Below are 55,754 nucleotides of genomic sequence, written 5' to 3' on the forward strand. Positions count from 1 at the left end.
TCGTTTCCGCCAGACATATTGCTTTTTCCTCTCGCTCTACCAACAGCATCAATCTCATCGATGAAAATGATAGCAGGAGATTTTTCTTTTGCTTGTTTGAATAAGTCACGTACACGTGAAGCACCAACTCCAACAAACATCTCTACGAAATCTGAACCTGAAAGAGAGAAGAAAGGTACTTGAGCTTCACCAGCAACAGCTTTCGCTAATAAAGTTTTACCTGTTCCTGGAGGCCCTACCAATAAAGCTCCTTTTGGAATTTTACCTCCAAGATTTGTATATTTTTCTGGATTTTTAAGGAATTCAACAATTTCCTGAATTTCTTCTTTAGCACCTTCTAAACCTGCAACATCTTTAAATGTAGTTTTAATGTCTGTTTTTTCATCAAACAATTTAGCTTTAGATTTTCCAATGTTGAAAATCTGTCCGCCACCGCCAGCGCCACCGCCAGACATTTTACGCATAATGAAAATCCATACACCAACAATGATGATGATAGGAAGTAAACTGATTAGAATATCACTCCAGTTATTTTTTTGAAGGAAATTAAAATCTTTCAATTTTCCTTCGCTAACTGCTTTTTCTAGTTTAGTCTGAAAAATTTGATCGTTACCAATTTCCAAAGTGTAATGTGGACCTTTGTTTGGTTGTTTGAAAATATCTTCAGCTACTTTTTTGTTTGCTGGGTCTTTAAGAGCCGCAGCATTTAAATATACTTCAGCTTCAGCTTTGTTGTACACGATAACTTTTTCAAGTTGACCTTTTTCTAAAAGCGTGTTGAATTTAGAAGAAGTTAATTGAGCTGGTTCGCTTAAGCTTGATCCTCCTGTGGCAAAACTTATGAATAAAAAAACTAAAAGTATTGCGGTATATATTAACCAAGGACTTATTTTAAATTTATTCGGATTTGGATTATTATCTTTAGCCATTTAGTGAAAGTTTCTTTAGTATTTGTTCTCGATTGTAGTTATTTTGGCATCGCCCCAAAGGCTTTCGATGTTGTAATATTCGCGAATGTGTTTTTGGAAAACATGTACAACAATATGTACGTAATCCATTAAAACCCATTCTGCGTTATCTGTTCCTTCTACGTGCCAAGGCTTATCTTTTAAGTCTTTTGATACTGTTTTTTGAATTGAGTTTACGATGGCGTTAACTTGGGTATTTGAGCTACCGTTGCAGATTACGAAATAATCGCATACAGCAGTATCTATTTCTCTTAAGTCAAGAATATCGATATCATTTCCTTTTACTTCCTCAATCCCTTTGATTATGTTCGCCAATAGAACATCATTATTAATAGTCTTTTTCGCCATGAATTATTTTATATGAATTTGTAAAGTTACCAAATTTTGTGATTATTTTTGAACCTTAACAAAATATTAAATTAAGTTATTTAAATTATTTAATGAAACTAATCAAACTCGATGCCATAGATTCTACAAATGACTTTCTAAAGGCTTTGTCAAGTCAGGATGAACTGGAGAATTTTACAACGGTAACAGCTGAAAATCAGACAAAAGGGAAAGGACAAGTTGGCGGAGTATGGAAGACTGAAGCAGGTAAAAACTTAACTATGAGCGTTTTGGTTAAAGATTTTGTCTTTAATAATGAGGAAGTTTTCAATTTAAGCTTAGTGGTTTCATTGTCGGTTGCAGAGGTTTTAAAATCGTTAAATATTCCTAATATTTGCATTAAATGGCCAAACGACATTCTGTCATACAATAAGAAATTGGTTGGCATATTAATCGAAAATACCTTAAAAAGCGATGGCAGAATAATGTCAGTTGTCGGAATTGGAATAAATGTCAATCAAACCAATTTTGATGAATTGCCAACTGCATCTTCAATTTCTGTAATTTCCGGAAAGCCTTTTGATAAAGAAGAATTGGCAATTTTAATTGTAGAAAAATTAAAAGAGAAAGTTCAATTGTGGAATACGTCAGCACAAACTTTTTGGGATGATTATTTCAATTTCTTATTTAAAAAAGGCGTTCCAACAGCATTCAGAGACAAAAACAACCAAGATTTTATGGGAATCATTCAGGGAGTTTCTCCAATTGGAAAACTGCAGGTTTTGTTAGAAGATGATTCTGTAGCTGAGTTTGAAATTAAGGAAGTTAAAATGCTTTATTAAAGATGCTAAGGTTCTGAGTTGCTAAGATACTAAGTTTTTTTACCACGAAGCCGCTAAGTTTATAAATTAAAACTATCTGCTTAAATCTTTTTTAAATCTGCGGAAAAAATTCTGTTTATTACTGGCAAATAAATCTGCGTGAAAAAAAACTTTGTGTCTTAGCGGCTTCGTGGCAAAAAAAAAAGCCCGATCGTTAAATCAGGCTTTTCATTTATAATTCACAATTAATAATTCACCATTATTAAAGTTTGTTCATATTGTTTGCTAAAGTTTCAATAAACTTGCTGATTGGACCTTTAACCATCATCGCCATCATAGCGTTGAATTCGCCTTCAAAAAACAATTGGACAGCACTTTCTGAATCAGAAACACTATCAATGTTTGAAGTTAGCGTAAACGGAAGTTTGTCACTTGCAGCACCTAAAACAATTTTGTTTGGCGCTACCTTATCTTTCATTTTTAATTTGATTTCCGGCATCCCTTTCAATCCAAAAATAAAAGCGTCTTCACCAGTCACTTCAAATTTAGCGATGTTATCTGGCATTAATTTTTCAAAATTCTTAACATCAGTCAATTGATCAAATAAATCTTGAGCTGACTTCTGAACAGTAACTTTTGGACTTTCTAAGTTCATATTTGTTTGTATTTGTTTATTTTTTTAACGCAAAGATCGCAAGGATATTTTCTAAGCTTTGATTTTATAAAACACTAAGTTCGCAAAGCTAGATTCCAAAAAAGAGCAAAGCGATTTTTTAGAAAATCTAAAATCTAAAATCTAAAATCTAAAATCTAAAATCTAAAATCTAAAATCTAAAATCTAAAATCTAAAATCTAAAATCTAAAATCTAAAATTATTCCTGTCCCCAAGTTGATGGACTTTCGTTCCATTCAAGCAAAGTAGATTGTTGATCTTCTGTAATATATTGTTTTTGAACCGCTAAATCTAGTAAGTTTTCGTAGTTGCTTAAAGTGAAAAGATCAAGATTGGCTTCTTTAAAGTTTTCTTCGGCAACACCAAAACCGTATGTAAAAATTGCAGCCATACCTTTAATATTTGCACCTTCGCTTCTTAAAGCTTCAACAGCCATCAAACTGCTTTTCCCTGTACTAATTAAATCTTCAACAACAACAACATTTTGTCCTTTTTGTAAAAAACCTTCTACTTGGTTTTGTCTTCCGTGTTTTTTAGGCTCAGGACGTACGTATACGAATGGAAGTCCTAAACTTTCGGCAACCAAAATTCCAACTCCGATGGCTCCAGTAGCGACACCAGCAATCACATCAGGTTTTCCAAATTGTTTTTCGATATTTTTAGCAAATTCATCACGAACATAGTTTCTGATGCTCGGAAATGAAAGAATTAACCTATTATCACAGTAAATAGGAGATTTCCAACCAGAAGCCCATGTAAAAGGATTTTCGGGATTCAATTTAATTGCATTTATTTGCAAAAGCAATTCGGCTGTTTTTTCGGCAGTATCTTTATTAAAAATCATAATACAAATGTATAAAGTTTTTGTAAACGACAAACCACTTTTTTTGACAAATGAAATCTCTAAAGAAACAGATTTCCAATTGTTCTTGTTGGAGAGTATTGATATCGAACAGCTTATCATAAAAATTTTTCAAAATAAAATTCAAAAAGCTATTCTTTATCATCCAGACGAAAGTGAGATGATGAAAACCCTTAAAGCCAAAATTCCCGTGAATAAAGCGGGCGGAGGTTTTGTGTACAATAAAAAAGGTGAAGTTTTATTCATTTTTAGAAATGGAAAATGGGATTTACCAAAAGGCGGGATAGAGAAGGGTGAAGACATTGAAGCGACCGCAATGCGCGAAGTCGAGGAAGAAACGGGTGTAAACCAGTTAAGAATTACCAATAAACTGCAAAAAACCTATCATATTTTCAAACGCAACGGAAAATACAAACTTAAAATCACGCATTGGTTCGAAATGCAATCTGATTTTGAAGGAACTCCACACGGACAACTAGAAGAAGGAATCGAAAAAGTGGCTTGGTTAAATCCAGAACAAATCAAAGAAGCGCTTAAAAACTCTTATGAAAACATCAAATTGTTGTTTCAAGAGGATTCTTATGCTTCAGTAGATTTTAAACCTAAAAAAGAGAACTTAGAATCTTAGTATCTCAGCACCTCAGAATCTTAAAAATAAGGGCGTGCCACCTATAAAAAAAAGACCCAATCAACTTTGCGTTCATTGGGTCTTTTTTTATAGCTGTCGGGCTATCCGCGCTACTTCGGTAGCTTGCTTCTATCCCTCACGCGGAGCTACACTTTGAGATTAAATTTGTTTCAGGTTTCAAGTTTCAGGTTTTCTCGTTGGCGAGAATACAATGGAGAATTCATTCCGTTAGGAATGTCTGGTTGGTAGAAAAAAAAAGATTTGTGTTTATACGTTCCGTAGGAACGTTTGAATAATGTTATAGATATGTTATCCACAAACAAGTGTCCCTACAGGACACAATGCAAAACGATACAATTATTTCTACCGACGAGATATTCCTAGCGGAATATTTTTTCAGCTCGTACAATTTCTCTTCTCTTGACATTTTTTATTTAGATTGTGTCCATGTACAAGATGAAAGCAATTAAACATTAAAAAAACTTAGCGCTCTTTGCGTTATAAAAAAAAACTAAAGCATCCGATAAATAGGATACTGCATATGCGCTTTTTCATAATAGACAGAATGTTTATAAATCCAATCCAATTGCGCTTCTGAGTTTTTGGCAAATTCGCGGTCATTTTGTTTTTTAGTTTCTAATTCTGCTTTTAAAGCTGGATTTTCTTTTAAAAGATTTGCCGCAGTATCTTCGAAAATATATTCTGAGTAATGTTCTTTTTGCTGTAAAATAGGATCGAAGAAATTCCAGTTAAAAAACGAATCAACGCCTTCTGGTTCAAAAGCTTCTACGATATATTTTACGCCTTTTTGATTTGTTGGAACAATGTAATCTCCTTTAGCGAAAGCCATTTTAACGATTTTAGAAGTTACGGTTGTGTTTCTGTGTAAATAATGCCCTTCGTAAGCAGACGGAACGGTTTTAAAATCGGCAATTCTATAACTTTCGACTTCTATAATCGTATCGTTTTTAATTTGTTTGAATGAAATATTATTGTTTTTCAGAAGATCAATAATATTCCAATATCCTCTTGGAACGATATAAGCAGAAGGTATAACAATTTCTTTTTGTGATTTGAATTCTTTGATATAAGGAACATCTTTTTTGTACGGTTTTGCTCTGTCGTAATACAAACGATTTCCTGTTGTAGCTTCACTTTTTTTGTAACCAGCTTCATAACCTAGAAACGAAAAAGTGGTCGCTTTTGTGCTGTCCAATTCCCATTTTAAAGTGTATGATTTCTTTGGCTGATATTGCTCTAAATTCTTTACTCTTAAATCTTTTATCTTTTGATAATTAGCATCGGTAAAATCCAAAGTCGATTTCATGTATTCGTACGTCATTTTTACACGTTCTGCATATTTTTTCAGCATATGCGTTTCGACCACAAAACCAATTGTATTAAAGAGCGAGGTATAACCCGTTGTATATCGCGGACTGTCGACAAATTGCCCGAAACCTTTGTCTGGCGTATCTTTAAAAGAATCCACATAAGGAGTAGTTTCAATTTTCTTTTTCTGAAGATCTTTTACCAAAGCTGGCATCATTTCGTCGTTCATAAAATCGCCCAAAACTTTTCCGAGTTTATTATGCTGAGTCATAATGTAGGTTAGTTTGTATTGATAATCCGAACCGTTGCTCACATGATTATCGATAAAAACATCGGCATTTATTTTCTGGAAAATCTCCACAAAACTTTTGGTATTTCTCGTATCCGATTTCATCAAATCACGATTCAAATCGTAATTTCTTGCATTTCCTCTAAAACCGTAAATTTCTGGTCCATCTTGGTTGGCGCGAGTTGTCGAATTTCGGTTTAAAGCACCGCCAATATTATAAACAGGAATCGTAACCAATACCGTATTTTTAGGCGCTTTCATTTTTCCTGTTGCCAAATCTCTATAGAATTGCATAGTTGCATCAATTCCGTCAGGTTCTCCCGCATGGATTCCGTTATTGACAAATAGAACTGCTTTCGTTTTCTGAATTTTATCAAAATCGAATTCCTTATCAGGATTAAAAGTTATCATGTGTAAAGGTTCGCCAGAATCAGTCAGTCCCATTTCTTTCATTTGAATGGTTGGAAAATCATTTGCCAGCATCTTAAAATAAGCAATCGTTTCTTGATAAGAAGCCGATTGATTTCCATTTCCTTTCTCGAAAAACGTATCGTATTTTTTATTGTTTTGAGCGGAAAGAGTGATCGTGAAAAGTGAAAAGAGAAATGTAAAAAGTTTCATGGTTTTGGGTTTAATGCGAATCAAATATAAGTTTTTTGTTTCAAGTTTCAGGTTTCAAGTTTGATGTGCGTTGTGTTTTTTTAACCGCAAAGAGCGCAAGGATTTATATAACTAGGTTTTTAAAAACGCAAAGTTCGCAAAGCTTTGAACATAAACTTGGCGACCTTTGCGTAAACCTTTGCGTACTTTGCGGTTAAAAAACTTTCCCTACTTTTGCAAAATGAATAAAAAACACCCTTCCAACGATATACTTTCGAATTTAGGAATTGAAAGCCTAAACGAAATGCAAGAAACTGCAAAAGATGCAATTCTTCATGACAACAACGTTTTGTTGCTTTCTCCAACAGGATCTGGAAAAACATTGGCGTTTCTGCTTCCTGTTTTAGAATTATTACAGCCTGAGATTTTATCGGTTCAATGTTTAATTTTAGTTCCGTCTCGCGAATTAGGATTGCAGATTGAGCAGGTTTGGAAAAAAATGGGAACGCAGTACAAAGTAAACATTTGTTACGGTGGGCATTCTATTGAAACGGAAATGAAAAATTTAAGCAATCCGCCAGCGGTTTTAATTGGAACTCCTGGAAGAATTGCAGATCATATAGATAGAGAAACTTTTAGAACAGATAAAATTCAGACTCTAATTTTGGATGAGTTTGATAAATCGCTTCAATTAGGATTTCACGAACAAATGTCTTTCATCATTGGAAGATTAGCGAAAGTAAACAAAAGAGTTTTAGTTTCTGCAACTTCGGATATTGAGATTCCGAAATATACACGTGTTGTCAATCCGACTGTTTTAGATTTTATTCCAGAGGAAGAGGAAAAAGAGAATCTTTCGATGAAAATGGTTCTTTCACCTGCGAAAGATAAACTGCAAAGTTTGTTCAATTTGATTTGTTCTTTAAAATCAGAATCAGCTATTATTTTCTGTAATCACAGAGATGCTGCGGAGCGAATTAGCGATACTCTAAACGAAAAAGGAATTTATTCAGTTTACTATCATGGCGGAATGGATCAGGAAGAACGTGAACGTGCTTTGATTCAGTTTAGAAATGGAAGTGTAACCTATTTGGTTACAACCGATTTGGCGGCGAGAGGTTTGGATATTCCAGAAATGAAACACGTTATTCATTATCATTTGCCTTTAAAAGAAGACGAATTCACTCATAGAAATGGGCGTACAGCGCGTATGCAGGCAACTGGAACCGCATATATTATCATCCACGAAAGTGAAAAACAATTTGACTACATTGATTACGAAATGGATGTTTTAGATGTTGAAGGCAAAGTTTCATTGCCAAAACCGCCTCAATTTCAAACTATCTATATTAGCGGAGGAAAGAAAAACAAACTTAATAAGTTTGATATTGTCGGCTTCTTTTCTCAAAAAGGGAAACTAGAAAAAGACGATTTAGGATTAATTGAAGTAAAAGATTTCGTTTCGTTTGCAGCCGTAAAATACAATAAAGTAAAAGATTTGCTGAAAAATGTGAGAGATGAAAAAATGAAAGGCAAAAAGTTTAAAATCGAAGTAGCTCGTAACGTAATCAAAAAAGTAGAAGAGGAGAAGAGAGGGAAATATTGATTTTTTAGATAAGAAAAAAGATGTAAGAAGCAAGACATAAGATTGGAATTTGGAATTTGATTTTTATATGTTTATTTGTTTGTTTATCAGTGTTTTAAAATGTTGTAACTAAGTTTTACAATTTTATGTTAAAAAAATAATGGTTTGATAGGGGTTTTTTCAATATTTCTATGTTTTTTTGCTAAAGTAAAATTGTAAACCCCAAATTCACTATGAAAAAGATTATTACCCTTGCTGCATTGTTTTTCAGCTTTGTTTCGTTTGCGCAGATTAAAGTTCTTGAAACTGTTCCAGTTGAGAAATTAGGAAAAGTAAACAACAATTACATTCAAAAAATTGGTGACGAGTATACAGTGTATTACACTACAATTCTAACTGATGATGATGATTCTTCTAATTTGAGAAAATTTTCATTTAAAAACCTTAATAATGATTACAATAACCTATACAACATCATTATGGGGGGTTTTACTGCAACACCATTATACGATATTAAATTAGAATTACCGAATAACTACATTTGGTTGCACTATACTGGAAACGTTGTTCCAGACAAAGCAACGGTTCAATTTATGGTTTCTAGCAAAGAAAGAGACGCTGCAACAAACAATGTTTCTGAGCCTTTAGTAAAAGATCAAATCAGTAAATTATTCCAGAAGTAATTTTATAATAGTAAAGAATATATTTAAAAAGCCCGTTCAGTTCATGAATGGGCTTTTTTATGTTTTTTTGTTTCAAATTTCAGGTTTCAAGTTGATAAACTTTGCCTTGAATTTTAACGCAAAGAGCGCTAAGTTTTTTTATTTTTGAAGCTTTTAAAAAGTGCAAAGTTCGCAAAGCTTTGTGTATAAAACTTTGCGAACTTTGTATGTATCTCTTCGTGTTCTTTGCGGTTAAACTAAAATCTTAGAATCTTAGCAACTTAGAACCTCAGCATCTTTTAAATTAAATCTTTTTCACATACTGTGTAATAATCACAATTTGCTGTCCATCGACTTTACCTTCAATATATTCAGCGTTTTCGTGGTCTAAACGGATATTTCTAACGGCTGTACCTTGTTTGGCAACCATGCTAGAACCTTTTACTTTAAGATCTTTAATCAATACAACAGAATCTCCATGTTGTAGTACTACGCCGTTACTGTCACGGTGAACTAATTTGTTTTCGTCATCTTCGCCTTCGCCAGTTGCTTTTGCCCATTCAAGCGTATCTTCTTCAAGGTACATCATATCCAGTAATTCTTGTGGCCATCCAGCTGCACGCAAACGGCTCAACATTCTCCAAGCAACAACTTGTACCGGAATATTTTCATTCCACATACTGTCGTTAAGGCATCTCCAGTGATTTAAATCAACATTATCTGGGTTTTCAATTTGGTCAGTACAGGTATTACAGGCATATACAGCTTCATCAAGGCCTCCTTTTCTAGTTGGCAATACTTGATAAACTTTTAAATTTTCTTCAGCGCCACAAAGCTCACATTTAGATCCGCTTCGTTTGCTTAATTCTCTTTCGATACTCATTGTTTGGTGTTTATTTTAAAAATGCGAAATTACTTATAAATTAGTTTGTTTACAAGTTTGTGATTTTTTGTTTCATTATTTTTTAACCCTAACGGCTTTTGGAACCAATTGTTCATATTCGCCCCCATGACGCAATACATCGCGCACAATGCTCGAACTGATAAAAGAAGTACTTGCAGCAGTCAATAAGAAAACCGTTTCTATTTTCGAAAGCTTTCTATTCGTGTGCGCGATAGCTTTTTCAAATTCGAAATCGGCTGGGTTACGAAGACCTCTTAAAATAAAATTAGCTTTTTCCTTTTTAGCCAAATCAATTGTTAATCCTTCGTAAGTGATAACAGAAACTTTCGGTTCATCTTTAAAGGTTTCTTCAATAAAGCGCTTTCTTTCTTCTAAGGAAAACATGTATTTTTTTTCGGCATTGACACCAATTGCAATTACAATTTCATCAAACAAAGGAATTCCTCTTTTGATAATGTCTTCGTGTCCAAGTGTTATTGGGTCAAATGATCCTGGGAATATAGCTTTTCTCATTTTTGTTTAAAGTTCAGAGGTTTTAGAGTCTCAAAGGTACAAAGGTTTTATTTTGTTGCAGGAATTTTATATTCTGATTCTAATTGTTAATCTTTATGTCTGATTTTTATAATTTCTCCGCTGTTATAAAGTTTTATTAAATCATTTTTAGAATAAGAAACTTTTTTATTGGAATAGTTTTCAGCTTTATCCAAATCATCAATTTCGTAAGGCATATAAGTGTCGAAATCGTTATGTGTAGTATAAATACTGTCTGAAGTTATTTTATCAATTTTGAATGTAGAATAATAGCCGTTGGAAAATTTTAAATTATAAACATCACCAACTAGTGGTTCTTTGATTAGGATATCAATTTGATTTTGATTTTGGAAGTAGTTATTTATGCAATACGCAAGAAATAATAGTAAAACAAAAGTTCCCGAAAACATCCAAATTGAATTTTTAAGTTTTTCATTTCTTAATTTTTCTTGCCCCTCTAAAGATAAATCTTCGTAATAAAACCAGTTTTTGCAACTTGTGCATTCTATATTAACGATTTTTCCAACTGGAAATAGTGGAATGAATGTAATGTAAACATAACGTCTAAAAATGCTGAAATGTAAAGTATTCTCAATATTACATTTAGGACATATTTCGTTTTTGACAAAACCGTTTTTTATATTCGAATCTTTTGTTCCAATTAGAAAAAGCATAGTTTTTTTAAAGTTGCTAAGGTTCTGAGATGCTAAGATTCTAAGTTTTATAGGATTGTGCAGAATCTTATTTTTTCTTTTTTTTTGGATTTTTTTCTAAGTTATTCTCTTCGTATTTATCGAAGGAACCCATTCGTCTTTATGACAGTCTTTGCAAGTTGAAGTTCCTTTTTTTAATTCCTCGGTGTTACCACAAAAGGAACAGGAATATACTCCGTCTTCTGGAATAATTTTATTTTTTTTCTCAAAAAGCAAAGGCACAATCGGTAATCCGTAACCCACATCTTTGTCTTCGTAATAAAAAACACTTATTTCTCCACTCGTTTCTATAAAAGCATGTCGAACTTGTCCTAAATGCTCAATAGATTTGATTCGCAATTCTGCAAAAAACTCGTCTTGTGCTAAACTTTCTTTCTTAAAACTCGTTATAGAAAACTTTCCATCGTTAATTAAACATTCGGTTTTGCCTTCTATAAATTCTTCAAATTTCTTGCTTTTTCCTGTTAGCCAAGTTACGGTGCGATACAAAATGATTATGGTAGAGAAAACTATTGCGGCTGGAATAATTCCGACATCTTCATAAAACATCGGATCGCCGGCAGCAGAACCTAAAGCGATAATAATTACAGTTTCGAAAATTGATAATTGTTTTACACCTCGTTTTCCTGCCAACTTTAATGTCAGCAATAAAATAGTGAACATTACCGTTGAACGAAATATTACCTCCAGAATAAAGGCTTCAGGAAGATTGTTATAGAAAAGCCTATCCCATTCAAATATTTCTTTCATTTTTTTAGATGCTAAGATTCTAAGTTTTTCTTGCGCTGGACTTCGACTTCGCCCAGTCTGACACTTACTATATTATAAAAAAGGTTCTGAAATCTTAGTAATTTAGAATCTCAGAACCTTAGTATCTTTAAGCTAAAGCCAATTCGATTGCATTTGTAAACAAATCTTCCAGAGAAATTCCTGCTGCTTTTGCTTGCTGCGGAATTAAACTTTCTGTTGTTAAACCTGGAATAGTGTTCATTTCAAGCATATGAGGCTCGTCGTTTACAATAATGAATTCGCTTCTTGAAAAGCCTTTCATTTTTAAAACTTCATAAGCACGTTTTGCTGTATCTCCAACTTTTTTAGTTAGTTCGTCTGAGATTCTGGCAGGCGTTATTTCTTGTGATTTTCCTTCGTATTTGGCTTCGTAATCGAAGAAATCATTATCTGAAACAATTTCTGTAATTGGAAGCACTTTGATTTCGCCTTGGTAATTAATTACACCTACAGAAACTTCAGTTCCGTCAAGGAAACTTTCTATGATGATTTCGTTATCTTCTTTATAAGCAACTTCAATTGCTATTGGAAGTTCTGCTTCCGTTTTTACTTTTGAGATTCCGAAACTAGATCCAGCTTTGTTTGGTTTTACGAAACATGGCAAACCTACTTTTTTAACGATTTCTGAGGTGTTGATTTCGTCTCCTTTGTTCAAATAATAAGAAACAGCCGTTTTGATTCCGTATGGTTTTAAAACTGATAATAAATCCCTTTTGTTGAATGTCAATGCAGATTGGTAATAATCGCAAGAAGATTGTGGCATGCCAATTAACTCAAAATAAGCCTGCATTAATCCATCTTCTCCTGGAGTTCCGTGAATGGCATTGAAAACACAGTCAAAAGTGATTTTTTCGCCGTTTACAGTTACAGAAAAATCATTTCTATCAATTGGGAATTCGGCATCTTTATCGTCGACGTAAACCCATTTTTCTTTGAAAATGTGAATTCGGAATCCGTTGTATTTTGTTTTATCAAGATATTGATAAACGACATTTCCGCTGATTAAAGATATTTTGTATTCGCTGGAATAGCCGCCCATGATAATGGCAATGTTTTTCATTTCTATATTTTGTTTCAAGTTTTAATTTTGTTTCAAGTTTCACGTTTTTTGCCACTGATTATACAGATTAAAAATGATTTTTTTCTGAATTATTCATTGTTATTTGTCAGGCTGAGCGAAGTCGAAGCCCCGCATGCTGAATTACTTGGTGTGACTTCGACTTCGCTCAGTCTGACAATCTTGGCACTTTCTCGTTTTAAACAAAATTATCATTTTTTTTGAAACGAAATACTTTATCTTTGTCGCTATTAAAAATAAATTTATGAGTTTACGTCAGTATTTAACAAGTCGAGTTTTTTTCTTGCAATTACTTGCAGCCGCAGCTATTATCGCGATTATTGGTTACTTATTTATGCATTGGTTAACTTTTACGACAGATCACGGACACGAAATTGCTGTTCCGAATTTGTCTAAACTAACTGAAGAACAAGTAGAAGAGAAATTGGATGAACTGGATTTGGATTATGTTCTACTAGACAGTGTTGATTACAGAAGTGAATTTCCAAAATATAGCGTAGTTGAGCAAGATCCGCTTCCTGGTACAAAAGTGAAAGTAGGAAGAAAAATTTATATTAAGATTAATGCTTCAGGTTTTTCATCTGTTAAAATTCCTGATTTAATTGAGAAAACATATCGCGAAGCTGTACCAACTTTAAAAGCTTTAGGTCTTGAATTGGGAACAATTACTTATATTCCGAATCTTGGAAAAGATATGGTTTTGGAGATGCGTTTGAAAGGCAGAAACTTAAAAGTAGGAGATCGTGTTCTTAAAGCATCTAAAATTGATTTAGTTTTAGGTGATGGTAAAGCGAGTTATGTAGACGAAAGTCAGGTAGATAGTACAGCAACAACGCCTGAAGAAACCCCAAACAATGAATAATAATATTGAAGAAAACTTAGATCTGGAAGACGAATTATTCGAACATTACAGATTTGAAGTCCCTAAAGGTCAAGCGTTTTTGCGTATTGACAAATATTTAATGTATTTGATTCCGAATGCCACGCGAAACAAGATTCAGAACGCAGCTACGGATGGAAATATTTTTGTGAATGATATTCCTGTAAAATCAAATTACAAAGTAAAACCTTTTGATGTGATCACGATTATGTTATCGCATCCGCCATTTGAAAACCATATTCTTCCTGAAGATATTCCGTTGAATATCGTTTATGAAGATGATGCTCTTTTATTGATTAATAAAGAGCCGGGAATGGTTGTGCATCCAGGTCACGGAAATTATACGGGAACTTTAGTAAATGCTTTGGCGCATCATTTTGATAATCTGCCAATGAACAGTAGTGAACGTCCAGGTCTGGTTCATCGAATCGATAAGGATACTTCTGGACTTTTGGTTGTTGCCAAAACGGAAGCTGCTATGACGCATTTGGCAAAACAGTTTGAAGCTAAAACAACAGAACGCGAATATATTGCTTTGGTTTGGGGAAATGTTGTAGAAGAAAGTGGTACAATTGAAGGAAACCTAGCAAGACATTTAAAAGACCGTATGCAAATGGCGGTTTTTGATGATCCCGAAATTGGAAAACCTGCCATTACGCATTATAAAGTTTTGGAGCGTTTTGGTTATGTGACTCTTATTTCTTGTAAATTGGAAACAGGAAGAACACACCAAATTCGCGCACATATGAAGCATATTGGTCATCCGTTATTTAATGATGAGCGTTACGGCGGTCATTTGATTTTGAAAGGAACGACTTTTACGAAATACAAACAGTTTATCGAAAATTGTTTTAAAGCTTTGCCTCGTCAAGCGCTTCATGCGAAAACACTTGGATTTGTTCATCCTAATACAGGAGAAATGATGCGTTTTGATACAGAATTGCCAGACGATTTTAAAGAATGTATCGAGAAATGGCGTAATTATGTGAAATCGCATAATACGGAAGAAGAGAATTAAAATTAGATAATTACCTTACTATAAAAAAAGCTCCATCAAGGAGCTTTTTTTTTATTCTTACCATAATTTTTCGTTCCAATTTTCTGTAGAAACGCACCGCAGTACGTCTCTACAGATATACTTTGTACTGTAATATTTTGATTAAAGACTTAAACCTTAATGGTTTAAAATTAATTCTTTATTTTTCCAGTTGAACCAGTTTCTGATGGCAAAAGTTCGAATACAGAAGTAGGAGCGAGGCCTTGTTCGATTCTATGTGAAACGTACAGTATCGATACATTTGTTTCTTGTTTAATGGTGTTGATGAGCTGAATTACCAAATCTACATTTTCGTCGTCTAAACCTTCCACAGGCTCGTCTAGAATTAATAATGGCGGATGTTTTAAAACAGCACGAACGATTAGTCCAACTCTTTGCTGACCGATAGAAAGATCGATGAAACGCTTTTTACGCAAATGTGTCATTTCGATTACTTCCAGCCATTGTGTTACAATGTTTTTTTGATGTGTTGTAGGTTCTGTATAAAGTCCGATTTGGTCAAAGAAACCTGAAAGAATCATTTGTTCCAAAGTATGGCCTTTTTGAAACAGATCCATCATAGCAGTTGTATAAATTCCGATTTGTTTTTTGATGTCCCAAACACTTTCTCCAGTTCCTTTTTTTCTTCCGAATAAGAATAAATCCTGTCCAAAACCTTTCGGATTATCTCCTGTAATCAAAGATAAAATAGTACTTTTTCCAGAGCCATTTGGACCGATTAACTGCCAGAATTCGCCTTGTTTTATGGTCCACGAAATGTTGTCGAGAATCTTTCTTTCGTCATAACTTACCGAAACATTTTCCAGTCTGATTAGTTCATCGTTTGGAAACGTATGAATTTCTGTTGCTTTTGGAATTGCGGTTGTATTTAACGTCTTGAAATGTTTTTCGCTTTTTACAAATGGATGCAATTCGAATGTATTGTCTTTGATCTGCGCTTTGTTGGGAACAAATTCTAATACATCAACCGTACGGTTTAAAAGCTGAATAATCGCAATGTCGTTGGTGAGATCTTTTAAAGAATCGGCTAAAACTACTCTTGACGCCTGATCTAAATGATCGAACGGATTGTCGAAAATGATGAAATCGGGTTTTTGGTTGATACAGTATTTTAAAAACTCTTTTTTACGTTCTCCAGATGAAAAAGTACGGAGTTGTCTGTGTGATTCTGTGGAAGCCTCTATGCTGTCATATTGAAACTCCTTTTCGATGAATTTTTCGATAGCAATATCAGAAAACAGTATTCCTTTTTGTGTGTTAAAAATGGCTAGTTCTCCAGTTGCTTCGCCATTTAATATATTGTCTATTAGTTTTTTCTTATTTACCTGATTTGATAAAAGTATATCCCAGTGTTGCATTGTAATTTTTATTTTTATTTGCCACGAATTCGTGAAATTCGTGGCAACGTATTTTTTTTAATCCTTTTAATCTGTGAAATCAGTGGCAAAAAATTATTCTTTTTGTTGAGTTGCCATTTCGCGGTCATTTCTGGACCATTCGCTCCATGAGCCTACATATAATTTCGGAATTGCAATTCCGGCGTAATCCATTGCTAATAAGGTGTGACAAGCTGTAACTCCCGATCCACAATGTACGATTATGTTTTCATCTTTTTTATCTCCAACTATGGATTTGTATTTTTGACCTAATTCTTCAGCAGATTTAAAAAATCCGTTTTCATCCAAATTTTCAGTTAGCGGAATATTTATTGCGCCTGGAATATGTCCAGCAATTAAATCCAGAGGTTCTGTGAGTCCATCAAATCTGTTTTTATCTCGAACATCAATTACAAGATTTTGATTGCTTTTACGAGCTTTTTCAACGTCCTCAATATCGGCTAATGGCAATTTCCATTTTTGAATTGGATAAGTTGTTTTTTGAAATGTTTCAGTTTCTGAACTTGTTGGAAAATCATTTTGCAATGCCGCTTGATAACCGCCGTTTAAAACCTGAATTTTTTCGTGTCCAACAGCACGCATCATCCACCAGAATCTTGCAGAAAAATTAGAACCATTTTTATCATCATAAACAATAATATGATCTGATGGTGAAATTCCTAACTTCGAAAGTGTTTCAGCAAATTGCTCATTAGTCGGTAACGGATGTCTGCCACCATTTGCAGGATTTTCTGGTATCGAAGCCAAATCCTGATTTAAATCTACAAATCGAGCGCCTTTTAAATGTTCCTTTTGATAAACTTCAAAAGCATTCGAACCTGCTCTGGCATCAATTAAAATGATTTCAAAAAGATTTAACTTGTTTAATTCTTCAGCAGAAATTATGGGAGAAAGAAGAGTAGACATTTTTATTGTTTTTTTGAATTACCAAGCCAAAGCAATGCGTTCAGAATCATTTGGCTTTGTGTTTTGTTTTCAAACGTGTACGATAATGTTTTGTTGGTTCCGCCTTCATAATCAATATCATTATGGCCCATATTTACGTACAGCATTTTATATTTTTTGTTTGTCCAAACTACTGGATAATAACCACTATGCCATATTTCATGAGCTTTTGGACCAGTTCCTAAAGGAAAACTGGATTCGTCTATAGCTAATAAAATCTCGATATCAGGATTTTTAGTTAAATCATTAGACCAGCGATACCATTCATTTGGTGTCGAACTAAATGTCTTAGGAAGATTTTTAGTAACAGGATGCTGATTTTCTACTCGCAAAACCGCCGAAGTCGGTCTCCATGTATTACTGCCATATTCTCCAGACCCTAAAAAAGTATTGTGATACCAGTCCCAATCCTGATTATAACTTGAATTATTCAAAGCAAAAGCAGAAAAATGAAATCCGATAAAACCACCGCCGTTTTCCATATATTTCTGGAATGCATCGCGCTGTTCTTTCTTTTCTGGACGTGTGTCAAGAAATAAAACAACTTTATATTGAGCTAAAAACTTTGCATTTAGATTATCCCAATTGCTGGTTGAATCGTATTGAAAATGATTTTCTTCGGCTAGTTTTGGAAACCATTTATTGGCCTCGTGAACAAAGCTGATATGTGCCTGATCGTTTTTGGCAGTATAAAAAGCAATGACTTTAAATTTTGGTTTTTCTTTTTTATTTTGAGAAAACCCAAAGAAAGAAAAGGCTAATATAAAAATGAAAATAATTCTTTTAAAAACGGTTTGTAGGTTTTGGTTAGAAATAGTCATGAAAACGAATCTAAGAATTAGCTTGGTATTTTTTCGATTAAAATTTCATTTTCAGATTTGTCAAAATAAGTGCAAGTCATTTCGACAATATCGACACGCCACTTTGCGATACCGCATTGTGCACAGTGATTACAAAAAGTCATATAATCTGTTTCGCCGTGCTGATGTTTTACCAGATTTTCTATAAACAATTCTTTGTTCGGAAAATCAGCTACTTTAATTTCAGGATATTTTTCTTCGGCTTCAGCAGTATAATTATTTAAGCCATAATAAACAACGCGTCCGTCATTCACGTAAGTGTCATATCCTTTAACACCCAAAATGATTAAATCCTGAATATAATTTGGAAAATCTGCACCAGTTTTTACTTTAGCGTGTGCTTCTTTTATTTGGTCTATTGTAAACATATTTATATAGTTTTTAGGTTAGGTTTTTTTTGGCCACGAATTCACGAATTTAATTTTTAAAATTATTGAAAACAATTAAATATAATTCGTGAATTCGTGGCGAAAAAAAAATATTATTTCAAAAATACGATTAATGATTTTATAAACGGATCAAAAGATTCAATATGTGGTAAATGTCCTGTATTTGGAATTTCTACTAGTTTTGAATTCGGAATTGCCTTTTGTGTTTTTTTACCCAGCTCCGCATAATTTCCCATTGTTTTCTGAATTTCTGCTGAAACTAACGGTTTTCCTAAAGCAGTTTTGTCTCTCGTTCCAATGATTAAAAGTGTTGGACTTTTGATGTTTTTAAATTCGTATAAAACAGGCTGAGTAAAAATCATATCATACAAAAGAGCAGAGTTCCAGGCCACACGATCATAATCGGAAGCAGTTGTCCAGCCAGCGCCGAGTTCTGCCCATTTTTGATAATCGGCATTCCATTTTCCGTCATAATAATTCGCCATTTGGTATTTTTTGATGCCCTCGTAATTTTGTTTCAATTCCGATTCGTACCACCAATCAGCAGGTTTGTAAGGAACAACTAATTTCCAGTCTTCTAAACCAATCGGATTTTCTAAAACTAATTTTTCGGCAGTTTCGGGATACATCAAAGCAAAACGAGTTGCGAGCATTCCGCCCATAGAATGACCTAAAATAGTCGTTTTTGTAATTCCTAAATGATCTAAAAGTTGTTTTGTATTTTGTGCTAATTGCTGAAAAGTATATTGAAAATTATCTGGTTTTGTCGATTTTCCAAAACCAATCTGATCGGGAACAATTACGCGAAATCCTTCTTTTGTTAAAGCTTTTATGGTAGTTTCCCAATAAGCGCCATTGAAATTTTTTCCGTGAAGCAGTACAATATTTTTATTATTATAATTGCTTGGTTTTATGTCCATATAAGCCATTTTAAGTGCTTGTCGCTGATTGCTTAACTCTAAAAAATGGACAGGAAAAGGATATTCGTAATTTGTTAAATTAATATCTAGAGGCTTAATATTTCCTTCTTGAGCAAAAGTTATAAAAGGAATTAAAAGTGCTAATAGTTTAAGTATTTTCATTTTAAGAGGCATTTGTTTTAATAACTTATAAAGTTAAACCCTAACATTTGTAAAACAAAGCTTAAAATCTTAAAGTTATCAGAAAAAATTATTGTTTTAATGTGACAACACGCTGCGGATATGGAATATCAATATTATTTTCGTCAAATCTTTTTTTGATACTTTGCAATAAATCACAATACATTACAAAACCATCCGTAGAATTTTTTGTCCAAGCCCAAGCTTTTAGAGTGACACTTGAATCGGCCAAAGCTACTACACGTGCGACTACAAGGGGAGTTTTTTCTTTTTTTGCTTCTGGGCTTCGTGTATCAATAAAAAGAGGATGTTTAGCGATTTCGTCTTTTATTATTTCTAATGCTTTTTCAATATCAGAGTCGTAACCAACTCCAATTTCGATTATTTTACAGCATTTGGTGTCGTGCATATTAGTATTAACAATAATCTGTGCACTAATTACTGAATTGGGAATTATGATACGATTGTTTTCTGCATCTTTCAAAACAACCTGTCTTAAATTAATATCTTCAACAGTTCCGACAAAATTATTGATCGTAATTTTGTCATTGATTTTGAAAGGTTTAAAAATTACTAGAAATATTCCGCTAACAATATTGCTAAGCGCTTGCTGAGAAGCTAAACCGGCAACAAGAGAAATTACGCCGGCACCAGCAAGAAAAGAATGTCCGATAATTTTAAATTCAGGAATTTGGATTAAAGCAAAGGCAAATCCGAGAATATAAATTATAGTGATGATTAAATGTTTTAAGAATTTAAAACCAGTCGCATCATAATCTTTATCAATTTGTTTTCTGTACAAAAAATAACGAAGTGCTCGGTCTGTAATTGCGCCCAAAACAATTGTCGTAATTGCTATGATGGCAATAAAAAATCCGATTCTAAAGTCTTTTAAATAATCTATCATAGCTTGTTCTTTAAATTAATGAGAAATAACAGATTCAATTAACCAATTATTGTTTACTTTTTTCAAATTGAATTCGATAGGCATTACAGCATCCATATCTGGAGTTACAATAATTTGAGCAGTAGAATCAGTTATTTCTTTTTCAAAATAAGAAGCTTTTTTTTCTTTATCTATAAATCTTGTTTTTTCTTTGTCTGGAATACTTTTTTCCATTTTTTTGAGAGTTTCCAAAATCATTTGATTTTCTTTATTCGAAATCAGAAATTTTTTCGCAGTCTCAAAATCAAAATGGTTTGTAGCAGACAAATAAGCTTGAACAGTTTCTTTTGGAGATTTGGATTCTTCTGCAACGTCTGCTTTTTTAGGAGATTTTGTCTCGTCTGAAGATTTATTATTGCAGTTTGCAAAAAGAGCTAGAATGGCAAAAAAAGAAATTGAACGTCTCATTTGTTTTATATTTTATAATCCGATAAAATCATCACTTTTAGGGAAAATGCTCAAAGCTTGAATTGCAATTTCTGGAGTAGGAGAGGCTAATTTTCTAAGTTTCGTGTCCATCCAAGCACCATCAACCGTAATAGTTGCGCAAAGAGTGTCGTCTTCTCTTCTAAACTCATGAATAATTGACCAGCGAGAAGCATCGGCTTTCATTTTTGAGGTTTTAGTATGAATGAAGATTTTATCTGAAAGTTTTAATTCTTTTCTAAAAACACATTCTTCTCTAAACAAAACAGGACCAAAACCTTGCGTCTGCATTACTCTTAAGGTTAAGCCTAATTCTTCAAGAATTTCGATACGATGCTGAGCACCAAAATCGTAATAAGCACTATGACGAACGTGAAAATTTGGGTCAAGATCTGACCAGCGAAAAGATATTTCTTTTGTAAATGAAGCCATTTTGTAGTTGTAATTTTAATTTGAAATCGAAATTACGAATAAAAAGTGAGTTTGCTAAGGTTTCATTTTAGACAATTCGACTTCCAGTCTATCAAAATTCTCTTCATTCTTGTCAACCACATAAGGTTTTAACTTTTGGCATTCTTCCTCTGTTTCAAAAAGCATTTTAAAAATTACTTTTGTTTCATTTTCAGAAACACTTTGAAAGATTGTTAGAATCTGAAAAAGAGGTTTAGAATGACGTTTCCAGGCAATTAGATTTGGTTTTTCTATTTTAATGAATTCGACATCATTTTCATAATTTCCCTTTTCAGGGCCGTGCATTGTAAAGACCCATTTTCCGCCTTCGCGAAAGTCAAATTCATGAAAAGTATTGGTAAAACCATTTGGTCCCCACCAATTTTTTAAATGTTCTGGATTGCTCCAAGCTTTAAAAACAAGTTCTTGAGGGAAATTTAAAACTCGAGTTGTAGCAATTTCTGAATCTGATGTTGTGGAAAGAATTTCTGAAGTCATTTTCTGAAATGTTATAAATTAAACATGTAGTACATAATGATAAAGTTAAGATTAATTTTGTTGGTCAGTGGCTTTTTCTTCTGCCATGGAATTTAGTTTTTTAACAATCCACGGAAGAGTAAGACCTTGACCAATAAGCGTAAAAAGCACGACAGCTACAGAAATAAAGATAATTGCATTTCTTTCAGGGAAAGGACTTCCATTTTCGAGAAATCTTGGAAGACCAATAGCAATAGCAAGAGATACTATGCCACGCATTCCCGACCAGCCGAGAATGATACTGTTTTTGAAATCGAGAAGAGCATCTTCGCTGATTCTTCTTTTTCCTCTGCGAATTTTTTCAAAGCCTTTCTGCAGATTAATTCTTTGGAGAAATATTCTAACAAATCTAATTAGTAATGCGACAATGGTAATGATAAATGCATAACCTATATAAGGAAGCAACATATCATTTTCGATATCGTGTAATACATATCTAAAATTAAGTCCGATTAGAATAAAAATCAGTCCGTTTAATAAAAAGATAATAATGTCCCAAAGGTTTCGTGAGCTGTTTTTTAAGCTTTCAGGAAAAATCTTTTTACTAAAACGAGCGATCGCCAGACCAGAAATCACTACCGCTATTACTCCGGAAACATGCAGATGTTCTGCAATTAAATAGGTTACAAAAGGCATTAAAAGCATAAAGCTGATTGTGACGTTTGAGTTTTTATGCACTTTTTTCAAGATGACAGCCAGAATTTTTGACATCACAAAACCGACTAGAAATCCACCTCCTAATAATAAAATAAATTGCAATGTTGCCTGCCAGATTACAAAAGCCGATCCCATTACGGCAGCAACCGCAAATCGATAAGCAACCAATGCAGAAGCATCATTGATCAAACTTTCGCCTTCAAGAATGGTTATCGTTTTATGTGATATATCAAGTCCTTTTGTGATGCTTATAGCAGCAACAGCATCGGTTGCAGAAAGAATTGCTCCTAGCACAAAAGCAAGAGGCCAAGTTATATTAGGAATCAGATAATGTGCGACTACAGCTATCCAAAATGTGGTAAGAAAAACAAGTGTTATGGCTAAAGTACTGATAGTACTAATGTTTGTTTTGAAATCTTTGGGCGAAATATTAAATGAAGCATCATATAATAATGGCGGAAGAAATAGCAAAAAAATAATCTCAGGATTGATTTCTATTTCATTCATTGTTGGAATAAAACCAATTCCAACGCCAACTATTACAAGCAGAATAGGGTATGGAAGTTTGGCTTTATCGGCAAAGGCAGATAACCCTATGACAATGGCGAGTATGAAAATTATAATGCTGTAGTTTTCCATTAATTTTTATAAATGATTTATTTTTAATGCAGGTTTTAGACAAATTTTAATATTCATCACTTTTTAAAAGGTAAGATACAAAACTCATTTTTAAGCTTATTTTTCTAATAACATTATTCCATAAATGAAAATTTCCAATCCAAGAATCAGGATTACTCTCATTATCTCCATTAGGGTGAATGTCATTAAATTCGTATTCAATTAATTCAAGTCTTTCGGATATTTTTTTTTTGCTACATTTTATTGGTAAAATTATACCATCTATTTCTTCATTATGTTTTATGTTTATTAGAGTTATTTCTCCAGAATAGATATTTCCCATTTTTTCTAAAAAATCGCTAAAAATATTTTGACTTTCATTTCGTTGAGAGATAAAACAAATTTTGTTTGCTTTTTCTAATTTTTTATTCAGTGTCATAAATCTTTTTTTCATTTTGTCACTAAATGCTTTATTGTTATGACTAATGTCTTGATAATGAATTGAAGTAATGTTGTTTTTAGTGTCTAGAAAGCAATGATCTCTTTGCTCATCTATAGAAAAATTAACGAAAAAATCATTAAATTTTGTTTCATATAGATGTACTACAGTTTCTAAAGAGTATAACATCATCCAATCTAATGGATTTGCATATGATCTTAATTCATGTTTTTTTAAATAATATGCTGGGCGACAGAAATTACCAACGCTAAAAATGACATCAAAATCGAATTCTTTTTGATTTCTGTTTAGATGCTTTTCCTTATAAGTATTATAGTTTTTCAGTAAAACAACGATTCCGTGGGGTAAAAGCATTTTAAATGCTTTTTTTAAAGTTATTTTCATCTTGCTTATTATTAATGCAATTTTATGATTTGAAATATTAAAGATTTTATTCCTTTTTATGTTATTTAAAATAACTTTTCAAAGTATTAACTAATTGAAAAATGCTAATGTAAGTAATTCGATATTTAATTTAAAAATTAATGTAATGAAATAGAAGAAGCAATTACTAAAAAAAAATCTTAATAATGACATGAAAATTAGTGTTATGCCATGTATGTCAGGTATTAAAAATGTCATGTTGGCAGATGGGTTTTAAGCCTAGACAGGAAAACTGACAATTTATTTAGGTTTTTTATATTGGCACAAAGATTGACTTATGCCACCTGAGTTATTAAAATAAAATCAAAAATTAAATATATAAAAAATGGGTAAAATAATCGGAATTGACTTAGGTACGACGAACTCTTGTGTTTCTGTAATGGAAGGTAACGAAGCAGTTGTTATCCCTAACGCAGAAGGAAAAAGAACTACACCATCTATCATCGCTTTTGTTGAAGGTGGAGAGATTAAAGTAGGTGATCCTGCAAAAAGACAAGCAGTAACGAATCCTACAAAAACGATTGCTTCTATTAAACGTTTTATGGGACACACTTTTGCTGAAACTCAAGATGAGGCAAAAAGAGTTCCTTACAGTGTTGTAAAAGGTGACAACAATACTCCACGTGTGGATATTGATGGTCGTTTATACACTGCTCAAGAATTGTCTGCAATGACACTTCAAAAAATGAAAAAAACTGCTGAAGACTATTTAGGTCAAACAGTAACTGAGGCAGTTATTACAGTTCCTGCTTACTTTAACGATGCGCAACGTCAAGCTACTAAAGAAGCTGGTGAAATCGCTGGTCTTAAAGTTATGCGTATCATCAACGAGCCAACTGCTGCTGCACTTGCTTACGGATTAGATAAAAAAGGAAATGATCAAAAAATTGCTGTTTACGATTTAGGTGGAGGTACTTTTGATATCTCTGTTCTTGAATTAGGAGACGGTGTATTTGAAGTATTATCTACAAATGGTGATACTCACTTAGGTGGTGATGATTTTGACCAAGTTATTATTGACTGGTTAGCTGACGAATTCAAATCTGAAGAAGGAATTGATTTACGTTTAGATCCAATGTCATTACAACGTTTAAAAGAAGCTGCTGAGAAAGCTAAGATTGAATTATCATCTTCTGCTGAAACAGAAATCAACTTACCATACGTAACTGCTACTGCTTCTGGACCAAAACACTTAGTGAAGAAATTATCTAGAGCTAAATTTGAGCAATTATCAGATGCATTAGTAAAACGTTCTATGGAGCCAGTTGCTAAAGCATTAAAAGATGCAGGTTTATCTACATCTGATATCGACGAAGTAATCCTTGTAGGAGGTTCTACTCGTATGCCAAGAATTGCTGACGAAGTTGAAAAATTCTTCGGTAAAAAAGCTTCTAAAGGTGTTAACCCTGATGAGGTTGTTGCTATTGGAGCTGCTATTCAAGGTGGAGTTTTATCTGGAGATGTAAAAGATGTATTGTTACTTGACGTAACACCTCTTTCTTTAGGTATCGAAACTATGGGTGGTGTATTGACTAAATTAATCGAGTCTAACACAACTATCCCAACTAAAAAATCTCAAGTATTCTCTACTGCTGCTGATTCTCAACCATCTGTTGAAATCCACGTATTACAAGGAGAAAGAGCAATGGCTGCTGATAACAAAACTATCGGTCGTTTCCACTTAGACGGTATTCCACCAGCACCAAGAGGAGTTCCTCAAATCGAAGTAACTTTCGATATCGATGCTAATGGTATCATCAAAGTTTCTGCAACTGATAAAGGAACTGGAAAATCTCACGATATCCGTATCGAAGCTTCTTCTGGATTAACAGCTGAAGAAATCGAAAAAATGAAAAAAGATGCTGAAGCTAACGCTGATGCTGACAGAATTGCAAAAGAAAGAGCTGAGAAATTAAACGAAGCTGACAGTACTATCTTCCAAACTGAATCTCAATTGAAAGAGTTAGGAGATAAATTGACAGACGATCAAAAAACAGCTATCGAATATGCTTTAACTGAATTGAGAATGGCTCACCAATCTCAAGATCTTGACGCAATCCAAAAAGGATTAGACAATGTAAATGCAGCTTGGAAAACAGCTACAGAAGCAATGTACGCTCAAGGTGGTGAAGGGCAACAAGCTGCTCCACAACAAGAGCAATCAGGAGACAACGTAGAAGACGTTGAATTCGAAGAAGTCAAATAAGTACTGATTAATATCAGTTAATAACAAGTGTTAAACCGCTGTAAACGAAATGTTTACAGCGGTTTTTCTTTTTTATTCTTTTTCGTTTCTGCTGTTTTTTAATCATTTTTTGCCATATATTTGTATCATATTTGTACCGGCACTTAAAAGGAGACAAAGTGGCACTTATGTCTACTTATGGTACCTTAATGGGAGACAAAGATGATGAAAAGAATAAATAAACAATGTCTTAACTGCGGGGAGGATTTCCTGCCTAAAACCGTGGCTTCTCTTTACTGCTCACATAGATGCAGTAAAAAAGCATACAAACTCAAGATGAGGCGGCTTAAAATTGAAGACCAGGTCAAGGCGCTGGCAGATAAAATACCCCAGAGCAGGGCTTTTATTTCTGTACCTGAAGCTGGCATGCTTTTTGGCATTGCCAAAAGAACCCTCTACAGGCTTGTCGGCCAGGGAAAAATTCCGTCAGTTAATCTTGGAACCCGCCTTGTAAGGATAGACCGCAGCGTCATGGAAGGGATGTTCGGCCCTGAGCGCAGCTTTGTGCAGGCTGAAAGTGCACCGAAGAAAAAATTATACAGCCTTGAAAAAGAGGACTGCTATTGCATCGGTGAAATAGCTCAGAGATTTCAGATATCAGAAGGTTCTGTCTACAATCATATCAGGAAATATTCCATACCTACCAGGCAGATCGGAAAGCATGTATATGCCCCCAAAACGGAAATTGATAATTTGTATAACGGAAATGATTTTATATGAAACAATTAGCAAAAACCAAGGTGACCGTGCGTCTTCGAAAAGCAGAAAACCAAAAAGAATGGTATGTCTACATAGAAAGCTATCCTGTTGAGGTCTCTGGAAAGAAAACGCCCCAGAGAATCCGTGAATATTTAAACAGAACCGTAAAAACCGTGGAGTGGGACAAGAAAAGAACTGCCCGCACAGATGCAGAGGGTATAAAATCCTATAAACCCAGACGCAGCGATAACGGAATAATAATCTGCAGAAGCGAGAGCGACCGCGAGATAATGCTCTATGCTGACGCAGTGCGTAATATCCGGCAGAAAGAATACGATAATACAGATCTGTACAGTGATGCTGAGAACCTATTGGCTCAGCAGAAAGAAAAAGGAAAAGAGGATTTTATTAAATACATTGCCGCTGTGGCGGCTAAAAGACACGCCCGAAGTTCAAAATCCATTATGATCAATTGGCAGCGGACCAGAGAGTTTTTAAAAAGCTATTGCAAAGGCAGCCTGATGTTTTCGCAGATTGACAGCAGAATGGCGGAAGATTTTAAACTGTTTCTGCTGGCTGCGCCGCTCGGAGGAGGCAAAAAAGGAACCATTTCCCGCAACACTGCCGGAACGTATTTTTCCATATTTAAAGCCGCTTTGAAACAGGCTTTTATAGACGGATATCTGACTGTTGATCTGTCTTCAAAAATAAAAGGCATCCCGGAGCAGGAATCAAGACGCGAATATCTTACCATTGAAGAATTGAACAGGCTGGCCGAAACGCCATGTGAAAAAGACGTCCTTAAAAGGGCTGCGCTTTTCTCAGCTCTTACTGGTCTGAGGCATTCGGACATTCAGAAACTCCGCTGGAAAGAGATTAGTCTGGAAAACGGTATGGCTAAACTGCATTTCACGCAGAAAAAGACTAAGGGTGTCGAATACATGCCTATTTCCCCGCAGGCTTTAGATCTCTGCGGAGAGCCAAGGCTTCCCGGGCAGCTTGTTTTTGAGGATCTGCCGGACCCGTCGTGGATTTCAAGACCTCTGAAAAAATGGGTTGAATCTGCCGGCATTAAAAAAAATATTACATTCCACTGCTTCCGCCATACATTTGCTACACTGCAGCTGTCCAGCGGTACAGACATTTATACGGTCAGCAAAATGCTTGGGCATACGAACGTAAAAACTACTCAAATCTATGCCAAAGTAATAGATGAGAAGAAAAACAGAGCTTCCCAGGTAATACAATTGGAATCGTTAAAAAAATAAGCGCAATGAAAATAAAGTACTTTGAATATATCACAGTTTACCTGTCTGTTTTTTTAGTCTGCGTTTTTGTCGGTGTAATCGGAAGACTGGTGCTGCTGGAAAAAGGTGCGGATGAATATACGGCCGGCGTTTTCTTTTGGATCAGCACTGGATTTGGTGTTTTAATGTTTGCAATTCTAAGTTTATTTCTAAACGATTTGGCTGAGAGATTGGTGAATCGTTTTTTGAAGGCAAAAAAAAATGAATCGCCTGAAAGCCGCATTCCAGGTGAAGACTTTATAAAAATAGAAGAGGAGATGCAGGATGGTTTAATTAAGCCCGAAATGCCTGAAAATAAAAATGCAGCTATCGATATTCAGCAGTTAAGGGAGCGGCAGCAAAATACAATCAAAAATCAAAAACAGGCCAGAATTGATACTGCCATCCGTTATGCACAGCAGGAGTTCGCGCTGTATGCGTCGGATGATGATTTGAAACAATTGGGCAGCAATATAATCATATATGCTGAAGGCATAAATTTTGAAAAGATTAAACCGGTAAAAGTAAAAAATCTGTCCAATCTGGATCTGTATCATTTTGGCTGGAATATCTGGAATTGTTTTAAAGTCAGCAGGCAGGACGGAGCCGCACAATTTTTAAAGCTGACTTTTGCTGACGCTTTAAAAGATGTTGAAGAGAAAAGCATTAAAACGCATCTTAAAGATGATGAACAGAAAGGGCTTATAAAGATTATGGAAGATTTTACAGATTTTTAAATGCCAATAGGTATAAAGCACTGTTTTTTTTAAGTGTTTTTGCTGTGAAGAAGGACACAGCAGAAACACTTTTTTCATTTGCACCATAACTGTTAAAAACCATAGCTATGGACACAAACGAAATCTCTTTTGAGAACCTGCCCAGAGCAGTAGCGCACTTAGTGAAAGAAATTGCCGAGATTAAACTTCTGATTCAGAATGTGCAGGTATTTGAATCTAAAGAAAAAAGTATTCCTGTCGGTATTGAACAAGCAAGCCGGCTCATAGGAAAAGCAAAGTCTACAATTTACGCTCTTGTAAGGCAGAGAAAAATTCCATGCTATAAATATGGTAAAAAGCTGTATTTTTTTGAAGAAGAACTTTTAGAATGGATTTCTAAAGGGAAAAAGAAAACAATACAGGAAATCGAATCAGAAGTATTGAAATCGAATCATAATCGAAATAAACAGATGGATAATAGCCAGCAGGAATAGTTATATCACTCTAGTAGATCATCAAAAAGCATTTAAAACAAAGCAATATGTACACTATTTAATAATTTTTTAAATAAAAAACAAGCGCCAATTGACTTCAATTGGCGCCGTTTGGCTGTGGTGACCAGGAACAGGACAAATTTCTATACATTTTATGGAGGATTTGAAGAGATTGCCATACTACATGTAGTGTATGTCTTTCATTGGCTTATGAATTGGTTTGGATGTCCTGTTGGGGTTATTATAGCAGATTTCCCCTTAATTGATTTCATGATTTGATATTGATAAAGCATAATGGCGACTTGTAACCTTCTAATGTTAAATAGATATACAACTACTTTTTAGGCAAGCCCCATTTCTCAACCAATTCAGCATTAAGTCCGCCAACTTTAGCGTTTGGCTTGCCTTTGCCTGTTGTAATTAAACTTTTCAAACTACCTTGTATATAGCTCGTCCACGCATCCTGACAAACACTATAACATTCGTACTCAGGAACGAGTCCTTCGTGTGTAAACTGCATTTTTGTCTTTCCATTTTCATTGGAAATATCAAAAATCAATTTAGTGCCAATCCATTCTCTTTTGTCCTTTACAAAATTGAACTCATTATCCAAAACCTCATATACCAGTTTTTTATTTGGAACAATTTCTATCAGTTTTATTTTACTCAAATGCACATCTTGGTAATGATAGAAAAATGTTTCGTTAAGTTTGTCAGTATTGCCTTCAATTTCTTCCGACCACCATGCCCGGAAATTTTTTATGGCATTAAACACTGTTACTGGATTTTGTTCCACTAAAATAGTTGACGTATAGTCTTTACTTTCTTTCATGTTGTTTTTTGTTTTAGTATTGCTTATTGAATTCTCATGCTCTGGTTTAATGCTTGTGGTGTTACTGAAACTTACAATCACAGGAGCGACAATTACGGCTAATAGTATTCTTTTCATATGAGATCTTTTTAAATAACTTTATCTGTACTTAGTAATGGTAATAGCTTATTCTGCAAATACTCTGTCCATGCCGGGGCACAAGAATTGTAACATTCAACTTCCGGAGTCAGACCTTCGTGTGTAAATGTGAGTGTCGTCCTGTCTGCTTGTGTTGAAATTTCAAAAATTACTTTTGTTCCTGTCCACTCGTCTGTTTTTTCTAAAAAACTTAATTTGCTATCGGTAATTTGCCAAACCAGTTTTTGGTTAGGTATGATCTCCACTATTTTTTGTTTGCTGTAATGGGCACCATTACCGGCATGAAAAGTGAATTCATCATTAAGTTTTTCTGTCATGCCTGTAAAGGTTTCGCCATGATACCCTGTCCACCATTTGCGAACCTTAAGAATAACTTCAAAAACTTTCTGTGGTGTCTGACTTATAGTTAATGTTTGGGTGAAATTGGAAATTGATTTCATACTTTTTGCTGTTAAAGATTTTACATGGCAAAGATGGTGTCTAAAATTTACTTTTTAGGGGTGTAAAATAGACTTCCTAAGAGGTTGATTTGGACAATATGTTTGTTTATCTTTGTCAAAAATTCCCAATGAAACATATTTCTATCTTGGTGCCTGACGGTGAAAACAATTTGAGCAGCATTGTCGGTGCTTACAAAATTTTGTCAAGAGCCAATGCGTATTGGAAAGAAAAAAACAAAAAGGAACTTTACAAAATTGAGCTTGTAGGGCTTTCTGAAAAGGTTGACTTCCATGATGGTTTGTTTAGCGTAAAACCACATACTCATATTTTAGGGGTAAAGAAAACTGATCTTATTATTATTCCGTCTTTGAACCACAACTATCAAAAGGCCATAACAGGAAATGAACCATTGATAAAGTGGATTGTAAGCCAATATAAAAACGGCTCAGAAGTAGCAGGTATCTGCACAGGTGTTTTTTTACTGGCCTCATCAGGTTTACTAGAAGGAAAGACCTGCTCTACGCACTGGGCGTTTGCAGAGCAATTTAAAACGATGTTTCCAAAAGTGAATTTGCAGACTGACAGATTGATTACTGACCAGAGCGGAATCTATACCAATGGGGGAGCCTATTCCTTTTTAAACCTTATTATCTATCTGATAGAAAAACACTTTGACAGACAAGCGGCTATTTTTTGTTCCAAAATATTTCAAATTGAATTAGACCGTCAAAGCCAGTCGGCTTTTATCATTTTTTCAGGACAAAAAGCACATGGTGATGATGTAATGAAAAAGGCACAGGACTATATAGAAAATAATCTTAAAGAAAAAATATCCATTGAAGCTCTAGCTTCCAAATTTGCTATTGGAAGAAGAAACTTTGACAGGCGTTTTATAAAAGCTACTGGAAATACACCTGTTGAATACGCACAAAGGGTAAAAATTGAAGCGGCAAAGAAATCCTTCGAAACTAGCCGAAAAAACATTAACGAAGTAATGTTTGAGGTTGGTTACTCGGATCTTAAAGCATTCCGCGAAGTATTTAGGAAAGTATCAGGAATGTCGCCATTGGAATACCGAAACAAATACAACAAAGAAGCTTTGAGTTAGCACAATAATAAAAGCCTTCCAGAAAACATGAAGAGCTTAAGGAGTAAAGCAGCAATGAATTATTTTTTTGGTTCCGCAATAAAAAACTACACAGCCCGATGAGATAGTGCTTTAGGTTATGGTTCTGTATCGAAAAAGACATCAGCTCCCTATATTTAAAGTTTTGAGCAGGCAATAAAATCTTAAGCAGTATCTCATATATAATATGCTATTACTATTGTTCAGGATAGTAATTATAGAAAAAGCCCTGAAATTTCAGGGCTTTTTCTATAATAGTATTTTATTCTCGGAAAATTACATTTTCGGAAGCAGTACTGTATCCACTACATGTATAACACCATTGGATTGATTTACATCTGAGATTGTAACTTTGGCCTTATTGCCGCTCTCGTCACTGATGTACAAATCTTTTCCATCCATCCAGGCAGTTAGAGTTCCGCCGCTCACTGTTTTTAAAGTGGCTTTTCCTTTACCGGCTTTTATTGCTCTTGCAATATCAGAACTATTCATTTTACCGGATACTACATGATAGGTCAATATAGTTTGCAATGTTTTAATATTCTCAGGTTTCAATAATGTTTCAACAGTTCCGGCCGGTAATTTACTAAAAGCTTCATTTGTAGGTGCAAAAACAGTAAATGGACCTTTACCTTGCAGGGTTTCAACTAATCCTGCTGCTTTTACTGCTGCTACCAATGTGGTATGATCCTTTGAGTTTACCGCATTTTCTATAATATTTTTATTAGGATACATAGCCGCTCCACCAACCATTACTGTTTTTTGTGCAAATGATGTAAATCCAAATCCTAATGCCAGGATTGCTGCTGCTAAAAATTTTCCAGTTTTCATAATTACTTTTTTTAAGTTATAAAGTCATTTACGCTTTAATATTCTTTTTGGTTTTAAAATAAGCCAAGAAATAAACTAAAATAAAACCGGACTAACTAAAAGGTATTATGGATGAGTATTTTAAAGGGATATTATTTTGATAACTTACTTTGGTCAAAATAATTTCGCTGTTATCTTCACAATCAAAGCAGCCTGAAAAGATGAAATGGAAGGCTGAAATTTCTTTTTCTTTAGTTGTGATATGTTTAGATCAGAAAAGCAGTTTAGATACTATACTTTTAATGTAACTTTATTAATCGTAAATTATGCATCAGGCTACTATATACTTATAGGGCTTGAATATGCGATTTAAACATGGAAGCGAATTATTTTTCAAATTGTTTACATTTACCAAATAATGTATCTCTTATGTACGAAGAATTAAAATATTGGTATTTGCGTGATCATAAATTGTTTAGGACTTTGAGTTTTTCTCAAATCAAGCAACTTTGCATAATCACAGGTTTTAAAAAAGCCTCAAAAGGGGAAATTATTTATTTTTCATCTTCAGATGTGCCCCGGATTTTTTTACTTAAAAAGGGGAATATCAAGATTGTTGCCCTGGATAGTAATGGCAACGAAACTATAAAGGACATTATCCAGAAAGGAGATTTGTTTGGTGAACTGACTTTGGAAACAGATAATAAAAACGAAGAATATGCAAAAGTCCTTTCAGACGATGTTGCCATCTGCAGCTTTTTAATGTCTGATTTTGAAGATTTATTGCTTCGTAATCCGACTTTAGCACTTTCATACACCAAGTTTGTAGGACTGAAAATGAAACGTATTAAAAACAATTATGCCAATCTAATTTCTAAGGATGCCAAAACCAGATTGTATCAATTCCTGAAAGACTGGGCAGAACAGGAAGGCGTTAGAGAAGGAAATTCAGTAGCTATTGAAAATTATCTAACCCAAAATGATATTGCCCAGATTATCTGTACTTCCAGACAAACCGCTACACAATTGCTCAATGAGATGGAAACCAATCAGCTTTTAAACTACAACAGAAAAGAAATTATCATTCGAGATATTACCAAATTATAATTATTTTGGGCTAAGTGTAAATTAGCCGACATTTTGCTTTTTTATAGTATGATAATTTTACATTATTAAAAAGATGTAAAAACATACACTATGAAAAAATTACTTTTTATTTTTTTAGCGACCCTTACTTGGGCTGCTAACGCGCAGAACATGATTGCTAAATCTGCCACTGATATCACTCCTTTGCTAATAGGAGAGAAGATTCCAAACCTTACTTTAAAATCATCGGATAATACAGATGTACAAATTTCAGACCTGCTAAAGAAGAAAAAGACAGTTCTAGTTTTTTATCGTGGAGGCTGGTGCCCGTATTGCAATATGCATCTGCAGGCATTGGCTGAAGCCGAAAAGCAAGTTCTGGATTTGGGATATCAAATTATTGCGGTAAGTCCTGATTCTGCTGAAAATTTAAAAATGACAGCAGAAAAAGATAAAGTAAAATACACCTTGCTTTCTGACTCAAAAGGAGAATTAATAAAAGCCATGGGAATTGCTTTTGAGGCTCCTGAAAACTATAAAAGTGTAATTAACGTAAATTCTAATGGAATGAATACTAGTTTTTTACCTGTTCCGTCCGTTTTTGTTGTGAATCCCCAGAGTGATATCCTTTTTGAATATGTCTCTCCTGATTTTAAGCATCGTATCACTACCGAATTACTTGTTTCAGTATTAAAAAATTTAAAATAAAAAAAATGAAAAAGTTAGTATTACTTGTATTGATTTTGGTTTTTGGAGTTTCTTCTGCTCAAAATGATGCCAAAAGAGCTAGCCAGTATAATTTAGAAAACAAAACTGCCATTCAGGGTTATGATCCGGTAGGATATTTTAGTCAGGGAAAAGCAGTTAAAGGGAAAAAAGGGATCTCAGCTTCTTACCAGGGCGTGATTTATAATTTTTCGTCAGGTGAAAATAAAAATGCTTTTCTGAAAAATCCATCAAAATACGAACCTCAATACGGTGGCTGGTGTGCTTATGCGATGGGGAGCGCTGGCGAAAAAGTCGAAATAAACCCCGAAACGTTTAAAATTACTGATGGCAAACTTTTTCTGTTTTACAATGCCTTTTTCAACAACACCTTAAAAAGCTGGAATAAAGACGAGGGAAATTTAAAAATACAGGCAGATGACAACTGGAAAAAAATCTATAAATAACACGGTCATGAAAAAGGAAATTTTAATATGGATTCTCAGAATTGCCGCCTCGGTAATTTTATTGCAGACCTTATATTTCAAGTTCAGCGCAGCAGAAGAAAGCATCTATATTTTCACTGCCCTAGGAGTAGAACCTTACGGAAGAATTGGTTCAGCAATAGCCGAATTGATAGTTGTAATTTTAATCCTGATTCCAAAAACAACCTGGATTGGTGCTTTGGGTGGAATTGGGGTAATGACCGGAGCTATTTTATCACATGTATTTGTTTTGGGACTCGTGGTAAAAGATGACGGCGGATTGCTTTTTAGTCTGGCTATTATTACCTTATTATGCTGCCTGGGTTTGCTTTATTTCAACAAAAACAAATTGTCTAATCTTCTAAATTAAAAGATCATGTTACTAGAATCAATACGCCAGAGTTTAGATGAGTTAATTTATCTATTAGATCAATTGTCAGATCAGGATTATTCAAAATCTTGCCAGGCTTTAAGTAATGCCACAATTGGCGAACATACAAGACATATTCTGGAGATGTTTCAATGCCTGGAACAAAGTTATGATTCGGGGATTTTAAATTATGATGACCGCCAGAGAAATAAGCAAATTCAAACCGAAACAGAATTTGCCAAACAATGCATTACTCAAATTAAAACAGGATTGAAAAGCGAAAACAAAATAATCTGTCTCGAACAGTTTATTGATGGTCTTACCATGAGGATTCAAAGTAATTATTATAGGGAACTGCTCTATAATTTAGAGCATTGTGTGCATCATCAGGCCCTCATAAAAGTGGCCGTTTTGCAATTCGAAAATATTATCATTGATGAAAATTTTGGTGTAGCGCGCTCGACCATAGCATACAGAAAACAATGTGTACAGTAAGTTTTGTAAATAATAACGGAGTTGTAATGATCACTTCAAACAGGGATGAAAAAGTAATTCGTCCCAGTGCTATTATGCCCAGGAATTATAAGCATAAGGGAAAAAATATGATGTACCCAAAAGATTCAAAAGCGGGAGGAACCTGGTTTGTCATGGATGAAAACGGAACAGTTCTGGTTTTGCTAAATGGCGGAATCGCAAAACACAATGTGATACTGCCTTATCGAAAAAGCCGCGGACTAATTGTTTTGGACATTATTTCGGATGATTCTCCAAAGGATTTTTGGAAACAAATTGATCTGGATAATATTGAGCCTTTTACGCTGGTTTTGTATCAGGAAAAAGAGTTGTACGAATTGATTTGGGATGGCATTGAAAAAAAGACCACAATATTAGATGAATCCCGAAATTATATTTGGTCATCAGTTACTTTATATACAGATCCGGTAAGAAAGAAAAGATCAGACTGGTTTTTTGATTTTTTGAAAGATAAAAATGAAATATCACCATTGGAAATGCTGGATTTTCATCGAAACACAAGCAGCGAAGACACTCAAAATGGTTTAATTATCAATAGAGAAAATAGGATGAAAACCCTGAGCGTAACCCAAAGCGTAATAGAGCAAAATAGGGGGGTAATGAAATATTATGATTTAGTCAAAGCAGAAGATTTTTCAACCTCATTTATTCGAATTTAAAAACATTCAGATGAAACTATTTTTTCATAAAATTACCAATTGGGAATATTGGCCATTTCAGGTTCTGTATGTTCCTATCTATTTTCTTTGGGCCTATTATGCCATCAGAGCAAGATCGATTTTTTTCTTTAATGCCTCTAATCCGAAAATCAAAAACGGCGGGTTTATGATGGAAAGCAAAAAACAGATTTATGATCTGCTTCCTGAAAAATGCTACCCGAAAACCATTTTAATTAAAGAAAATACGGATTTTAAAACCATAGCAGATAAGGTATTAGAAAGGGAAATCTATTTCCCGTTAATTGCAAAGCCGGATATTGGCCTGCGTGGTTCGGGCGTGAAAAAAATTAAAACAATATCGGAGCTGAAAGACTATGCCCAAAAAGCAAATTTTGACTTTTTAGTACAGGATTTAATTCCATTCAAGAATGAAGTAGGTGTTTTTTATGTTCGTCATCCGCTCGAAAAATATGGAAAAATTACCGGAATTGTCTCTAAAGAATTTTTGATTGTAAGAGGTGATGGAAAATCTACAATTGAAAATCTGATCAAACAAACGCCAAGATTTCAGTTGCAGTTTGATGTTTTAAAAGAAGAGTATGGTGATCAATTGGAGCTGATATTACCCCGAGGCGAAACCATAAATTTAGTTCCATTTGGCAATCACGCCCGGGGCGCAAAATTTTTGGATGGCAGCCATTGGGTTACGCCAAAATTAACCAAGATGATCAATGAGCTCGCTGCTCAAATTCCTGAATTTTATTTCGGGCGTTTCGATATCATGTACAACACTTTTGAAGAATTAGAACAAGGAGAAAACTTCCAGATTGTAGAATTAAACGGTGCGGCAAGCGAACCTACACATATTTATGACCCCAAACATTCGGTTTGGTTTGCATGGAAAGAACTGGCACGACATATTACTTATATGTATGAAATAAGTGTTGAAAACCATAAAACGGGCATTCCGTATTTAGATTACAAAGTGGGAATACGTGAGTACAGATTGCATCTGGCACAAAACAATAAAATAATGAATTTCTAGAAATGAAAAAGGTAAAAAATATTTCAGTTGGATTTCTGGTGAGTTTTCTCGGATCAGTTCCGCTGGGATACTTAAACTTAGTTGGACTGGAAATCTATGCAAAATCAGGATTTCATAATTTGGTTTTCTTTTTGTTTGGAGTCATATTTATAGAAACCTTTGTGATTTATTTTACGCTGCTTTTCGCCAGAGAGCTTATAAAAAACAGAAAACTCATGAAGGTCATAGATCTGTTTTCAGTTGGCTTCATGCTTACTCTGGCGTTTGTTTTTTATTTGAATTTCAATCACCCGGCAGAGTCTGATTATTATTTAGAGAGATATTTGATCTATTCTCCATTTATAATTGGCGTAATTTTAAATGGATTTAATTTTTTACAATTGCCTTTTTGGACCAGCTGGAATTTATATTTGCTCAATGAAAAATATATTACCATTCAAAGGAAGCTAAAATATTATTATATCGCAGGAACCTTAATGGGTATTTTTACAGGAATGCTTAGCGTAATAATAATATTGCAGTCTGTTTTACAAGACACAAATCAATTCGCAAAGGGCATACTGCCTGTTTTTATTCCGCTTTTTTTTATTGCTTTAGCAGGTATTCAATTGTTTAAAGTATATAAGAAATATTTCAGTGTGTATTAGAATTTTAAAAGGGTAAAATTTATTATGATTTGCAGGTGATTTTTAGTGGAGACTATTAATTAATAATTTTTCAGGAGCTTTTCCCGCTATCGGTTCCACCCGAGTGCCAGCGTACTGGCGAAGCAATCTTTTGTGCCAGGCCCCGGCACAAAAGGATTTCACTGCCATCGAGGGTAGGGCTGCCACAGAGCCCTGTTTTGTCGTGGAGGACTGCACATTCAAACGCAATTCTTTGCAGCAAACCTGAATTTTACCTGCTGAAATGATAAATTACAGTCTGAATATTATTCTTTAAATCACACGAAAAATATTTCCATGCAGCCCTGTTTAAAATACAGTCTATTGGTTTTTGGTATATTTAATTGGAGGTACAGTTATAATGAGTTAAATTTGTATTTATGGCAAAACTCATAAATCTTAAGGTCTTTTCTCATTTTTTCCGATCCTCCTCTGCAGGTGGAATTATATTATTAATCTGTGTACTTATATCACTTTTGATTGCCAACTCGGGATGGTCGGGTGGTTTTAAGGAACTGCTTAATTTTGAACTGGGATTCAATACTTCTTTGCTGCATTTAAAATATCCGGTTTTACTCTGGATCAATGACGGGCTTATGGCTGTTTTTTTTCTTCTTGTAGGACTGGAAATAAAAAGGGAGATAGTGGAAGGGGAGCTTTCTTCATTTGTCCAGGCTTCCCTTCCGGTGCTTGCCGCAGTGGGCGGTGTAGCGGTTCCGGCCTTAATTTATTTCTTTTTTAATAATGGCGATCCGCATACGGCCAAAGGCTGGGGGATTCCAATGGCTACCGATATTGCTTTTGCACTGGGGATTTTATCCCTTTTAGGCAGTAAGGTACCATCGGGCCTTAAAATATTTCTGGCCGCGCTGGCTATTGTGGATGACCTTATTGCAATTTTAGTAATAGCCCTATTTTACTCCTCGGAATTGAATTTTCTCTATTTAGGATATGCAGGGGCATTGTTTGTTTTATTGATAATCTTTAATCGAATGGGTGTCAAAAATATACTTTTTTACCTGATCCCCGGAGCAGTTATCTGGTATTTTATTCATCACTCGGGTATTCATGCCACTATTGCCGGTGTTCTGGTAGCCGTAACGCTGCCCACTACTGAGGATGATACGGAGTCTGCTCTTGAAAAACTGGAACATGCCCTGACCCGTCCAGTGAATTTTATAATTATGCCCATTTTTGCCCTTGCCAATACCAATATCACTTTTGAAACTGAAATGATATCAGGGCTTTTCAGTAATCTGGGACTGGGTATTATCCTTGGATTATTTTTAGGTAAACCCATTGGAATTTTTATAATGTCATGGCTGTCGGTCAAGCTGAAAATTGCCGAACTTCCCCAGTCTGTTACCTGGATGCATGTGCTGGGGCTTGGTCTGCTGGGCGGGATCGGATTTACAATGTCGATTTTTATAGCACTTCTTTCCTTTGGAGATGCACTGCATCAAAATGAAGCCAAATTCGCGATACTCATTGCCTCTACAATTGCCGGTATTTCAGGGTTTTGCATTTTGAGCCTGTACAATAAAAAGCAGAAAAAAGCTCTTGGGGAAAATTAATGTTTCTTGAAAAGTTCCACATCTTTTACCAGCAGGCGCTCATTGAGCCACAGCTTGAGTTTGTCGCTCTGGGCCGGACTTAGAGTTTTAGCGCCGTCATAGATAACGGCCGTTATCGTTGTAATGCTGTCTTTTTGATTAACAAGGCTGCTTTTATTGATAGAGAGTGAACTTACAGCTGGAAATAAAACCCGGGTTTCTTTTAAAATCTGAAGGTTGTCAAATTTGTTCCTGGTCAGCTGCTTTTCCAGCTGCATGATCTTAACGTCTTTTACATTCATCTCATTCTCACTGCTTTTAATCTGGCTCAGGATATCGCCCTTTAGAGCATTGAAGCGGTCAGTGCTGTCCTGACGGATCTGCAATTGTGTGCCGGCCAGGTATTTATTTTGGTTCAGTTTATCTTTAAGCTCTTTTATTTCTAATGCGGAAAACCGTCTGGAGAGGAAAGCCAGCTCGAGTTTTTTAGCTTTAGGCGTAAAATCAGTTTTTTTATACACTATGGTATATCCTTTATTGGTGAATTCACTCTCAATGAAAAGATCTGCATTTTTTTTAAACTGCTGCTCCCTGTACAGTGAGTAAGCCAGATAACTGCTGGGCACCAGCATAACTGTTATTAAAAAAGCAATGGTATACTTTACCCGTTTTTGGTGTTTTTCATCTACCTGTTTAACGGCCGGGTAATTAAGGTATTTAATGATTAAAAAAGTAGCAATTCCTATAAAGACGCAGTTGATGCAGTAGAGATAAAATGCCCCTAAAAAAAAGGTCCACTGCGCGGTGGCAATCCCGTAACCGGCCGTACACAGCGGCGGCATAAGGGCCGTTGCAATGGCAACCCCTGGAATTGGATTGCCTTTTTCCGATCTGGTAACGGCAATCACTCCCACAACACCTCCAAAAAAGGCGATAAGGATATCATAGATATTTGGGGAAGTCCTGGCCAGCAGTTCGGACTGTACATCCTTGAAGGGACTAAGGTAAAAATACAAGGTCGAAACCACCAGGCTTACTACTGTTGCAGTCAGTAAATTTTTGAGTGACCTTTTAAGCAATGAAAAATCATAAATACCCAATGCGAATCCGGCCCCCACAATCGGCCCCATGAGAGGGGATATGAGCATTGCCCCGATAATCACAGCTGTTGAGTTTACATTTAACCCAACCGAGGCGACAATAATGGCGCAGGCCAATATCCAAAGGTTTGCTCCTTTGAACGTTATATTGTTCTTTACCGCCTCCAGGGTTTTTACCCTGTCATCTTCTCCATCGCGAAGGTTGAGCAGGTCTGTAATTTTTCTCATAATCTATATAATTAGCAAGCGATTTAATACGCTATTTTGGCATGTAGGACTAAGATAAGACTAATTTTAATAATTATTTACTGAAATCGGGCAAATGAGAACTCAAAGCTGATTGAATTTATTTTATGCAAGGGAAGGTTTTATTCAAAGATCATCGATTTTAGCCTGTTTCGGTATGATTCCAGCACATCTGATTTGGTTATAAAACCATAGTACTTCCCGTTTTTAAGCACCGGCAGGAAGGCCTTATTGCTTTTTTCAAATTTATTCATAACAGTTTCCATGCTGTCAAAGAGATCTGCAGTCTCAATGGGCTGGACCATTATATCTTTTACAAGGATATTTTCCGCTTTGAGGTTATCGAAGATTACCTCGCGTATATCATTAAAATACACCAGTCCCTGCAGATCGTTTTCACCGTTTACAACCCCAAAAATAACCTGATCGGAATGTGCCAGAAGATCGGCAACATTTTCAAGGTTTTGAGTGCTCTCTACAGTGAGGTAATCTTTTTTGACAAGGTCTTCAATTTCCAGTGTGCACAGAATATTAGTATCCTTGTTGCCGGTGAAAACATTTCCTTTTTTAGCGAGGTTTTTTACATCCAGGGAGTGCTTTTCAAAACGCTTGGAAACAGCAAAACTCACAGAGGCTACAATCATAAGGGGAATCATCAGATCATATCCTCCTGTTATCTCTGCAATAAGAAAAATAGCCGTTAGCGGCGCATGAAACAGGCCGCTGAGGATCCCTGCCATGCCCACGAGCGTGAAATTGCTGACGGGAAGATCAGTAAGTCCCGTGAGATTTAAAAATTTGGAAAAGAAATATCCGGCATAAGAGCCCAAAAAAAGCGAAGGGGCAAAATTACCGCCGTTACCGCCGCTTCCCAAGGTAATTCCCGAAGAAAATGCCTTGAGCATCATAGAAAACCCTACAAAGGCCAGCAGTACCCAGCTGTTGTCGGCATAATCCCCAAATAGCGTATTTTCAAGCAATTTTCCGGGCTCTTTGTCGGCAAGGGTTTTAATGCTTTCGTATCCTTCGCCAAAAAGCGTAGGGAAAATAAAGATCATCAGTCCTAAAATGCAGGCCCCGATTAGCGCTTTTTTATAGATGCCAAATTTTAAATGGGCAAAATAGTGCTCGGTTTTTAAAAATTTCCGGGCATAAAAAACGGCAATAAAACCCGTGAAAAGTCCCATTAAAACGTAAAAGGGAATATTATGGTAATCGAAAGTCTGTTTTTCCCTGAAGGTCAGCAGTATATTCTCATTAAGCACTATGGTGGAAACTAGTGTTCCGGTGGCCGCTGCAATCATAATAGGGGTAAAGGCCGAAATGGTGACATCCACCAGCAGCACCTCGATGGCAAAGAGCACCCCGGCAATCGGCGCATTAAAGGCGGCCGCTATACCGGCGGCAACCCCGCAGCCAATGAGCAGTGTGCGTTCCTGATAGCTTAACTTGAACTGCTGGGCAAAATTGGAGCCAAAAGCGGCGCCTGTGATCACAATGGGGCTTTCCAGTCCTGCAGATCCTCCAAGCCCTACGGTGAGCGAGCTGGTGATAATCTGGGCATACATCTGCTTTTTGGGAATAATACTGGCTTTTCTGGCCACAATATATAAAATCTGCGAAGTCCCTTTCTCCAAGGTGCCTCCCAGTACTCTTTTTACCACAAAAACAGTTAAAAGGATACCTATAACTGGCAGGATACTATTAATAAAACTCAGCTTTAAGGTGCCGTTGATATAGGTTGCAAAAGAATAGACCCAGTGCGCAAAGGCTTTTAAGAAAATCACGGCAAAGGCGGAAATAATTCCGATAAGGACACTGGAGAGAAAAATAAATTGTTTTTTGGTTAATTTTTCCTGTCCCCAGATCAGCAGGTTCTTTGCCTTTACGAATTGTTTTTTGAACATTTTACTAAATTGTATTGTAGAATCACAAAGTTACCTCTTCAAAGGGGTTAATGGGAAAAACCAAACGTTAATGTAATGCTAATTTTAAAGGCAGGGTTTACGGCGCGAGATAATTTGACTGCCATTACCGCTTGTTTAAAATTTTTCCCGATACGGTAAGCTCTATGTAAAGAAGCAGGCAGATGATTGCTGTTTCAGCTAAAAAGTACATCAGATCAAGAATTGTAAGCTTGTTGTAATGAATAAATAAAAAGGCAATGGTCAGCGCGCAGTACAGTAAATTGGCAAAACTTATTAGTCTGATGTAAAGCGCCCATTTTGCTTTTAAAAATAAAAAGCAGGCAGCCGAGTAAAAGCAGAAACAAGCTGCGATTGAGAAGAGTAAATTGAGTGTTGTCTTGGGCATGCCAATATAGGGGCTTAGATTTGAAAGCACTCCACAAAGCAGTACAGCGGTTAGCAGAGCCCCCACAGAGTCAATTAAGAAAAGTCTTCTTGGATTCTTTGCCAGATGACGGGTTAATTTTTCAAAAATTCTATTCATTTTCTATTGCTGTTCGCTGATTTAAAGGTAACGGTTTTTTATCAGAGATTCTTATCTGTTCTTTTTGTACCAGGACAATTTCATTTTGCTGCTGTGATGTTATTCAAACACAAAGCCCAATTGGATTGGGCTTTGTGTTTTTAAATAATTAATTCTATTTGTATTTGATGTTAATACTGATAATGTCCGAAGTCATATTGGTAGTTCTTGTATAATGACCATAACGAATCTCTAAAGTATTCCAGTGTTTGAGGCCGAAGATTCCGTTTAATGGAGTGAATTTCATTCCCATCCCAAAGAAACTGCTGTCAAACTTAGACAAATCATAGTTGCTGGTGTAATATTCATCAGCTGCTGTATGTTCGCCATACGGTTTAAAATACTTCGTGCCAGTTTGGGTATAATATCTGTAAAACGGGCTCATTGAAAATGCCTGGGTTAATTTCACCGGAATTTCAAGATCGGCAGTATGTGCTCTGAGACTCCAGTCATCGGTATAATATCTGTAATAGGCGCGAATAATTACATTGTCTCCTAAGAAATAACTGGCCCTGATCCCCAGTGGAATTTTAAGTCTGGTATCGGGCATTTTTTCCTGATGAACAGAACCGTCTGCAAAATAAACCCTGTGAAACGGAAGGCTTAAATATCCGTTTTGGCTGATAACGTCACCTACAAGCATGACCTGCAGATTTTTGTTTACTACCTGAGAATAACTCAAAGTTCCTGCAAAAGTATTTCGGTTCGCGCTTCCGTAGCCTTCGCCTCCCGAAGTGCGAAGCTCAACAGGTTCAATCAGTTTTAACTGATCGAGAAAGGTTTGAAATTTGGCCGTGAATTCACCATTTCTGTCTTTTGTTTTTTGGGAGAAGCTGATATTGCCTCCAAACGACTGATAATCAAATTCGGTCGATGATGAAACGCCAATACCCAATGTTCTTCCTTTCTCTTCATTTTCTCTTAGATAAGTTAGAGAAGGGTAGAAGCGGTTGTCTGAAGAAGATGCAGATGAATTGGCACTTAAATCAATCATATCTGATGAGGCAGAGGTATAGTGGTCAATACCGGCTTCAATATCAAAAGTATGCTTGATTCCGGTTTCTCCGTATTTTACCAGTTTAACATCGATCGTGTTGGCAATGTCGGTTAAATGTTCAGAACCAATTCCCCCGGTAACGGCTGAATTGTTTCCGTCCTGCTTGTAATAGCTGGAAACCAGATTTACCTCCTCTAGTTTTAATTTTTTGCTTTTGTAAGCTGTGGAATCTGTAGGAACATTTTGTGCTCTTGTCTGAAATAATGCCAGTAAGGCAAATCCTGTAATGAATATTCTTTTCATTTTTTATAGTATGAAAATTAGTTACAACCGCAGCCGCCGCCGCTTTTTCCTGAATTTGCCCCGGAAGCTCCTTCACGGTAGGATTGGAAACTGAGTTCTGTCTTTTCTATTTTCCTGTTGGAAAGGACCATTTCAGAATCGTTGATTTTTCCTTTCTGGTATTCTTTTACCGATGTGCAGGAGGTGAACAGAATGCCCGTAAAAGCAATGCTGCATAACAGTACTAGCGCTTTTTGTTTTGGCTTTTTCATTTCAGGTTAATGTTTTTAGAAGTGTAAATTTTATTGTTGTCGTCGATGATAATACAATATAGATCTGCTATCTGATCTATTAAAAACAAGCCTGCTTTAATACCCATAACCGCTATTGGAGTGGCCATTGCATCTGCAAATTCTGCGTTTCCGCTAATAATGGTCACGCTTTTTATTCCGGTTATCGGAAGTCCTGTTTTTGGGTCAATGGTATGCGAATATTTTTTGCCGTTAATGGTTACAAACTTTTCATAATTTCCAGAGGTCGCCACTGCTTTATTGGAAATTTCCATATAAGAGAATGCTGCATTTGGCAAATTAGGATCGGCTACGCCAATTGTCCATTTTCTACCGTCTGGCTGTAATCCCCAGGCCGAAAGATCGCCGCTGGCATTAATAATGCCGCTCTGCACATTATGATTTAAAAGTATCTGTTTTGCCATTTCAGCGGCATATCCTTTTCCAATGCCGCCAAAACCAATCCGCATTCCTTTTTCTTTTAAAAATACGGTTGTGTGTTCCGGGTCTAAAATGATATTTCTGTAATCAATAAGGTGTACCATCTTTAAAGCCGTTTCGGCATCTGGTAATTGGGTCATTGCCTTATCAAAATTCCATAGACTTTTGTCGATACTTCCATAAGAAATATCAAAAGCACCTTGTGTAATTCTGGAAATACCAATACATCTTTCGATAAGATTAAAAACTTCCAGATCTACTTTTACCGCCTTAATTCCTGCATTTTCATTAATGAGATTGGTCTGGCTGTCCTCTTTATAAGTAGTCAAAAGTCTTTCAATCCGCCTGATTTCTTCAATGGCAAGATTAATATTCTTATTTCCAAGATACTCATTTTCGGCCACAACAGTGATAGTAAAGTTGTTTCCCATGAGTTTTAGGGACTCGGAATACTTCTGTTTTTTCAGTATGTTACTTTTTGCTATCACAGATTGCTTTTATTTCGGCAGTCCACTGCTCAGGTGTAGTTTCTGGTTTTCCGTGCCAGGTTTTAAGAACTTTTCCATCAGCATCAAGAAGAAGGGTTAAAGGGAAACTTCCTTCTTTATTGTAAATTTCGGCTAAATCTTCATTTCGCTTTACCTGCTGGGGAGTTCCAATGTTTTTCTTCTTTCTTGGAAAATCAGCATTAACCAGTACCAGATTCTCGTTGGCCATATCTGTGAAAGCCTGATTTTCCAGATAGTCTCTGCGCGTCACGATACAAGGCCCACACCAGTCTGAACCGGAGAAGTTGAGTAGAATTAATTCGTGCTTTTCCTTTGCCACTTTTTTGGCATTAGTAAAGTCAGGTTCCCAGTTGATGGGAAGCACTGTCATTAAAAGGAACATTGTAATTAGTTTCATTAAGCAGTTTGTTTTTAGGTATATACGAAATAACGAATTGTCGGGGATCTTATTTTTTTTGCTTGCTTAAGATTCGATTAAATTTTAAATCAAAAAAACTATTTTCTAAGCAGTCTGGACACCAAAAATATAGCCCACCAATGCCGAGGCTGCCATGGCAAAGGTGCCCCAGATACAGATACGCAATACTGCTTTAAAAGTATGTGAACCTCCTGCTTTAGCGGCAAGTATTCCCGATAATGCCAAAAAGAGTATAGAGAAGCCATATTGATAAAATACCATTTCTTTGATAGGGGCAAAAATTGCGACCAAAAGAGGCAATAAACCTCCAATGATAAATGATACTGCCGATGCAAAAGCTGCAGTTAAAGGATTTGCTTGTGTGATTTCATTAATTCCGAGTTCATCGCGCGCATGGGCTTCAAGGGCATCATGAGCCGTTAATTCGATGGCAACCTGTCTGGCCAGTTCTTTATTTAAACCTCTTTGAATGTAAATATCGGTGAGTTCTTCCAGTTCTTCTTCGGGCAAGGTATCGAGTGCATTTTTTTCTCTTTTTAAATCAGCTGTTTCAATGTCAGATTGAGAACTTACCGATACATATTCGCCTGCCGCCATGGAAAGAGCACCGGCCACTAAACCGGCTACTGCCGCAAGCAAAATAGGTTCTCTGGTTACACTCGCCGCCGCAACACCAATCGCTAAACTGGTGGTCGATAAAATACCGTCGTTTGCACCTAGGACAGCTGCCCTGAGCCATCCGCTTCTGTTAATATAATGAACTTCAGTCTCCATAATTCTAATTTATTTTAGTTTAACCCAGTCCGGACTTTTAGAGATTTTTTCAGCACCTCCAAAATTAGTTTTTAGAAACTGTCTTATTTGTAATGCTGTTTTTTTTTGTGTAGCACTTTTCCAGTCATTCATATCATAAATATGAATCTGCTTTGCATTTGCGTTTGTAACAAATGAAATTCGGGATATTGAATCCTTATATTTTTTTATTTCATTTAACATCTCGCGATTTGGCAGCACAACAAGAATATTTTCCCAATCAAGAAAATCCTTAGGGATATCCTCACGGTCTTTTAATCCTAAAAATTCGAAAAAGGCTATTATTTTTTTGTCATTAAGCTTCTCTATATTTGAATCAACTGATTTTAAGAAGGTATGAAGTTTTGCCTCATCCTGAATTGTATTCATATTAAATTTTTTTGTTTTATATCATAAAAATTACATCAACACATTGTAAAATAATGGATTAAGACTTGTAGAATGATTCTGAATTTTATAATACTATTTTAGGTTCGTAAATATTTTATGAAATAATCAGTTAGCAGTTATCTAATTTCAGAATGTCTGATTTCTCCGCCTGTAGTGCCTGTTTGCTGACCAAAGTATAAAACTGTCAGGGAGAACACCAGTATAGCCAATGCAATATAATTAGCATACAATTTCTTTTTCCAATTGCTCCATAAAGCGACTATTGAACCTATGCCCAATGAATAGGATAGTAAAGCAAATATCTCTGCTTTTTCTTCATGTTCATGGATTAAACTTTTAGAGATTCCCTCAATTTGTTTTACCACGTGCTCGGCGCCTTCGCCTGTTGCTATTGCTGCAAATGCCGTAATTGCTCCCAGTATAAAAATACAGTAAGCTGTTCTTTTTACAATTTCAGATTTTACTGCAAATCCGCCTATGAGTATCAATAAACCTACAATGGGTATAATAATAGGCAAGTGGTTCAATACTAAGTGATAATGCGCTCCGTTCATAATGTTTTGTTTTAAAGTATTAATTTTCTATTCTTCTTTGTTCTCCATTTTCATCCAGGCAATGCATTGGCTAAGCCAGATTTTGTTCCTCTCGGCATTGCTTTTCATCGACCAATCGGGGCAATTGTAAAAAGCCCTGCGATGAGTTTATTGTTTACGGAAAACTCAATTATTTTAGAAAGCATAAGTTTGTTTTGTTAATCGTCGTTGTAAAAAATAAGCAATAGCAAAACACGCGTCAGTAGACGTGAAATTTTTAAGCCGATAAAAAACGATTAACAGTCTCTGGGCGGCTGCCAGATAGAGGAAAGGGAAATGGAAGAATAGGCAAAACAATACGTATATAAATTTTGTTTTTTATACGTAAAATTTACTTTTTGTATGGTTTCGTATTCTTGTATTAAAGGATAAAATACAACAGAGCTGATATTGGTGTGTGATTTAAAAGGCAGTTTCATATCCTTAGCATAATCGGCATCAAATACATCTGGTCCCTGATAATGAATGCACAAAAATTGAAGAACAGTTAAATTAGGATTTTGCTCTTTATGTTCCACATAATGTTCTACCATTACAGGCAGCTTTATAAGCTCTACCAACTGCGTTACAGACAAAAGGTAGACCGATAAAAATAATATGGAAAGGTGTTTTTTCACAATTCAAATATAGCTAATAATCCTGTAATATTTTTAGGTAACTACTTGTTTAGAAATGTTGTAAATAGTTAAGTCTTGCCAAAATACTTTTAAGTTTTACCTCCAAAAAGATAAAAGTCTGTTTAAAAACAAAGGGCGATAAAGCTATTACTGGAAGTTTATTCTTACTCACTAGAATGGTTCTAAATGTTAAATTTGATTGTTTTTTTTCTTGAATTCACACTAAATTAGCCATTGCATAAAAGCCACTGTTAAAAAAACGCCTTATTTTTTATTTATCAGCTGTTACAAGATTACATAGCATTACCAATAAACTTATCCTGTAGTAATTTAATTAGAAATATTATCCATGTATACTATAAATACGCAGCTGGCCTACTTTAAATACAACTTAGATTCTAAAAAGTTAATTGTAAATATTAAATGGTTTAAACTTGATAAGTTTAGCAATTTAAATTTGCAAGCGCTTTCTTTTAACAAATCAGATCTTGAACTATTTAAGAGTTTTATAGCTAAAAATAAACCTAACTTTCCCGGTTCTTGTTTTGTTGAGCAAACCAGAAAAGAAGGATTTGATATGTTGATCAATAATGAATTATCCCAAAGTGCATTGCCCTATTATCTCATTTTATCCAAAAATCCAAAGTTAAATTTGGGCAATTCGATTTATCAGGCTGAAATGATAATCTTGATGAATGAAAATTATCAATTCACTATTAATTATACTTTGGATTTTGACGTAATAGGTAAAATTGAAGTTTACAAACAGGTGAAAGAATAGAAAATAAATTAAATCAAAAAAAATCAATTTACGGTTTAAATTATCGAATATTTTTATGTTACATCATACAAAGCATCAAAATCTCCCGGTCTATTATCGATAAACGAAAACGGTGTCTCGAAATTCTTCAGAAACTGAAAGGAGAGCAAAGTTAACCAGATTCTAATTTTCAGTGGTCTTATTCCGAAAATTGGTGTGGCCATTTAGTTGACAACTGTTTGTTAATTGTCCTAATTTTTCCACATTTAGAATAAAATTATGTATTTGGGTGAACGCAATTTTTCCAGTACTCAAGTACTGTATTGATAATTGCTTTTGTTTTATGGAAGTCATTTTCTTTTTTAAAAAAGCCTTGAATACTAAGTGTAGTGTAAGCTTCTTCAATGGCATTTTCCGTTGCTGCGGTTGAGTAAAAAACAAAAGGTATGCTTTTTTTTCTAAGGACCGGGTCAGCATCTATAAGTCTCTTTAGCTCCAGTCCATTCATAATTGGCATGTTCACATCGCAAAAAATAATCAGCATTTTTTCATTACTGTTACATAGATATTCAAGTGCTTCTGCGCCATTAATTTTCCAGACGATTTTGTTAGTGGTACCCAGAGATACAATTACATCTTCTAAAATCTCCTTGTCATCTGCATCATCTTCTATTATTAGGATATTACCGTTTTTTATCATTGTATTATTTTTAAGAGTATCTAAATGTATAACGTTTTTTTTAATATAGTAATAATTAGAGCATAAAGTATATTAGGTATACTGATGTAAATTTAGTACAACCTCTTTTTTATCTGTTACCGCGTTAATTTTTATGGCAAAAAAGGAATCTACTCTAAATTATGTGTTCCAAGATTTTGCCACAAGCCTATAATTTCGATAATTGAGATATTAATTTGTTTAATTTTTTGAAAATCAAAATGATAAACCCGCCTCATACAATTAAGTACAGGGCGGGCTGTCCATAAACATAATCTTCCATTTTATGTCTACTTAAAAACTTTTGATTGTATATATTGAATTATCTGCGAAATTGAACTTCACAATTTGCAATAACACATTTGAGATAAGAATCTTTCAGTTTACCTATTTGTTTACAAGGTGCTAAAGATAAGAATCGGACTGTTTTAAAGGAAGGGTCACTGTAAATTCAGCGCCGTTGTCTTTCTCTCCCACAGCAGTAATAGAGCCATTATGCCTTTTGGCTATTTTTCTGCAAAGGGCAAGGCCAAGCCCGTTTCCTTCGAACTGGTCTTTGGAGTGCAGCCTTTCAAAGGCCGTGAATATTTTCTCTGTATCAACAATGTCCAGTCCAATGCCATTGTCCTTGATTTTTATTTCCAGCACCTCAATGCCTTCTTGATTCTTTATAATATCCGAAGTGATGATCACACGCGGCGGCTCATCGGCTTTTGAGAACTTAAGGGCATTGTGCACCAGGTTATAAAAAAGCTGGTGGATCAGTATCGGCGCCCCTTCTATCTGGGGAAGCTCACTTATGACCAGAATGGCTCCTTTTTCATTTATGATCAGTTCCAGATCGGTTTTGATATTTTCAATGACCAGGTCAAGGTTTATTTCCTCAACAGGCTGCGATCTTTTATCCAGGGTCGAGTAGGCAAGGATGCCTACCACGATATTCTGCATCCTTTGTGCGGACTGGTCTACCTTTTGCAGGAATTTTTTAGCGTTCTCACTAAAATCAGCTTTGTACTCATTTTTTAAAATACTATTGAAAGTTTTAATTTTTCGAATAGGCTCTTTCAAATCATGGCTCACCACACCCGCGAAATGCAAAAGATCATCATTGGACCTTCTGAGCTCCTCGGTATTTTGTGCGACCTGCCTTTTGAGCTCTTCTTCAAAGGCTTTCTGCTCGTGGATATCCTGGATGATCCCGATAATGGCGGTATCATCGCCGTTCTGGTCTCTGATGACCCTGCCGCTAATTTTAATCCATCGTGCGGTCCCCTCGGGGCTTACAATCCTGCTCTGATAACTTATTTTTCCTGTAAGGCTGGCCTCTTGGTGCGCTTCTGCGCGCGCTGTTAAATCCTCTGGATGCAGTTTTGCAAACAGCTCCTGGTCTGATATCTCCCCGTCAATTCCTAAAATGGCATTAAAATTCCCGCAGGCTGTCACTTTTTTAGTGGCAAGGTCAATTTCATAGGTGCCCATGCCTGAGGATTCAATAGCCATTCTGAGCCTTTGCTCGGCACTCTGGGTCTGCTGTTTTGCCAGATGAAGCTCGGTTACATCCGAGCCTGTATTCATCACCGCATAGATCCCGCCTGCCTTATTAAAAAGGGGGATAAAGCTGTAATTGAAATAAAAGGTCCTAAGGGAACCGTCCACCATTAAATCGACCTGTTTGTCCTTGGCGTGGAAGGGCGTTCCGGTTTTCAGCACGGCCAGGGCCTGGCCCGCAAAAGCCTGGTTTTGAATTTCGGGAAGTACTTCAAGATATTTTTTTCCAATTACATCATCTCCTTTACCCCACGCCTGTATCATAGCGGGGTTGGCGAGTTCTATTTTTAGTTCTTCCCCTGTATAAACAGCGGTAGGCAGAGGGGTATTATCAACAATGTCTTTCAAAAGCAATAGATTGTCATACATCGGTGGGTGGTTTTTGTTTTTGCGAAGCTATACCTTATCTGTACTTACACTGTTATAGTATTCTTTTTCATTGTTTTAAAATTCCAACCCATAGAAAATACCTTGTCTCTGGCAGTACAACAGGGGTGGTGGAAACGGAAAACTAGTATAATATTTTTAGACAAATAATGCCCTGCCCAAAAGGGATTGTTATTAATTTGGGTCAGTCCTGCCGCGGGAGGCGGGGGCGGCACTATTGGTATTTAATTTAAAGCCGTCCCGGGCAGATGTAAAGCAAAGTGTAAAATGGGATGCAGATTTGATTTTTTACTGCCTGGCAGCATATAAATTAGTACTTTTGCCTGATGAAAATAAGCGGAGAAATAATAGTGATAGAAGATGATCAGGATGACAGGGATTTTCTTAAGGATATTTTCGACAGTCTGGGTTATCCAAACAAAATTGTGTTTTTTGAAGATTCTTCCAAGGTACTGGACTACCTCTCAGATGTAAGGGTAAACCCCTTTATGGTTATCTCGGATATCAATATGCCCAAACTCAATGGTTTTGAGCTTCGCGGTAAAATACTTCAGGATGAGCAGGTCAATAAAAAATGCCTGCCTTACATCTTTTTATCCACCTCGCAGAATCCCCAAAATATAGCACAGGCCTACAGTCTTTCAGTGCAGGGGTATTTTAAAAAACAGGAAAATTTTCCCCAGTACAGGGAAATGATAGACAGGATCATTCAATACTGGCTGGTGAGCCTGACCCCTTTGCCTGTTATTTGAGAATTACGGTGCTGTTTTGAATTGATCCCTGCTGTGATGCAAGGACAATTGACGTATTAATTTTAAAAGCTGGCAGGGAAATAGAGATAAAAAACGCTGCCGGTGGAGTTTCTTTTTGCAGGGTCAGGGTTTACAAACCAACACTTATTCCCTATATTGACATTTTTTGAAACTGTACCGTAAGTTTGCCATGGTATCATTAAAAAAAAATATTGCAAAACGTTTGGTCTTTTAACACCCTTAACCTATGTCTTTTTTCTGGCTGTTAGTATGGTATGGATGTCCATTTGGGTCTTTGATATTTTATATTCTGTTTTGAATATTTGAAGTTCCTGAAATTTATTCTGCAAAAATTTTGTTTTTAAGTCCTCTAAATTATAATAATAGAAGTAAATCCTTTCCCCGCTGCTTCCAGACTGAAAACCGGACCTGTCCGGGTCCCCTTCCACAAAACTCATATAAATCAGTCCGTTTTCACTCAGCAGATCATAACAGTCGCCGATGAGTTTTCGGCTGTCCGCAGGCGATAAATACGGCAGGCAGAACCCGCAGACTATGGCGTCATATTTGGTTTTGATCTGGTCAATCTCCCTGCTGTCCATTACTTGGAAACGGGCTGTGGGATTATTCGCTTTTGCAAGCTCTATCATGTTGGGGGCAATGTCGATGCCAAAAACAGCAAAGTCGGGCCGTTTTGATAACAGGTACTTTGTAATATTTCCAGGGCCGCAGCCAATTTCCAGAATTTTCGGGTCTGTTTTATCCATTGAACTGCATACAAAGTCATAAGTTTCATTGTACAGGTCCAGGTCCATAAACCTGTCCTGATACAGTGAAGCGATCTTGTTCCAGGTTTCAAATGTTTCCTTGTATGGGTCCATTATCGTGTTGTGTTAAAAAATGATATATAAAGTTTTGTAAGGGTAAATAGTTTACAGCTTATCAAACTCAGGTATTTTAGCTAAGCTAAAATACTATTAAAAATAAAAATACACCAAAGAGGTAATTTTTTTGAAGGACAGCAAAGACATAAAAAAAAACTTAATTTTTTTGGAAGTTTTCTGGGGCGGTGATAGAGGGACTATGGCTGCAGTTTTTACCGGTGTGCCGCAGATTTCAAATTACTCGTTGTAAAGCTGCAGTTTATCCCGAGTTTTGAGCAATAGGTTAATTACGCAATACCGTATGATTTATTTTGATCAGGCCCTTTAGGGTGATACAGCTTTCATCTGTCGCCGGATTAAGGACAATATACCTCTGATCCTCCAGCGCGATCAGCGCATCGAGTATTTTTGCCTGGTTTTGCCTTTGGGCAGCAATATTTTCTTTAAAGGTTCTCAGGACATTGTAAGGGGGGATTACAACTGCTGTGAGCTCTTCCAGCGTGAAGGTTTTGGGATAGCTTGCGGCAAGTTTATTGAGTATGCTATCAGAATAATGGGATGATGTTTCCAAGATGTACTAGTTTAAATAATAACACAATAGCTTTGAATAAAGATACGAAGATCTGATAATTATTTAAATGATTTTAAATGTTTTCCCTGATATCCGATTTGAAATGCGGATATAAAAAGGGCTGATTACACAATAGCACTGAGATTTTTAATTCTCCAGGGTTATTCGTTTATTTTATCCTTGTGGTGCTCGTTTAGCCATTTTTCCATTCGCTGCAAGAGCTGTACTTCTTTAGGGTCGCCCTGCGGATTGGAAAGCCCAGTGATGGTCCTATGGAAATAAAACTTTTTATCCTCAAAGCGGCAGGTGAATTTTGGCACCTCGTTGTGGATCACCAGCCATTTGTCCCGGTCTGTACTTTTAATTTCAAACTTCTTCATTTTTCTTACTCTGCAGAGCAGCTGCAGGTACTTAAGTGTTATTGTTGTATACTGTTTTAATGCTGCATTGTAAACCACAAAATTAGAGGATTATTGCCCTTGTTTTGTTATATAATTTACAGCCGGGCTGTATTTTTTTATGGGGTATAGATCAGCGAGGTCTGCCGGCAGGATCATTGTACTTATGACGGCCAGAATGCACCCGACAGCTGTTTTGTGTCATTTGGGGATCTTGGTTCTTCTGTGGTGAAAATAATGCTTTTTCTTTTTTATTTACAAAAGCAGGCAGAGTTTAGCAGGCGCTGAATTAATCGGGTATTGGGAATTAATTGCTGCTGGAATTTAACTTTGAGTGGTCAGCATCGTTAATTGTATATAATGATTTTTATTGGAGCTTTTTCCCGCTATGCGCTGCAATCTTTTGTGCCGAACACCGGCACAAAAGGATTTCCACTTTTATCGGGGCTAGGGCTGCTGCTGAGACAGCAGAAGCTTCAGGCAAATCCGGAGCCTTTTTGTTTTTGAATATCTGAATTTAAATTAAATAAAATAAAAAACTCAAATTCAGCGGGTTCTCATTTAATAAAGCTACCTTTATACCCTTAAATACATTAAAATGCAAGAAGGTACAGTAAAATTTTTCAATGAAGAAAAAGGGTTCGGATTCATAACTCCTAATAACGGAGGGGCCGAAGTTTTTGTTCATGCTTCAGGCCTGTCAGAGAACATCGCTCAAAACGATGCAGTAAGATACGACGTGGAAGAAGGCCGTAAA

Annotated in this window: 64 protein-coding genes (2 of these 64 cut by a window edge); 24 read left to right on the forward strand and 40 right to left on the reverse strand. The window is 35.6% G+C overall.

What is annotated here, in order from left to right:
- Together ftsH and rsfS are read right to left on the reverse strand one after the other, a co-directional pair.
- Positions 1–929, reverse strand: the 5' portion of a protein-coding gene (gene ftsH, locus HNP35_RS16915; RefSeq protein WP_184164764.1) for an ATP-dependent zinc metalloprotease FtsH. It extends 997 nt beyond the left edge of the window; 929 of the gene's 1,926 nt are visible here — the first part of the coding sequence; the start codon lies at positions 927–929; the stop codon falls past the left edge of the window.
- Between the two features lie 15 nt (positions 930–944).
- Positions 945–1,316, reverse strand: a complete 372-nt coding sequence (gene rsfS, locus HNP35_RS16920) for a ribosome silencing factor (protein WP_007809313.1) — start codon at positions 1,314–1,316, stop codon at positions 945–947.
- A gap of 92 nt (positions 1,317–1,408) precedes the next feature.
- Between rsfS and HNP35_RS16925 the strand changes: the two genes are divergently transcribed.
- Entirely contained in the window at positions 1,409–2,137 is a 729-nt protein-coding gene (locus HNP35_RS16925) for a biotin--[acetyl-CoA-carboxylase] ligase (protein ID WP_184164768.1), read from the forward strand.
- Between the two features lie 241 nt (positions 2,138–2,378).
- On the opposite strand, the gene HNP35_RS16930 is transcribed toward HNP35_RS16925, so the two are convergent.
- Together HNP35_RS16930 and pyrE are read right to left on the reverse strand one after the other, a co-directional pair.
- Positions 2,379–2,771, reverse strand: a complete 393-nt coding sequence (locus tag HNP35_RS16930) for an SRPBCC family protein (RefSeq protein WP_184164771.1) — start codon at positions 2,769–2,771, stop codon at positions 2,379–2,381.
- 217 nt (positions 2,772–2,988) lie between these two features.
- On the reverse strand, positions 2,989–3,633 hold the full coding sequence (gene pyrE, locus HNP35_RS16935; protein WP_184164774.1) for an orotate phosphoribosyltransferase: 645 nt from the start codon (positions 3,631–3,633) through the stop codon (positions 2,989–2,991).
- A gap of 7 nt (positions 3,634–3,640) precedes the next feature.
- Here pyrE and HNP35_RS16940 point away from each other — a divergent pair, with 7 nt between their 5' ends.
- A complete protein-coding gene (locus HNP35_RS16940) occupies positions 3,641–4,279 on the forward strand; it encodes an NUDIX hydrolase (protein ID WP_184164777.1) in 639 nt (212 codons plus the stop codon).
- Positions 4,280–4,790: 511 nt separating this feature from the next.
- Here HNP35_RS16940 and HNP35_RS16945 read toward each other — a convergent pair.
- Positions 4,791–6,518 carry a M14 family metallopeptidase gene (locus HNP35_RS16945; protein ID WP_184164779.1) on the reverse strand — a complete coding sequence of 576 codons (1,728 nt, stop codon included), beginning with the start codon at positions 6,516–6,518 and terminating at the stop codon, positions 4,791–4,793.
- A 220-nt stretch (positions 6,519–6,738) separates the two neighbouring features.
- Here HNP35_RS16945 and HNP35_RS16950 point away from each other — a divergent pair, with 220 nt between their 5' ends.
- On the forward strand, positions 6,739–8,103 hold the full coding sequence (locus HNP35_RS16950; RefSeq protein WP_184164782.1) for a DEAD/DEAH box helicase: 1,365 nt from the start codon (positions 6,739–6,741) through the stop codon (positions 8,101–8,103).
- A 212-nt stretch (positions 8,104–8,315) separates the two neighbouring features.
- Positions 8,316–8,765, forward strand: coding sequence for a hypothetical protein (locus HNP35_RS16955; RefSeq protein ID WP_184164785.1), 450 nt, complete (start codon positions 8,316–8,318; stop codon positions 8,763–8,765).
- 283 nt (positions 8,766–9,048) lie between these two features.
- On the opposite strand, the gene HNP35_RS16960 is transcribed toward HNP35_RS16955, so the two are convergent.
- The 5 genes from HNP35_RS16960 to HNP35_RS16980 form a co-directional block, all read right to left on the reverse strand.
- A complete protein-coding gene (locus tag HNP35_RS16960; RefSeq protein ID WP_184164788.1) occupies positions 9,049–9,627 on the reverse strand; it encodes a PhnA domain-containing protein in 579 nt (192 codons plus the stop codon).
- Between the two features lie 75 nt (positions 9,628–9,702).
- Positions 9,703–10,161 carry a pantetheine-phosphate adenylyltransferase gene (gene coaD / locus HNP35_RS16965; protein ID WP_184164791.1) on the reverse strand — a complete coding sequence of 153 codons (459 nt, stop codon included), beginning with the start codon at positions 10,159–10,161 and terminating at the stop codon, positions 9,703–9,705.
- An 86-nt stretch (positions 10,162–10,247) separates the two neighbouring features.
- Positions 10,248–10,853: a hypothetical protein gene (locus tag HNP35_RS16970; protein ID WP_184164794.1), complete on the reverse strand. Its 606-nt coding sequence runs from the start codon at positions 10,851–10,853 to the stop codon at positions 10,248–10,250.
- 96 nt (positions 10,854–10,949) lie between these two features.
- Positions 10,950–11,642 carry a DUF421 domain-containing protein gene (locus HNP35_RS16975; RefSeq protein ID WP_184164797.1) on the reverse strand — a complete coding sequence of 231 codons (693 nt, stop codon included), beginning with the start codon at positions 11,640–11,642 and terminating at the stop codon, positions 10,950–10,952.
- 127 nt (positions 11,643–11,769) lie between these two features.
- Positions 11,770–12,741 (reverse strand): D-alanine--D-alanine ligase, encoded by a 972-nt coding sequence (locus tag HNP35_RS16980; protein WP_184164800.1) that lies wholly within the window; start codon positions 12,739–12,741, stop codon positions 11,770–11,772.
- Between the two features lie 262 nt (positions 12,742–13,003).
- Between HNP35_RS16980 and HNP35_RS16985 the strand changes: the two genes are divergently transcribed.
- Together HNP35_RS16985 and HNP35_RS16990 are read left to right on the forward strand one after the other, a co-directional pair.
- On the forward strand, positions 13,004–13,621 hold the full coding sequence (locus tag HNP35_RS16985; RefSeq protein ID WP_184164803.1) for a PASTA domain-containing protein: 618 nt from the start codon (positions 13,004–13,006) through the stop codon (positions 13,619–13,621).
- Positions 13,614–14,657 carry an RluA family pseudouridine synthase gene (locus HNP35_RS16990; protein ID WP_184164806.1) on the forward strand — a complete coding sequence of 348 codons (1,044 nt, stop codon included), beginning with the start codon at positions 13,614–13,616 and terminating at the stop codon, positions 14,655–14,657. The genes HNP35_RS16985 and HNP35_RS16990 overlap by 8 nt, the downstream gene beginning before the upstream one ends.
- 170 nt (positions 14,658–14,827) lie before the next feature.
- Here the strand turns inward: HNP35_RS16990 and HNP35_RS16995 are convergent, their stop codons facing one another.
- From HNP35_RS16995 to HNP35_RS17045, 11 genes are all read right to left on the reverse strand, one after another.
- On the reverse strand, positions 14,828–16,054 hold the full coding sequence (locus HNP35_RS16995) for an ATP-binding cassette domain-containing protein (protein WP_184164810.1): 1,227 nt from the start codon (positions 16,052–16,054) through the stop codon (positions 14,828–14,830).
- A 93-nt stretch (positions 16,055–16,147) separates the two neighbouring features.
- Positions 16,148–16,999 (reverse strand): sulfurtransferase, encoded by an 852-nt coding sequence (locus tag HNP35_RS17000; protein WP_184164812.1) that lies wholly within the window; start codon positions 16,997–16,999, stop codon positions 16,148–16,150.
- 2 nt (positions 17,000–17,001) lie between these two features.
- The gene (locus HNP35_RS17005) at positions 17,002–17,859 is read right to left on the reverse strand and encodes a ThuA domain-containing protein (RefSeq protein ID WP_184164815.1); all 858 of its coding nucleotides are present in this window, start codon (positions 17,857–17,859) and stop codon (positions 17,002–17,004) included.
- Positions 17,860–17,876: 17 nt separating this feature from the next.
- Positions 17,877–18,266 carry a DUF1398 domain-containing protein gene (locus HNP35_RS17010; RefSeq protein WP_184164818.1) on the reverse strand — a complete coding sequence of 130 codons (390 nt, stop codon included), beginning with the start codon at positions 18,264–18,266 and terminating at the stop codon, positions 17,877–17,879.
- 113 nt (positions 18,267–18,379) lie between these two features.
- Positions 18,380–19,369: an alpha/beta fold hydrolase gene (locus tag HNP35_RS17015; RefSeq protein WP_184164820.1), complete on the reverse strand. Its 990-nt coding sequence runs from the start codon at positions 19,367–19,369 to the stop codon at positions 18,380–18,382.
- A gap of 88 nt (positions 19,370–19,457) precedes the next feature.
- Positions 19,458–20,294 carry a mechanosensitive ion channel family protein gene (locus HNP35_RS17020; RefSeq protein WP_184164823.1) on the reverse strand — a complete coding sequence of 279 codons (837 nt, stop codon included), beginning with the start codon at positions 20,292–20,294 and terminating at the stop codon, positions 19,458–19,460.
- A gap of 15 nt (positions 20,295–20,309) precedes the next feature.
- Positions 20,310–20,741: a hypothetical protein gene (locus HNP35_RS17025; protein ID WP_184164826.1), complete on the reverse strand. Its 432-nt coding sequence runs from the start codon at positions 20,739–20,741 to the stop codon at positions 20,310–20,312.
- A 12-nt stretch (positions 20,742–20,753) separates the two neighbouring features.
- Positions 20,754–21,191, reverse strand: coding sequence for an acyl-CoA thioesterase (locus HNP35_RS17030; protein WP_184164829.1), 438 nt, complete (start codon positions 21,189–21,191; stop codon positions 20,754–20,756).
- Positions 21,192–21,245: 54 nt separating this feature from the next.
- Entirely contained in the window at positions 21,246–21,707 is a 462-nt protein-coding gene (locus HNP35_RS17035; protein ID WP_184164832.1) for an SRPBCC family protein, read from the reverse strand.
- 51 nt (positions 21,708–21,758) lie between these two features.
- Positions 21,759–23,042, reverse strand: a complete 1,284-nt coding sequence (locus tag HNP35_RS17040) for a Na+/H+ antiporter (protein ID WP_184164835.1) — start codon at positions 23,040–23,042, stop codon at positions 21,759–21,761.
- Positions 23,043–23,088: 46 nt separating this feature from the next.
- A complete protein-coding gene (locus tag HNP35_RS17045; RefSeq protein ID WP_184164838.1) occupies positions 23,089–23,865 on the reverse strand; it encodes a DUF1796 family putative cysteine peptidase in 777 nt (258 codons plus the stop codon).
- A 364-nt stretch (positions 23,866–24,229) separates the two neighbouring features.
- Between HNP35_RS17045 and dnaK the strand changes: the two genes are divergently transcribed.
- From dnaK to HNP35_RS17070, 5 genes are all read left to right on the forward strand, one after another.
- On the forward strand, positions 24,230–26,110 hold the full coding sequence (gene dnaK, locus HNP35_RS17050; protein ID WP_184164841.1) for a molecular chaperone DnaK: 1,881 nt from the start codon (positions 24,230–24,232) through the stop codon (positions 26,108–26,110).
- 201 nt (positions 26,111–26,311) lie between these two features.
- Complete coding sequence (locus tag HNP35_RS17055) at positions 26,312–26,869, forward strand: helix-turn-helix domain-containing protein (protein WP_243416240.1); 558 nt, start codon at positions 26,312–26,314, stop codon at positions 26,867–26,869.
- Entirely contained in the window at positions 26,866–28,116 is a 1,251-nt protein-coding gene (locus HNP35_RS17060) for a site-specific integrase (protein WP_184164844.1), read from the forward strand. The genes HNP35_RS17055 and HNP35_RS17060 overlap by 4 nt, the downstream gene beginning before the upstream one ends.
- Positions 28,117–28,121: 5 nt before the next feature.
- Positions 28,122–28,871, forward strand: coding sequence for a hypothetical protein (locus HNP35_RS17065; RefSeq protein WP_184164847.1), 750 nt, complete (start codon positions 28,122–28,124; stop codon positions 28,869–28,871).
- 107 nt (positions 28,872–28,978) lie between these two features.
- Positions 28,979–29,344, forward strand: a complete 366-nt coding sequence (locus HNP35_RS17070) for a helix-turn-helix domain-containing protein (protein WP_184164850.1) — start codon at positions 28,979–28,981, stop codon at positions 29,342–29,344.
- A 334-nt stretch (positions 29,345–29,678) separates the two neighbouring features.
- Here the strand turns inward: HNP35_RS17070 and HNP35_RS17075 are convergent, their stop codons facing one another.
- Both HNP35_RS17075 and HNP35_RS17080 read right to left on the reverse strand, forming a co-directional pair.
- Positions 29,679–30,293 carry an SRPBCC family protein gene (locus HNP35_RS17075; RefSeq protein ID WP_317618020.1) on the reverse strand — a complete coding sequence of 205 codons (615 nt, stop codon included), beginning with the start codon at positions 30,291–30,293 and terminating at the stop codon, positions 29,679–29,681.
- Between the two features lie 11 nt (positions 30,294–30,304).
- Entirely contained in the window at positions 30,305–30,754 is a 450-nt protein-coding gene (locus HNP35_RS17080) for an SRPBCC family protein (protein WP_184164852.1), read from the reverse strand.
- Between the two features lie 128 nt (positions 30,755–30,882).
- On the opposite strand from HNP35_RS17080, the gene HNP35_RS17085 reads away from it, so the two are divergent.
- Positions 30,883–31,863, forward strand: a complete 981-nt coding sequence (locus tag HNP35_RS17085; RefSeq protein ID WP_184164855.1) for a GlxA family transcriptional regulator — start codon at positions 30,883–30,885, stop codon at positions 31,861–31,863.
- Positions 31,864–32,157: 294 nt separating this feature from the next.
- Here the strand turns inward: HNP35_RS17085 and HNP35_RS17090 are convergent, their stop codons facing one another.
- Positions 32,158–32,712 carry a fasciclin domain-containing protein gene (locus tag HNP35_RS17090; protein WP_184164857.1) on the reverse strand — a complete coding sequence of 185 codons (555 nt, stop codon included), beginning with the start codon at positions 32,710–32,712 and terminating at the stop codon, positions 32,158–32,160.
- Positions 32,713–33,120: 408 nt separating this feature from the next.
- On the opposite strand from HNP35_RS17090, the gene HNP35_RS17095 reads away from it, so the two are divergent.
- The 9 genes from HNP35_RS17095 to nhaA all read left to right on the forward strand — a co-directional run bounded on the left by HNP35_RS17095 (position 33,121) and on the right by nhaA (position 39,814).
- The gene (locus HNP35_RS17095) at positions 33,121–33,798 is read left to right on the forward strand and encodes a Crp/Fnr family transcriptional regulator (protein WP_184164861.1); all 678 of its coding nucleotides are present in this window, start codon (positions 33,121–33,123) and stop codon (positions 33,796–33,798) included.
- Between the two features lie 90 nt (positions 33,799–33,888).
- A complete protein-coding gene (locus HNP35_RS17100; protein ID WP_184164864.1) occupies positions 33,889–34,485 on the forward strand; it encodes a peroxiredoxin-like family protein in 597 nt (198 codons plus the stop codon).
- Between the two features lie 5 nt (positions 34,486–34,490).
- Positions 34,491–34,949 (forward strand): YHS domain-containing (seleno)protein, encoded by a 459-nt coding sequence (locus HNP35_RS17105; RefSeq protein WP_184164867.1) that lies wholly within the window; start codon positions 34,491–34,493, stop codon positions 34,947–34,949.
- Positions 34,950–34,956: 7 nt separating this feature from the next.
- Entirely contained in the window at positions 34,957–35,337 is a 381-nt protein-coding gene (locus tag HNP35_RS17110) for a DoxX family protein (RefSeq protein ID WP_184164870.1), read from the forward strand.
- 6 nt (positions 35,338–35,343) lie between these two features.
- Positions 35,344–35,832, forward strand: a complete 489-nt coding sequence (locus HNP35_RS17115; RefSeq protein ID WP_184164873.1) for a DinB family protein — start codon at positions 35,344–35,346, stop codon at positions 35,830–35,832.
- Positions 35,820–36,530 carry an NRDE family protein gene (locus HNP35_RS17120; RefSeq protein ID WP_184164876.1) on the forward strand — a complete coding sequence of 237 codons (711 nt, stop codon included), beginning with the start codon at positions 35,820–35,822 and terminating at the stop codon, positions 36,528–36,530. Before HNP35_RS17115 ends, HNP35_RS17120 begins: the two co-directional genes overlap by 13 nt.
- Before the next feature lie 10 nt (positions 36,531–36,540).
- The gene (locus tag HNP35_RS17125; RefSeq protein WP_184164879.1) at positions 36,541–37,575 is read left to right on the forward strand and encodes a D-alanine--D-alanine ligase; all 1,035 of its coding nucleotides are present in this window, start codon (positions 36,541–36,543) and stop codon (positions 37,573–37,575) included.
- A 2-nt stretch (positions 37,576–37,577) separates the two neighbouring features.
- On the forward strand, positions 37,578–38,222 hold the full coding sequence (locus tag HNP35_RS17130) for a hypothetical protein (RefSeq protein ID WP_184164882.1): 645 nt from the start codon (positions 37,578–37,580) through the stop codon (positions 38,220–38,222).
- Between the two features lie 398 nt (positions 38,223–38,620).
- Entirely contained in the window at positions 38,621–39,814 is a 1,194-nt protein-coding gene (nhaA, locus tag HNP35_RS17135) for a Na+/H+ antiporter NhaA (protein WP_184164885.1), read from the forward strand.
- On the opposite strand, the gene HNP35_RS17140 is transcribed toward nhaA, so the two are convergent.
- From HNP35_RS17140 to HNP35_RS17190, 11 genes are all read right to left on the reverse strand, one after another.
- Positions 39,811–41,121: a DUF389 domain-containing protein gene (locus HNP35_RS17140; RefSeq protein WP_116751100.1), complete on the reverse strand. Its 1,311-nt coding sequence runs from the start codon at positions 41,119–41,121 to the stop codon at positions 39,811–39,813. The genes nhaA and HNP35_RS17140 overlap by 4 nt on opposite strands.
- A gap of 140 nt (positions 41,122–41,261) precedes the next feature.
- Positions 41,262–43,046 (reverse strand): chloride channel protein, encoded by a 1,785-nt coding sequence (locus HNP35_RS17145; protein WP_184164888.1) that lies wholly within the window; start codon positions 43,044–43,046, stop codon positions 41,262–41,264.
- A 124-nt stretch (positions 43,047–43,170) separates the two neighbouring features.
- On the reverse strand, positions 43,171–43,590 hold the full coding sequence (locus tag HNP35_RS17150; RefSeq protein WP_116751098.1) for a hypothetical protein: 420 nt from the start codon (positions 43,588–43,590) through the stop codon (positions 43,171–43,173).
- Positions 43,591–43,744: 154 nt separating this feature from the next.
- Entirely contained in the window at positions 43,745–44,929 is a 1,185-nt protein-coding gene (locus HNP35_RS17155; protein ID WP_056251106.1) for a DUF3570 domain-containing protein, read from the reverse strand.
- A gap of 17 nt (positions 44,930–44,946) precedes the next feature.
- On the reverse strand, positions 44,947–45,180 hold the full coding sequence (locus HNP35_RS17160; RefSeq protein WP_056251109.1) for a DUF4266 domain-containing protein: 234 nt from the start codon (positions 45,178–45,180) through the stop codon (positions 44,947–44,949).
- Entirely contained in the window at positions 45,177–46,070 is an 894-nt protein-coding gene (locus HNP35_RS17165; protein ID WP_184164891.1) for an FAD:protein FMN transferase, read from the reverse strand. Before HNP35_RS17165 ends, HNP35_RS17160 begins: the two co-directional genes overlap by 4 nt.
- A gap of 40 nt (positions 46,071–46,110) precedes the next feature.
- Positions 46,111–46,545, reverse strand: a complete 435-nt coding sequence (locus HNP35_RS17170) for a thioredoxin family protein (protein WP_056251113.1) — start codon at positions 46,543–46,545, stop codon at positions 46,111–46,113.
- Between the two features lie 105 nt (positions 46,546–46,650).
- A complete protein-coding gene (locus HNP35_RS17175; RefSeq protein WP_056251116.1) occupies positions 46,651–47,340 on the reverse strand; it encodes a VIT1/CCC1 transporter family protein in 690 nt (229 codons plus the stop codon).
- Positions 47,341–47,349: 9 nt separating this feature from the next.
- Positions 47,350–47,748 (reverse strand): hypothetical protein, encoded by a 399-nt coding sequence (locus HNP35_RS17180; RefSeq protein ID WP_056251122.1) that lies wholly within the window; start codon positions 47,746–47,748, stop codon positions 47,350–47,352.
- Between the two features lie 137 nt (positions 47,749–47,885).
- Complete coding sequence (locus tag HNP35_RS17185; RefSeq protein ID WP_116751097.1) at positions 47,886–48,323, reverse strand: hypothetical protein; 438 nt, start codon at positions 48,321–48,323, stop codon at positions 47,886–47,888.
- A gap of 275 nt (positions 48,324–48,598) precedes the next feature.
- Complete coding sequence (locus tag HNP35_RS17190; protein WP_184164894.1) at positions 48,599–48,979, reverse strand: hypothetical protein; 381 nt, start codon at positions 48,977–48,979, stop codon at positions 48,599–48,601.
- 349 nt (positions 48,980–49,328) lie between these two features.
- Here HNP35_RS17190 and HNP35_RS17195 point away from each other — a divergent pair, with 349 nt between their 5' ends.
- Positions 49,329–49,760 carry a hypothetical protein gene (locus HNP35_RS17195; protein WP_056251129.1) on the forward strand — a complete coding sequence of 144 codons (432 nt, stop codon included), beginning with the start codon at positions 49,329–49,331 and terminating at the stop codon, positions 49,758–49,760.
- A gap of 256 nt (positions 49,761–50,016) precedes the next feature.
- Here HNP35_RS17195 and HNP35_RS17200 read toward each other — a convergent pair whose 3' ends face one another.
- Positions 50,017–50,439, reverse strand: a complete 423-nt coding sequence (locus tag HNP35_RS17200) for a response regulator (protein WP_116751095.1) — start codon at positions 50,437–50,439, stop codon at positions 50,017–50,019.
- 423 nt (positions 50,440–50,862) lie between these two features.
- Positions 50,863–52,374, reverse strand: a complete 1,512-nt coding sequence (locus HNP35_RS17205; RefSeq protein ID WP_184164897.1) for an ATP-binding protein — start codon at positions 52,372–52,374, stop codon at positions 50,863–50,865.
- A gap of 344 nt (positions 52,375–52,718) precedes the next feature.
- Here HNP35_RS17205 and HNP35_RS17210 point away from each other — a divergent pair, with 344 nt between their 5' ends.
- Positions 52,719–53,144, forward strand: coding sequence for a response regulator (locus tag HNP35_RS17210; protein WP_184164899.1), 426 nt, complete (start codon positions 52,719–52,721; stop codon positions 53,142–53,144).
- Positions 53,145–53,389: 245 nt separating this feature from the next.
- Here the strand turns inward: HNP35_RS17210 and HNP35_RS17215 are convergent, their stop codons facing one another.
- The 3 genes from HNP35_RS17215 to HNP35_RS17225 form a co-directional block, all read right to left on the reverse strand.
- Positions 53,390–54,025, reverse strand: coding sequence for a class I SAM-dependent methyltransferase (locus HNP35_RS17215; RefSeq protein WP_035688638.1), 636 nt, complete (start codon positions 54,023–54,025; stop codon positions 53,390–53,392).
- A 286-nt stretch (positions 54,026–54,311) separates the two neighbouring features.
- Positions 54,312–54,599, reverse strand: a complete 288-nt coding sequence (locus HNP35_RS17220; protein ID WP_035688640.1) for a hypothetical protein — start codon at positions 54,597–54,599, stop codon at positions 54,312–54,314.
- 161 nt (positions 54,600–54,760) lie between these two features.
- Positions 54,761–54,979, reverse strand: a complete 219-nt coding sequence (locus HNP35_RS17225) for a hypothetical protein (RefSeq protein WP_035688642.1) — start codon at positions 54,977–54,979, stop codon at positions 54,761–54,763.
- Positions 54,980–55,595: 616 nt separating this feature from the next.
- On the opposite strand from HNP35_RS17225, the gene HNP35_RS17230 reads away from it, so the two are divergent.
- Positions 55,596–55,754 carry the 5' portion of a cold-shock protein gene (locus HNP35_RS17230; RefSeq protein WP_116751093.1) on the forward strand. It continues 33 nt past the right edge of the window, so 159 of the gene's 192 nt are visible here — the first part of the coding sequence; the start codon lies at positions 55,596–55,598; its stop codon lies beyond the right edge, outside the window.

The sequence above is a fragment of the Flavobacterium notoginsengisoli genome (assembly GCF_014207905.1).
GTDB classification, from domain to species: domain Bacteria; phylum Bacteroidota; class Bacteroidia; order Flavobacteriales; family Flavobacteriaceae; genus Flavobacterium; species Flavobacterium notoginsengisoli_A.

Excerpts from the sequence above, each read along its gene's own strand:
- HNP35_RS17215 (WP_035688638.1), bottom strand. The coding sequence starts at position 54,025 with ATGGACCCATACAAGGAAACATTTGAAACCTGGAACAAGATCGCTTCA.
- dnaK (WP_184164841.1), top strand. The coding sequence starts at position 24,230 with ATGGGTAAAATAATCGGAATTGACTTAGGTACGACGAACTCTTGTGTT.
- nhaA (WP_184164885.1), top strand. The coding sequence starts at position 38,621 with ATGGCAAAACTCATAAATCTTAAGGTCTTTTCTCATTTTTTCCGATCC.
- HNP35_RS17055 (WP_243416240.1), top strand. The coding sequence starts at position 26,312 with ATGATGAAAAGAATAAATAAACAATGTCTTAACTGCGGGGAGGATTTC.
- HNP35_RS17000 (WP_184164812.1), bottom strand. The coding sequence starts at position 16,999 with ATGTCTACTCTTCTTTCTCCCATAATTTCTGCTGAAGAATTAAACAAG.
- HNP35_RS17185 (WP_116751097.1), bottom strand. The coding sequence starts at position 48,323 with ATGAACGGAGCGCATTATCACTTAGTATTGAACCACTTGCCTATTATT.
- HNP35_RS17015 (WP_184164820.1), bottom strand. The coding sequence starts at position 19,369 with ATGAAAATACTTAAACTATTAGCACTTTTAATTCCTTTTATAACTTTT.
- HNP35_RS17200 (WP_116751095.1), bottom strand. The coding sequence starts at position 50,439 with ATGATAAAAAACGGTAATATCCTAATAATAGAAGATGATGCAGATGAC.
- HNP35_RS16975 (WP_184164797.1), bottom strand. The coding sequence starts at position 11,642 with ATGAAAGAAATATTTGAATGGGATAGGCTTTTCTATAACAATCTTCCT.
- HNP35_RS16995 (WP_184164810.1), bottom strand. The coding sequence starts at position 16,054 with ATGCAACACTGGGATATACTTTTATCAAATCAGGTAAATAAGAAAAAA.
- HNP35_RS17065 (WP_184164847.1), top strand. The coding sequence starts at position 28,122 with ATGAAAATAAAGTACTTTGAATATATCACAGTTTACCTGTCTGTTTTT.
- HNP35_RS17035 (WP_184164832.1), bottom strand. The coding sequence starts at position 21,707 with ATGACTTCAGAAATTCTTTCCACAACATCAGATTCAGAAATTGCTACA.
- HNP35_RS17130 (WP_184164882.1), top strand. The coding sequence starts at position 37,578 with ATGAAAAAGGTAAAAAATATTTCAGTTGGATTTCTGGTGAGTTTTCTC.
- HNP35_RS17225 (WP_035688642.1), bottom strand. The coding sequence starts at position 54,979 with ATGAAGAAGTTTGAAATTAAAAGTACAGACCGGGACAAATGGCTGGTG.
- HNP35_RS17145 (WP_184164888.1), bottom strand. The coding sequence starts at position 43,046 with ATGTTCAAAAAACAATTCGTAAAGGCAAAGAACCTGCTGATCTGGGGA.
- HNP35_RS17110 (WP_184164870.1), top strand. The coding sequence starts at position 34,957 with ATGAAAAAGGAAATTTTAATATGGATTCTCAGAATTGCCGCCTCGGTA.
- HNP35_RS16950 (WP_184164782.1), top strand. The coding sequence starts at position 6,739 with ATGAATAAAAAACACCCTTCCAACGATATACTTTCGAATTTAGGAATT.
- HNP35_RS17075 (WP_317618020.1), bottom strand. The coding sequence starts at position 30,293 with ATGAAAAGAATACTATTAGCCGTAATTGTCGCTCCTGTGATTGTAAGT.
- HNP35_RS17115 (WP_184164873.1), top strand. The coding sequence starts at position 35,344 with ATGTTACTAGAATCAATACGCCAGAGTTTAGATGAGTTAATTTATCTA.
- HNP35_RS17105 (WP_184164867.1), top strand. The coding sequence starts at position 34,491 with ATGAAAAAGTTAGTATTACTTGTATTGATTTTGGTTTTTGGAGTTTCT.
- HNP35_RS17120 (WP_184164876.1), top strand. The coding sequence starts at position 35,820 with ATGTGTACAGTAAGTTTTGTAAATAATAACGGAGTTGTAATGATCACT.
- HNP35_RS17170 (WP_056251113.1), bottom strand. The coding sequence starts at position 46,545 with ATGAAACTAATTACAATGTTCCTTTTAATGACAGTGCTTCCCATCAAC.
- HNP35_RS17100 (WP_184164864.1), top strand. The coding sequence starts at position 33,889 with ATGAAAAAATTACTTTTTATTTTTTTAGCGACCCTTACTTGGGCTGCT.
- HNP35_RS17080 (WP_184164852.1), bottom strand. The coding sequence starts at position 30,754 with ATGAAATCAATTTCCAATTTCACCCAAACATTAACTATAAGTCAGACA.
- HNP35_RS17175 (WP_056251116.1), bottom strand. The coding sequence starts at position 47,340 with ATGGAGACTGAAGTTCATTATATTAACAGAAGCGGATGGCTCAGGGCA.
- HNP35_RS17155 (WP_056251106.1), bottom strand. The coding sequence starts at position 44,929 with ATGAAAAGAATATTCATTACAGGATTTGCCTTACTGGCATTATTTCAG.
- HNP35_RS17205 (WP_184164897.1), bottom strand. The coding sequence starts at position 52,374 with ATGTATGACAATCTATTGCTTTTGAAAGACATTGTTGATAATACCCCT.
- HNP35_RS16945 (WP_184164779.1), bottom strand. The coding sequence starts at position 6,518 with ATGAAACTTTTTACATTTCTCTTTTCACTTTTCACGATCACTCTTTCC.
- HNP35_RS17090 (WP_184164857.1), bottom strand. The coding sequence starts at position 32,712 with ATGAAAACTGGAAAATTTTTAGCAGCAGCAATCCTGGCATTAGGATTT.
- HNP35_RS16925 (WP_184164768.1), top strand. The coding sequence starts at position 1,409 with ATGAAACTAATCAAACTCGATGCCATAGATTCTACAAATGACTTTCTA.
- HNP35_RS17025 (WP_184164826.1), bottom strand. The coding sequence starts at position 20,741 with ATGAGACGTTCAATTTCTTTTTTTGCCATTCTAGCTCTTTTTGCAAAC.
- HNP35_RS17030 (WP_184164829.1), bottom strand. The coding sequence starts at position 21,191 with ATGGCTTCATTTACAAAAGAAATATCTTTTCGCTGGTCAGATCTTGAC.
- HNP35_RS17210 (WP_184164899.1), top strand. The coding sequence starts at position 52,719 with ATGAAAATAAGCGGAGAAATAATAGTGATAGAAGATGATCAGGATGAC.
- HNP35_RS17125 (WP_184164879.1), top strand. The coding sequence starts at position 36,541 with ATGAAACTATTTTTTCATAAAATTACCAATTGGGAATATTGGCCATTT.
- HNP35_RS16930 (WP_184164771.1), bottom strand. The coding sequence starts at position 2,771 with ATGAACTTAGAAAGTCCAAAAGTTACTGTTCAGAAGTCAGCTCAAGAT.
- HNP35_RS16990 (WP_184164806.1), top strand. The coding sequence starts at position 13,614 with ATGAATAATAATATTGAAGAAAACTTAGATCTGGAAGACGAATTATTC.
- HNP35_RS17150 (WP_116751098.1), bottom strand. The coding sequence starts at position 43,590 with ATGAATAGAATTTTTGAAAAATTAACCCGTCATCTGGCAAAGAATCCA.
- HNP35_RS17010 (WP_184164818.1), bottom strand. The coding sequence starts at position 18,266 with ATGTTTACAATAGACCAAATAAAAGAAGCACACGCTAAAGTAAAAACT.
- HNP35_RS17195 (WP_056251129.1), top strand. The coding sequence starts at position 49,329 with ATGTATACTATAAATACGCAGCTGGCCTACTTTAAATACAACTTAGAT.
- coaD (WP_184164791.1), bottom strand. The coding sequence starts at position 10,161 with ATGAGAAAAGCTATATTCCCAGGATCATTTGACCCAATAACACTTGGA.
- HNP35_RS17160 (WP_056251109.1), bottom strand. The coding sequence starts at position 45,180 with ATGAAAAAGCCAAAACAAAAAGCGCTAGTACTGTTATGCAGCATTGCT.
- rsfS (WP_007809313.1), bottom strand. The coding sequence starts at position 1,316 with ATGGCGAAAAAGACTATTAATAATGATGTTCTATTGGCGAACATAATC.
- HNP35_RS16970 (WP_184164794.1), bottom strand. The coding sequence starts at position 10,853 with ATGCTTTTTCTAATTGGAACAAAAGATTCGAATATAAAAAACGGTTTT.
- HNP35_RS17060 (WP_184164844.1), top strand. The coding sequence starts at position 26,866 with ATGAAACAATTAGCAAAAACCAAGGTGACCGTGCGTCTTCGAAAAGCA.
- HNP35_RS16940 (WP_184164777.1), top strand. The coding sequence starts at position 3,641 with ATGTATAAAGTTTTTGTAAACGACAAACCACTTTTTTTGACAAATGAA.
- HNP35_RS17020 (WP_184164823.1), bottom strand. The coding sequence starts at position 20,294 with ATGATAGATTATTTAAAAGACTTTAGAATCGGATTTTTTATTGCCATC.
- HNP35_RS16985 (WP_184164803.1), top strand. The coding sequence starts at position 13,004 with ATGAGTTTACGTCAGTATTTAACAAGTCGAGTTTTTTTCTTGCAATTA.
- HNP35_RS17165 (WP_184164891.1), bottom strand. The coding sequence starts at position 46,070 with ATGGGAAACAACTTTACTATCACTGTTGTGGCCGAAAATGAGTATCTT.
- HNP35_RS17005 (WP_184164815.1), bottom strand. The coding sequence starts at position 17,859 with ATGACTATTTCTAACCAAAACCTACAAACCGTTTTTAAAAGAATTATT.
- HNP35_RS16955 (WP_184164785.1), top strand. The coding sequence starts at position 8,316 with ATGAAAAAGATTATTACCCTTGCTGCATTGTTTTTCAGCTTTGTTTCG.
- HNP35_RS17070 (WP_184164850.1), top strand. The coding sequence starts at position 28,979 with ATGGACACAAACGAAATCTCTTTTGAGAACCTGCCCAGAGCAGTAGCG.
- HNP35_RS17085 (WP_184164855.1), top strand. The coding sequence starts at position 30,883 with ATGAAACATATTTCTATCTTGGTGCCTGACGGTGAAAACAATTTGAGC.
- HNP35_RS17040 (WP_184164835.1), bottom strand. The coding sequence starts at position 23,042 with ATGGAAAACTACAGCATTATAATTTTCATACTCGCCATTGTCATAGGG.
- HNP35_RS16960 (WP_184164788.1), bottom strand. The coding sequence starts at position 9,627 with ATGAGTATCGAAAGAGAATTAAGCAAACGAAGCGGATCTAAATGTGAG.
- HNP35_RS17140 (WP_116751100.1), bottom strand. The coding sequence starts at position 41,121 with ATGAGAAAAATTACAGACCTGCTCAACCTTCGCGATGGAGAAGATGAC.
- pyrE (WP_184164774.1), bottom strand. The coding sequence starts at position 3,633 with ATGATTTTTAATAAAGATACTGCCGAAAAAACAGCCGAATTGCTTTTG.
- HNP35_RS17180 (WP_056251122.1), bottom strand. The coding sequence starts at position 47,748 with ATGAATACAATTCAGGATGAGGCAAAACTTCATACCTTCTTAAAATCA.
- HNP35_RS16980 (WP_184164800.1), bottom strand. The coding sequence starts at position 12,741 with ATGAAAAACATTGCCATTATCATGGGCGGCTATTCCAGCGAATACAAA.
- HNP35_RS17045 (WP_184164838.1), bottom strand. The coding sequence starts at position 23,865 with ATGAAAATAACTTTAAAAAAAGCATTTAAAATGCTTTTACCCCACGGA.
- HNP35_RS17095 (WP_184164861.1), top strand. The coding sequence starts at position 33,121 with ATGTACGAAGAATTAAAATATTGGTATTTGCGTGATCATAAATTGTTT.